Source organism: uncultured Arthrobacter sp. (genome assembly GCF_947495145.1).
Lineage (GTDB): Bacteria > Actinomycetota > Actinomycetes > Actinomycetales > Micrococcaceae > Arthrobacter_D.
In genome coordinates this window covers 57672-115342 of sequence record NZ_CANLXP010000001.1, presented here as the reverse complement: position 1 = coordinate 115342, position 57671 = coordinate 57672, and the positions used below count along the sequence as shown (strand labels likewise).

Sequence of the window (57671 nt, the reverse complement as noted above, 5' to 3'; positions counted from 1 at the left end):
TCGATGAGCCCGAGTTGCAAAAGTACGACGACCGCCACCACTTCCGCGGACTGTCCGCCCGAGCCGGCGAGAATGGCGATTGCTGCTGTGGTGCACCCGAGGATGACGAGGGCCTGCCCAACTCCCGCAGCCCACGAGCTGCGGTGCAGGCCCCGCGCTGCGCGGGCTTCCAGGCGTGCGAGGCGATCCAGCGCGCGGCCGGTCAGCCCGTTGACGGCGACATCCCGCGATGCGCGCACCAGGCCCGTGGTTTGTGCAAGGGAGGCGGCGCGCAACTGGATACCCGCTGCTCCCGCCGAACGCTCGGCGAGCAACGCAGCGGCCGGGGCTGCCAGGAGTCCAACAGCGACCGCGAACACCTGCCAACCGATCGCGGCGGGTAGAAGGAGCGCCGTCGTCGCAATGGCGGCCAGCCCGGTCAGGAGCGCCGTGAGCGGTGGGAAGACGGCCCGTGCTGCGGTGTCCCGCAACTCGTCGATGTCGCCCACAAGAAGCTCGATGCCGCCGGAGCCGCGGGACAGCGAGCGCCACGATTCCGTACGTCCAAGCAGTGCTTTCCAGAGGCGCAGCCGGATAGCGTCAGCGGTGCTGAGGATGCTCTCGTGGAGCCACAGCCGTTCGCAATAGCGCAGCAGGGAGCGTCCGATGCCGAAGAACCGTACACCGACGATCGCGGCGAGCAGGTAGAGGATCGGCGGCTGCTCCGAGGCACGGACGATCAGCCAGCCGGAGAGCGCCGTGAGCGCCACGGCGAAAGCCGACGAGCCCGTACCGAACGCGAGCGCTGCGAGGAACCGCGGGGACCAGGGGCGCACCAGCGCGAGTGCCTGCAGGGCACTCTGCACACGGCTGTGGTTGGGGTCCGCATCGGCCGGCTCCGATCGAGCGGGCGGAAATGGCTGCGTTTCGCGCGTTCGATCGGAGGTGGGGCTATGTTCGCCCGTTCGATCAGCATTGTGCCCAGGAAATGGCGTGCCCGCCCGCATCGCGGTTTCAGCGGGGAACCCGAGGTTGATCGTGTAATCGGCGAGGCGCGCGGTCTCGTCGTCGTGCGCGATGAGCACAACCGTCACGGCTCCGCGCAGGTTCCCAAGGGTGCTGCGGATCAGGTCGGAGGTCGTCTCGTCCACATGGGCGGTCGGTTCGTCGAGCAGCAGTGTCCCTCCGGAATGTCCGACGCGCAGCAGTGCCCTGGCGAGCGCAAGCCGCCGGAGTTCGCCGGGGCTCAACTCACCCGTCGCGCGGTCCAGCAAATGAGCGCCGCCGACCGCGTCGAGGGCTGCCAGAATGGCCTCGTCGTCCAGCGGCGAGTCCGCGTAGAACCTCAGCTCCTCCCGAACCGTGTCCGTCAACGGCTCAGGGTGCTGCGGCACCCAGGCGAGCGGACCTTCGACCGGCGTCACCGCGCCGTCGATTTTGAGCCCGGGCTGCGGCATTCCCGCGAGCAGCCCCATCAGCGTTGACTTCCCCGAGCCGCTGCGGCCCCGCAGCGCAGTGATGGCTCCCGGGACCACCGTGAAGGTGAAGTCCTCCACGACGGGGACCTCCGAGTCGTCGAAGCGGAGGGTAAGGTGCTCCGCGCCGGCAGATGCGCCGTCGTTCCCTGCCCGCCTGTTGCCCTGCACAGCGATATGAGATCGTGGGGCGTCGATGATGGCACGCACGTTGCGTCCAGCTTCGAGCCCGTCGTCGCTGGCGTGGTGGGCGGCGCCGAGATCCCGCAGCGGCAGGTAACACTCGGGGGCGAGGATGAGCGCGAGCAGGCCAACCTCGAGCCCCACGTCGCCGTGAATGAGCCGCACGCCGACGAAAACAGCCACCACGGCAACCGAGATGGTGCTGATCAGCTCGAGTGCCAGGGAGGACAGGAACGCAATACGCAATGTCTCCATGGTGCGGCGGGAGTAACCGGCACCGATGTCCTGGAGTGCACGCGTCTGTGCGCTGGCCCGGCCGAGGCCCACCAGCGCGGGCAGGCCCTTGGCCAGCTCCAGCAGGTGGTCCGAGAGGCGGTCCAGCGATGCGCGGGCCTCAGCTGTCCGGTCCTGCGTATGCCATCCGATCAGCACCATGAATACCGGGATCAGCGGAATGGTGACGACTATGACGACGGCGCTCACCCAGTCTGCGGTGAGGATGCGTGCGCCGACCAGAAGCGGCAGGACCGCGCAGGTGATCAGTGCCGGCAGGTACTGGGTGTGGTACTTGTCCAGTCCGTCCAGTCCGCGGCTGAGGAGCACGCTGAGCGCTCCGGTGCCCTGCTTGGCATTCGAGACGCCGCCGTCGGCGAGTACCCTCGCAAGCGCTTCGCGTCGAAGCTGTTCCTTGACCCCTTGAGCGAGGCGCTGCGCGGTACCCTGCTGTGCCCAGGCTGCGCCGGCGCGAAGGACGGCGCCTGCAAGGCCGAGCCACAGCAGGTCCCGTGCCGGAACAGCACCGCCCGCCAGCGCCGCGATTCCGCGCGCGATCGCTTCAGCAACGAGGACCAGGCCCGTCGCTTTGAGAGCCGCAAGGAAACCCAGGGTGTAGATCGGTCCGGCCGGAACGGAAGTGCCCGCGGGCCCGCGGGCAAGGAGCCGATCGATCACAGCGGGCTCACTGTGTGCGCCTCGGGGATGCTCTGTTCTGTGACACGCTTCCGGAAGACCCAGTAGGTCCACCCCTGGTAGACAAGCACCAGTGGAACCCCGAAGGCCGCGATGATGCTCATCAAACCGAGCGTGTAGGGCGAACTGGCGGCGTTATCGACCGTGAGGCTGAACGCGTCATTGAGGGTTGACGGCAGCACCACGGGATAGGCGGAGCCGAAGATGCAGGCCAGTGACGCCGCAAGCGTTCCGCCCAGCCAGATGAAGCCCCAGCCGTCGCGCGAAGACCGTTCTGCGAACCAGGATGCGGCGGCAGCGGCGACGGCGAGCAGAAGCGCGAGACCGGCCCAGCCTGTTCCTTCCGCGAGGTACACCTTCGCTGCCCAAGCCAGCAATGGCACGACGGCGACGGGCAGGAGTTTGATCAGAGCCCTTCGCGCGCGTTCCCGGATGGGACCGTCCGTCTTCAGCACCAGGAACGCCAGCGCGTGGGCAAGGCAGAACAGGACGACGGCGGCCGCGCCGAGGAGGGCATCGAACGTCAGCCAGACGAACGGTCCACCCACCCGGTCGCCGTTTTCATTGATCGGCAGGCCCGAGGTCGTCAGTGCCAGAGCGGCTCCGAGTCCGGCCGCCGAGGTGAATGAGCCAAGAAAAATCGCCAGGTCCCAGCGGCGGCGCCATGAGTCGCTGTTCATCTTTCCGCGATACTCGAACGCAACGGCACGGAGGATGAGCGCCAGCAGCACCAGGACAAACGGCAGGTAGAGCGTGGACAGCAGTGAGGCGTACCAGAGCGGGAAGGCAGCCAGCGTGGCGCCGATGGCGGTGACGAGCCAGACCTCGTTGCCGTCCCAGACCGGGCCCACCGTGTTGAGCAGTACCCTGCGTTCCCGGTCCGTTCGGGCGAACAGCTTCATCAGCATGCCCACGCCCAGATCGAAGCCCTCAAGGAAGAGGAAGCCGGTCCACAGCACAGCGATGAGAAGAAACCAGATGGTGGGCAGCAGCTCGGTCATGCGCGGGGTTCCCTTCGGCGGAACGAAATCGGATTCGGCGCGTCAGTAGGCGAAGGCGAGGACATCGTCGTCGTCCTTTCCGCGGGAGGAGGCGTCGTCGTCGTGCTTTCCGGCCAGTTCCGGCATGGCGGAAGCGACCCCGCCGCGCACGTAGGTGAAGAGCAACCTCACTTCGACCACCAGCAGCACGGCGTAAATGGAGGTCAGCGCCACCAGCGAAAAGACCAGCTCGGATAGTGACACCCCGGGTGACACTGCCGCCGCCGTAAACATGAAGACGCCGTCGATGCCGCTGGGGTCCGGGTTGGGCGCCACGACGAACGGCTGACGACCCATCTCGGTGAAGATCCAGCCGGCGGAGTTGGCTCCGAAAGGAGCAAGGATGCCGAACACGGCAAGCCGCATGAGCCAGCGGGATTCGGGGACAGTCCCCTTCCGCAGGATCCACATTGCAACCAGCGCGGCGAAGGCGGCGACTGCGCCGAAACCGATCATGATGCGGAAGCCCCAGTACGTGACCTCCATGACGGGGAGATAGTCGATGGTCATTCCGGCGCGCTCGCCGTACATGGGATCGTCCGGCAGGGTCTGCCCGTACTGCTCCTTGTACTCCGGCAGGAGGGTGTTCACACCCTTGACCTCGGTGGTGAAGTCCCCGTTCGCAAGGAAGGACAGCAGGCCCGGAACTTCGAAGACCGCGACAATGTCGTCGCAGTCCTGCGATCCCAGATTGCCCACCGAGAGCACTGAGAAGCCGGTCCCGTCGTGGCAGGCTGCTTCCGCTGCCGCCATCTTCATGGGCTGCTGTTCGAACATCAGCTTCGCCTGGAAGTCACCTGATACGGCGGTTCCGGCGAACGAAATGAGGGCGACGACGGCGCCGATCCGCGCTGAGCGCAGCCACACCTGGTGGTCAGTCACCCCGCGGGAGCGGGAGTCATCCGTCCCGACGAGAACTTTCCCATCGCCGTCGACCGTGTCCAGACCGTCATGGCGCCGCTTCCAGAGGTGGTACCAGGCAATACCCAGGAGAAAGCCGCCGGCCACGGCGAGGGCACCGAAGACCGTATGCGTGAAGGCGACGAGCGCCGTGTTGTTGGTAAACACGGCCCAGGCGTCCACCATGCGGGCGCGTCCGTCCACGAGTTCCACACCGACGGGGTGCTGCATCCACGAGTTGGCGACAATGATGAAGTAGGCGGAGAACACGGACGCCAGCACTGCGGCCCACAGTGCACCCAGGTGAAGTACCTTTGGCAGCCGCTGCCAGCCGAAGATCCAGAGGCCAAGGAAAGTCGACTCCACGAAGAACGCGAGCAGCGCCTCCATGGCAAGCGGCGCCCCGAACACATCGCCGACGAACCGGCTGTATTCGCTCCAGGCCAATCCGAACTGGAACTCCTGCACCAGCCCGGTAGCCACTCCCATGATGAAGTTGATGAGGAAGAGCTTCCCCCAGAACTTCGTCATCCGCAGGTAGTGCTCTTCGCCGGTGCGGTACCAGAGGGTCTGCATGACGGCCACGACGAGGCCAAGCCCGATTGTCAGCGGCACCATCAGGAAGTGGTAGACGGTGGTGATACCGAACTGCCACCGTGCGATCTCGAGTGCTTCCACAGGTCCTCAATTCATCAGGCACGAGGGGATGAAGTGCTTCTTCTACGTCGTGTAGAAATATTCTTCTACACATCGTAGAACAACTTCGCGGAAGAGTTCTACATGGCGTAGAACCTTGCGCGAAAAAGCTGTAGATTTAGAGAGCCGGATTTGGCGTTTCAACCGCAGACCGCCCGTCCGGCGGCACACCAGGATCAGCACATCAGGATCGACAAAGGAATAAGAATGGCCACGCTCGGTGAACTCGAACGCACAGTGATGGACCTGCTGTGGGGCACCCAGGAGGCCATGACCGCGAATACTCTTCGTGATGCATTGGCGCTTGCCCCGGAAGGCACGTCGGAGGGCAAGGAACTCGCGGTCACCACAGTGTTGACCGTCCTGTCCCGGCTTGAGAAGAAGGGCCTGGTGGAGCGCGAACGCGACACCCGTCCGCACCGTTACCGCGCGGTCACCAGCCGCGAGGACCATACAGCCGAACTCATGCACGAGGTCCTGGTGACAGCCCCCGACCGCGAGGCCGTGCTGGCACGCTTCATCGGCAGCGTCTCGGAGAGCGAGGCCAGCACACTCCGGCGGCTCCTGGGCAGCAGCTAACCTCCATGTTCTGGGCCTCCCACTTTCTGGCCGCGCTTGCCGTGGTCTTGGCGTGGCCTGCGCCGATTGTCCTTTCCCGGGCGCAATGGCCGTCGCGCTCGCCGTTCACGGCGATGGTCCTGTGGCAGGCCATCGCCCTCGCCGGCGGTCTCTCAATGATCGGCGCGATGCTGGTCTGGGGCCTCGAGCCCCTCGGAGACAACCTGCTCGAAGCGCTGCGCGGGCTCTGGGATATTTTCGCGAACGACCGCCCGGCAGACACCCTTGGCCTGGTTCACGTGTTTGCCCTCAGCGCCGCCAGCCTGCTCACCGCGCACCTCGTATTCACGCTGTTCATCACGTATGCGCGCATCAAGGGACAACGACGACGGCACCGCAACCTGCTGAACCTGCTCAGTTCGCCGTCGCAGACGAATCCGGCCACCCTCGTCATCAAGCACCCGGCTCCCGTCGCCTACTGCCTTCCCGGCGGTGCGCGCTCCGTGACGGTCCTTTCGGACGGCCTGATGGGGCTGCTCTCCGAGGATGAGCTACGGGCTGTGCTGGTCCATGAGCGCGCACATCTGAGCCAGCGGCACCATCTGTTGCTGTGGGCTTTCGCGGCGTGGCGCTCGGCGCTCCCCTGGCTGCCGACATCGCGGCTGGCGCAGCGGGCAGTCAACGAGCTCATCGAGATGCTGGCCGACGACGAGGCTGTCAAGCAGGTAGATCACGAGACCCTTGTCGGCGCTATCGCGATTGTGGCCACCGGCTCCCATGGGCCGTCAACCCCTCACGGTCTTTCAGCGGAGCGGAGCCAGTCCCTGCCCGACGGCGGCATGGAGCCGGACGCAGATCCGGACGAGGCCTCGCTGTCGACCGTCCATCGGGTACGCCGCCTGCTGGAACCGCAGCGGCCGCTCTCCGGCGCCCAGTCCTTCACAGCACTGGCTGCATCCGCACTGCTGCTCACCGTCCCGACAGTCCTGTTGATCGCGCCCGGCTTCCTGGGCTGATCTCTTCGCCTGCGGCCTCCGTAGCGTACCTGCAGAAGCACGCGGGCCAGACAGTGCCCGGGCTAAGCGTCGATTCGTTCGCGATCCAGTGACGCAGCCCCGGCAATGATGAAGTCCTTCCGCGGCGCAACGTCGCTGCCCATCAGCAGGTCGAAGACCCGTTCAGCCGCCTCGGCTTCCTGGATCCGGACCCTGCGCAGCGTCCGGTGGCGCGGGTCCATGGTGGTTTCCGCCAGTTGCCCGGCGTCCATCTCTCCGAGACCCTTGTAACGCTGAATGGGTTCCTTGTACCGCTTGCTCTCACGCTCGAGAGCGGCCAGCAGCCGATGCAGCTCCTGGTCGGAATAGGTATAAACCGTCTCGTTCGCCTTGCTGCCGGGATTGAGGATCTCCACCCGGTGCAGAGGCGGTACGGCCGCGAAAACCCGGCCCGCGTCAACGAGCGGACGCATGTACCGGAAGAACAGGGTAAGCAGCAGGGTTCGGATATGGGCGCCGTCGACATCGGCATCCGTCATCAGGATGACCTTGCCGTAACGGGCGGCATCGAGTGAGAAGCTGCGGCCCGACCCTGCTCCCACAACCTGGATCAGCGCAGCGCATTCGGCGTTCGAGAGCATGTCGCCCACCGACGCCTTCTGCACGTTGAGGATCTTTCCCCGGATGGGCAGCAATGCCTGGTAATCGGAGGACCGGGCGAGCTTGGCGGTTCCCAGCGCACTGTCGCCCTCAACGATGAACAGTTCGGAGCGCTCGGAGTCGTCGATACGGCAGTCTGCGAGCTTGGACGGCATGGTGGACGTCTCCAGTGCATTCTTCCGTCGCTGTGTCTCTTTGTGCACGCGTGCCGACACGCGCGACTTCATTTCTGCGACGACCTTCTCGAGCAGGAGGGCGGACTGTGCCTTGTCTGCGCGCGCCGTGGAATTCAGCCTGGCGAGGATCTGGGTTTCGACGACCTTTGCCACGATGGCCCGGACGGCAGAGGTTCCGAGGATTTCCTTGGTCTGCCCTTCGAACTGGGGTTCGGCCAGCCGCACGGTCAGCACGGCGGTGAGACCGGCGAAGACGTCGTCCTTCTCCAACTTGTCGTTGCCGGCCTTGAGCTTGCGGGCGTTCGCTTCAACGACCTTGCGGAAGGTTTTCAGCAGGGCCTGTTCGAATCCCGCCTGGTGCGTTCCACCCTTTGGCGTGGCGATGATGTTCACGAAGCTCTTGACGGATGTGTCGTAGCCAATCCCCCAGCGCAGCGCGATGTCCACCTCGCAGTCACGTTCGATTTCAGCAATCCGGCTGTGGCCGGAGTCATCGAGAACGGGAACTGATTCCTTGAACCGGCCTGAACCGTGCAACCGCCACACGTCTGTGACGGCGTGGTCGATGGCGAGGAATTCCACGAACTCCGCGATGCCGCCGTCGTGGTGGAAGACTTCCTCAACCACGCCGTCAGTGCCGGGAAGGCCGCGTTCGTCGCGCAGAGTGATGCGCAGCCCTGGTACAAGGAACGAGGTCTGCCGTGCACGCGCCTGCAATTCCTCATAGGAGAACTTCGCGTCAGGGGTGAAGATCTGACGGTCAGCCCAGTACCTGATCCTCGTTCCGGTGACTCCGCGTTTGGCGGTGCCGACAACCTCGAGGCGGGAGCTGTCGACAAATGGGGCGAACTTCGCCGTCGGCAGGGGTTTGCGCTCATCGGCGAAACGCCCCGGCTCCCCCCGCCGAAAGGACATCTGGTAGGTCTTGCTGCCACGGTCCACCTGCACGTCCAGCCGTGCTGAGAGTGCGTTCACCACGCTGGCGCCAACGCCGTGGAGACCTCCCGAAGCGGTGTAGGAGCCGCCGCCGAACTTTCCGCCGGCGTGCAACTTCGTGAAGACTACTTCGACGCCGCTCAGTCCGGTTTTGGGTTCCGCATCGACCGGGATTCCTCGGCCGTCGTCGTGCACCTCCACTGAGCCGTCAGCGTGGAGTATGACCTTGATGCTTTGTCCGTGGCCGGCCAGGGCTTCATCGACCGAATTGTCGATGATCTCCCAAAGGCAGTGCATGAGGCCGCGGGAATCGGTGGAGCCGATATACATACCCGGGCGCTTGCGTACCGCCTCAAGGCCCTCGAGTACGGAAAGATGGCGGGCTGTGTATTCAGAGCTGGGGGCCACTTCCTTGGAAACTCCTTGGGATGACGGGCGTTCGCGGTCTCGATCTGCGGAGCCGGGAGCGGCACCGCATCAAGCATATTCCCTTGTCCGCACTAAGGACGGCAGGCGTGCCGCGGCTCTCTCCCCTGCCCTTATTGTCCGTCCGCAGGCGTACGCGCTGAGCGAAAGGACACCAAGCTTGCGAAGAAACGGCGACGAATAGTGGTTATATGAACTACAGGAACCACTAAGGAGGCATCCATGACAACAGCTACAGCAACCCGCGAGCTGACCGCACTGCATCGTTGTGACCGGTGCGGAGCCCAGGCCTATGTGCGCGCAGTCCTTTCGTCCTCCGGTGGTGAGCTTCTCTTCTGCGGGCACCACGCCCGAGCCGTGGAGAGCACCCTCCGGCCCCAGACGTCGGAGTGGCAGGATGAAACTGCCCGGTTGACCGAGAAGGCGCAGAACGCTGCCGTAGAAGCGTAGCCGCGCATCGGCCGTCCGCCGCAGCGCATCGCGATGGGAGCCTCCTGACCGGATGGCATATATACAGAACGAACCCCCTCCAAGGAGGGGGTTCGTTCTGTATATATGCCTACTGCATTAGTCCAGGTAGTCCCGCAACACCTGGGACCGCGACGGATGCCGCAGCTTTGACATGGTCTTGGACTCTATCTGGCGGATGCGCTCACGGGTGACGCCGTAAACTTTTCCGATTTCGTCGAGAGTTTTCGGTTGGCCGTCCGTCAGCCCGAACCGCATGGCTACGACGCCGGCTTCCCGCTCCGACAGGGTGTCCAGGACGGAATGAAGCTGTTCCTGAAGGAGTGTGAAACTCACGGCGTCCGCTGGTACAACAGCTTCGGAGTCCTCAATCAGGTCACCGAACTCCGAGTCGCCGTCCTCACCGAGAGGAGTGTGCAGTGAAATCGGCTCGCGGCCGTATTTCTGCACTTCGACAACCTTCTCAGGCGTCATATCCAGTTCGAGTGCAAGCTCCTCCGGCGTGGGTTCCCGGCCGAGGTCCTGCAGCATCTGCCGCTGAACGCGGGCGAGCTTGTTGATGACTTCAACCATGTGCACCGGGATACGGATGGTGCGGGCCTGGTCAGCCATGGCGCGGGTAATGGCCTGTCGGATCCACCATGTTGCGTAGGTGGAGAACTTGAAGCCCTTGGTGTAGTCGAACTTCTCCACAGCGCGAATGAGGCCGAGGTTTCCTTCCTGGATCAGGTCCAGGAAGAGCATGCCGCGGCCGGTGTAGCGCTTGGCGAGCGAGACTACGAGCCGGAGGTTCGCCTCGAGAAGGTGATTCTTGGCGCGCTTTCCATCATGGATAACCCATTCGAGTTCCCGGCGCAGCTTCGGATCGATGTTCCCGTTAGCCGCCAGCTTCTCTTCGGCAAACAGGCCCGCCTCGATACGCAGCGCGAGATCGACTTCCTGTTCAGCGTTGAGCAGAGCGACCTTGCCGATCTGCTTCAGGTAATCCTTGACCGGATCAGCCGTGGCGCCGGCAGAAACGACCTGCTGGGCAGGCGCGTCGTCGTCGTCAGCGTCTGAATAGACGAACCCGCTGCCGGTGGTGGCTTCCGCGGCCCCCGGCTCTGCGGTCTCGGTATCAGCAGTGTCGACATCCGCTGCAGTGGCAGCGGACTCCTGCTCGGGAAGTTTCACTGCGGCAGTGGCCTCGGAAGCCTTCGTGTCTGCACCGCTCTCGTTGGCCGCGCGCTTGGCACCGCGCGCGGCGGCAGCCTTCGACGCCGGCTTCGCGGCGGAGGTTTTGCGCTTGGTTGCAGTTGTACCGGGTTCTGTTAACACCGGTGCTGTTGTCTTCTTGGCCGACACTCAAGAACCTTTCATACGGCGGTTTGCGGCGCCGCCAAGGGGGCAACACCACTATGACCCTGTCAAGTCCGTGTTTGAATTCAGACCTGTCAGCGGCAACTGTCCGTACATAGAACAGCTCCGCCAGGTGCGCTATTCCCTCACCGACGTGCGGTGGTGTGACCACCCACATCCGCGAGGTTTGCGGCGCCTCAATCTGAAACACGAACCCAACCGGGTCTCGGTTCCATTGTCGCACGCTTTGGAGGCGGCACGTAATTGCTGAATCGGGTACAGGCGGACCCGCCCCCTCAGGCAGCCCGACGGGAATCCGACGTCCAGGCAGTCTCACGCTTTCGGGCCCAGGGTGCGAGAGATCCAGTCCCGACAAGCGTCAGCAACAGTTCCGCCAGCGTGTAGTCGGGTGTTTCAGCAAGCGCCTCCTGCAAATAGGAGTGGGCGCGGGACCCCCTGCCGCGCGCCCACTCAAGCCAACCGAGGATACTGAACAACGCTGAGCGTGGTTGTCCGCTTGCCACGGCTGTCAGGTTCAGGAAGAGTGCGTGTGCTGCATCGAGACGCTCCCAGTCCGGTGCACTGAGCGTAGCCAGGAAGACCTCCCGGAAGAGGACGGCAGGGCTGCCGGCGGCACTTGGCCCAGCGTTCAGATGGGCGGAGCCATCGACCTGCTGCACGGACTGGCTACTCTCCTTCAGCGCCACGCACGGATGTGGAAGATCCACTTCCTCCGGCTCAACGGGAAGTACAGAAGCAGCCTCGGCTGCATCCTGGGCAGCGCCCGCTCCGACTGCCGCCAGGACGATGACGCTGTCCCGCACCGGCGCGCTGGTCAGGCCCGCCAGGAGAAAAGCAATGAGTTCGGGAGACCTCCGCGATTCCGTTCGGTCCAGAGGGTTGGAGATGAGCGCATCCCAGAGAATGAGGCTGTCGCGGCCAAGGCTGGTCCTGTCCCATCTGCCGGTCCATTCGGCAATATAGGCGTCCGTCAGCTTGTGAATTTCATCGTTGCGGTCAATATCACCCGTTCCCACAGCCGCCTCCAACGATTCGGCGTAGGTGCTTCCCTGGTAGACAAGCTCGGCGTTGAGAATGCTTTCGGTGATGCGGGCGAGAGGGTGTCCCGGCCAGGGACAGCACGACGCATCTTCGCAGAAGTAGTCCCGCCAGTGCCGGGAGCTCACAAGCCAGCCATCCAGAAGCGTCAGGCCGGCGGCGTCAAGCACCAGATCGAGGCAGTGGATCAGCGGCGCGTGCGGCGGCGCCCCCGGCTCCTCCCACTCGCTGTCGGTGTAAACGACCATCAACACCCCGTCAGCGGAGGTATCAGATTCCAGGTAGTCCCTTACCGTCTCCGCGTACTCCAGCGGATCCGATTCCGCCGGCGGCAGATCGAGACGAAGGGTGGCGCCTACGCGCTTACCCGACATCGTGAGGAAAACGAGGCTCTCGCGCGGCTGGAAGCCAAGAATATGGGGGACGTAACTGAGGATGTCAGCGGGCGTGCTGACCTTGATGGGGGCATCGGATTGAGGTGCGTTTGCTGTCATGCATACGACTGTGACGCCAAAGCTCCGCCCTGCGTCCTGCTAACGACACTATGTGGGTAAATCCCGTGGATTCGAGAGTTGTGGAGCGGAGGTGGCTACCGGCGGGCTTCGCGCCGCCGTCGTAATTCCCTTGCTATTGCCTCACGGATCGGCGGCACGATGATCGATTGGCGCGCCAGCTGGGCCCGCACCCGGCGCCGCAGAACCAGGATTGCGACAGTACCGATTCCCAGCACGACGAACTGCACGGCGAAAGCGATTCTGAACGAATCCAGCGCGTAAAGGTCGCCGTTCGAGAAACCGCTCGCGAGGAGGAGGTCGAGAATCAGTCCCACGGCAAACATCGTGAGAAGCGCTGCCGTGAATCCGCCGATGTTGACGATGCCGGTCGCGGTGCCGAGTCTGGAAGCAGGATTGAATGTGCGGGCAAAGTCAAAACCGATCATGGACCCCGGTCCCCCGACGGCCAGCGTCACGACCAGCAGGACCAGCAGCCAGACCGGAGCCGTTCCCGGGTAGGTGAGAACCACCAGCCAGGCCAGGGCGGTGGCCGCGGTAATGGCCAGGACCATGGTCGAGCGGCGCAGCGGGTGCCGGGCAACGTACACGCCGAGCAGCGGCCCGCAAACCATTCCCACCACCACGAAGAGAGTCATCAGCAGTGAGGCCGTCGGTGCGGCGAGCTTTTGTGCGCTCACCAGGTAGGGATAGCCCCAGATAAGCACGAAGACCGTGCCCGAAAACTGCGTCGTGAAGTGGCACCAGAGGCCGAGGCGCGTGCCGGGCTGCTTCCATGCCTCGCTGAGGGAGACCCCTGTCTGCCGCAGGGTCGCGCGGCTCCGCTGGTCATTCCCTTCCGGGTGATCGCGGATCAGCGCCACACCCAGGACAGCCGAGAGGACGCCCAGGCCGGCGGCGGAGAGGAAGGCCGTGCTCCAACCCGCGAGTTGCAGGACGGCCAGGAAGGGGACGACGCTAAGGATCTGGCCGAGCTGGCCGAGTATGCCGGTGAGCTGAGTCAGCACGGGAATTCTCCTGGTTTCGAACCAGGCGGGAAGCAGCCGGAGCACAGCGACGAAAGTCATCGCGTCACCGGCGCCGACCAACAGCCGGCCAACGATGCCGGCCGTGATTGACTCGGCAAACGCGAGCTGGACCTGGCCGAGGGTCATCAGAACGGCACCGCTGACAATCATGATGCGCGGGCCGAAGCGGTCGACCAGGACGCCGACCGGAATCTGCAGTCCTGCGTACACCACGAGCTGCGCCACGGTGAAGATCGCCAGCGCGGAAGCTGTGGCGTCGAACCGTTCAGTTGCCTCGATTCCTGCAACCCCGAATGAGGTGCGCTGGGTGACTGCTATCAGGTACGCCAGGACGCCGGCGCCCCAGACCAGCCAGGCCCGCCGGTCCGTTCCTGCAGCGGGATCAGTCGCCAGTCGTTTCGCCTCCGTCATTGGTCTGTGCCGCGGGGCCGTCGCCGTCCGGCTCTGCCGCGGTGCTTTCCGCTTGCGGGTCTTCGTCGTCGGCTGCGCTATCAAGTGTGTCGGCTGCGCTATCAAGTGTCTCGGCGAGTTCGTCAGCCGCGCGCGGTCCCGACAAATACGCCTCTACAGCGGCGCCGAGCTCGTCGGCACTGGCCAGTTCCATGTTCTGCTTGACCAGCAGCGACCGGCGCGAGCCGTCTGAATGCTCGTCATAGCGCTTCTCCAATGAGGACACGACGCCCTGCACTTCGGCAGAGTTGTCCACCTGCCGCGCGATCTGCCGCTCCACGTCGCGGCCTGCTTCGCGCAACCGGTCGGTGGGCAGCACGCGACCAATGGAGGCGCCGAGGTATTCCAGTGCAGTGACGGCGGCCGGCGGGTACTCGGCTTCGGCCAGATAGTGCGGAACATGCACTACATAACCGACGACGTCGTTGCCCGACTCCGTGAGGCGCAGCTCCAGCAAATGCCCGATGGACGCCTGCAGCTCCGCGGTGGGCCTCCACCCCGACCCCATCCCCTCGATGAGGTCGCCACGGTTGCCGTGCACGGTAACTCCGAGCGGCCGCGTGTGGGGAACGGGCATGGGAAGCGAGTGGACCCAGGAGACCAGGGGCACCTCGAGGAGCGAAACGAGCTGCGCGACGGCGGCGCAGAACCGTTCCCACTGCAGGTCCGGTTCCATCCCGCTGAGAAGGAGGAACTTCTCGCCCAGTCCGTCGCGAAGGACCAGGAGTTCAAGCGAAGGCGGCTGATAGTCCCTCAAATGATCCTGTTCGAACGTGACGCGCGGCCGGCGGCTGCGGTAGTCGATGAGTTGATCGGTATCGAAAACCGCAAGAACCTCGTTGTCCAGCGACCCGAGCAACTCATCGCGCACCTGCGCAACAACCTGACCGGCGTCGACGAAACCGGTGAAACCTGCAATGAGCGGAAGTCCCCGCAGCGAAGGGTCATCACTGATCGAGTTGCTTACGTTGTACAGGCTTTGCGGCTCCAACATTGCTTCCTCCTCAGCTCATCTCCAGGCGAAAGCGGCAAACGCCGCGAGCCTTCTTTCCAGTGCGTTTCAACCCTAGTTGATGCGCCTGGTGATCCCGGTTCGTGTAACGCGCCCGCAGGCTCCGGTCATTCCCATCCCCCGCCGGTAGGACGCATGTCACAGGGTGCGACTACGATCGATAGGAACAAACGGACGCGGCGGAACCCGCACGACCGTTGACGTAACCTCCAGCCATCGGAAGCGAGGACGAACCTTCGTGAGCAACACCAGCGATATTCACCTGACCGCAATCTCGCGGGACATCAAGAAATCCGCGTGCGAGGTCCTAGTGATAGGAACAGCCCAGAGCCCGGACGGTCCGGTCTTGCTGGACAACCCGCTCTCGGCCAAGGCCGCCCGGGCGCTCACCGACACCCTTCCCTCCCTGGGAGTTACGGGCGCTGCCGACGAAGTACGCCGCTTCCCCGGGTTGGCGGAAACCGGCGCTGATGTGCTGGTTCTTGCCGGCACCGGGCGCACCACCGCAGGAATTCCGCTATCCGACGAGAGACTGCGTCGGGCTGCCGGAGCCGCCGCGCGCCAACTGGGCGGCGTGGAGAGTATCGCTGTGGCCCTGCCCGCGGCCACAGTTGAGCAGGCCGCTGCCATCGCGGAGGGGATCCTCCTTGGCAGCTACAGCTACACGGAGCACTACTCCGCCGCAGGCGGCAAGGCACCGCGCGCTTCGGCGAAGGCTCTGTCCCGGGTCACCATCCTCACCCCCGCCGCACAGGACCGCGCACTGAATGCGGCGCTTGAGCGTGCACGGGCCATCGGGCGCGGCGTTAACGCAACCCGTACCCTCGTCAACCAGCCGCCGAGCCACCTCTACCCCGAGTCGTTCGCCCAATTCGCTCGGGACTATGTGAAGGGGCTGCCCGTCAAGGTCACTGTCCTTGACGAAAAGAAGCTTGAGAAGGACGGTTACGGCGGAATCCTTGGGGTCGGAAAAGGATCATCCCGGCCACCGAGACTTGTGAAGCTCGAATACACGCCGGCCAAGTCGAAAATCAACCTCGCACTGGTGGGCAAGGGAATCACTTTCGACTCGGGCGGCTTGTCCCTTAAGCCGGGCGCCGGGATGCAGACCATGAAACTGGACATGGCGGGCGCCGCCGTCGTGCTTGCCGCCGTTGCGGCCGTCGCGCAGCTTGGTCTGCCGGTCAGCGTCAGCGGCTGGCTATGCCTGGCGGAAAACATGCCTTCAGGCACGGCACAGCGCCCCTCCGATGTGCTTACTACCTTTGGCGGCCGCACCGTCGAGGTGCTCAACACCGATGCCGAGGGACGTCTTGTCATGGCCGACGCACTCGCCGCAGCGAGTTGTGAATTCCCCGATGCGATCATCGACGTAGCGACCCTCACCGGCGCCCAGATGGTCGCCCTCGGCAAACGCGTTTCCGGCGTGATGGGCGACGACGGCGTGCGGGACGCTGTGAAAGCTGCAGCGGACCGGGTAGGCGAGCAGTTCTGGCCCATGCCGCTGCCCGAGGAGCTGCGCCCGACCCTGGATTCGACGGTTGCGGATATCGCAAATGTCGGTGAGAAGTTCGGCGGCATGATGACCGCCGCTGTCTTCCTCCGCGAATTCGTCGGAGAAGTGAATGGCGAAAAGATCCCGTGGGCCCATCTCGACATTGCCGGTCCCGCTTTCAACGAAGGCGGTGCCTACGGTTACACCCACAAGGGCGCAACCGGTGTTGGGGTGCGAACTCTCGTGGCCTACGTGGAGGACGTTGTCGAACGTGCCGGGAAACAGTCGGTCTGAACCGGTACTCCCCCCGGGGTGAGACTCGACACACGAGGGTGTGCTTCGCCCTTCACCAAGTGGCTGATGGTGTGATCTGGCGATAGGGTAAACCCAGATCACACCAAGCATTCCGCCAGACATCATCCGACGCGCGAACCTAAGTGCGTCACCGATCACGCGAGGGAGCGTCCAAGTGGCCGATACGGCAACTGCGCAAGAATTCGACATCCTGGTACTGGGCGGAGGCAGCGGAGGTTATGCCGCCGCTCTTCGCGCCGTCCAGCTCGGCTTTACGGTCGGGCTGGTTGAAAAGGCCAAGCTCGGAGGGACCTGCCTTCACAACGGATGCATCCCCACCAAGGCCCTCCTGCACTCGGCCGAGGTCGCAGACAGTGCGCGGTCCGCCGAGAAGTACGGCATCAAGGCGACGTTCGAGTCGATCGACATGACGGCCGTGAACGCCTACAAGGATGGCATCATCGCCGGCAAGTACAAGGGCCTGCAGGGGCTGATCAAGGCCAAGGGCATCACCGTCATCGAGGGTGCAGGCAAGTTGACCGGCCACAACACCATTGAGGTTGACGGCACTACCTACACCGGCAAGAACATCGTCCTTGCCACCGGTTCGTACTCGCGTTCCCTGCCGGGACTGGAAATCGGCGGCAAGGTCATCACCTCCGATCACGCGCTGACCATGGACACTATTCCCTCCAGCGCCATCGTGCTGGGCGGCGGCGTTATCGGTTGTGAGTTTGCGTCAGTCTGGAAGTCGTTCGGAGTTGACGTCACGATCATTGAGGGCCTGCCCTCGCTGGTTCCCAATGAGGATGCTGTCATCGTCAAGAACCTTGAACGCGCCTTCAAGAAGCGCGGCATCAAGTTCAATACCGGCACCTTCTTTGAAAAGGTCGAGCAGAGCGACGACGGCGTGAAGGTCACCCTCGCCGACGGAAAGACGTTCGAAGCAGATCTGCTGCTGGTCGCGGTAGGCCGCGGTCCCGTCACTGACGGCCTGGGCTACGAAGATGCCGGCATCACGCTCGACCGTGGTTTCGTCATTACCAACGAGCGGCTGCACACCGGCGTCGGCAATATCTACGCAGTCGGTGACATTGTTCCCGGGCTCCAGCTCGCTCACCGCGGGTACCAGCAGGGCATCTTCGTTGCGGAGGAGATTGCTGGGCTGAAGCCCGTCATCGTAGAAGACGTCAACATCCCGAAGGTCACCTACTGCGAACCGGAGATTGCCTCAGTGGGCCTAACCGAGAAGGCTGCCAGGGAAAAGCTGGGCGATGACAGGGTTGAAACGCAGGAATACAACCTTGCGGGCAACGGCAAGAGTTCCATCCTCGGCACCGGCGGCCTCGTAAAACTGGTCCGGGAGAAAGACGGCCCGGTTGTCGGCGTTCACATGATCGGTACCCGGATGGGCGAGCAGATCGGCGAGGCACAGCTCATCGTGAACTGGGAAGCCTACCCCGAGGACGTAGCCCAACTGGTCCACGCGCATCCCACCCAGAACGAGTCGCTGGGTGAAGCGCACCTGGCGCTCGCCGGCAAACCGCTTCACGGCTGACGTAACTTCCGCCGCCTACAGCGGCACCACACTCCATATAAAGCATCACTGGCAACCTCACACCGACCGGCTGTTCCCGGTACCGGCGGTCGAAGGTAGAACGAACAAGGAGAACCGGACACCATGTCTGAATCCGTGAACTTACCGGCCCTGGGCGAAAGCGTCACTGAGGGTACCGTTACCCGTTGGCTCAAGCAGGTCGGCGACCGCGTCGAGGTCGACGAGCCCCTGCTCGAGGTATCGACTGACAAGGTCGACACCGAAATACCTTCCCCGATAGCCGGGGTCATCGAGGAAATCCTTGTCGCTGAAGACGAGACCGCCGAAGTCGGTGCTCCCCTGGTGCGGATCGGCGACGGCACGGGCGGTTCGGACGAATCGGACAGCGACAGCTCAGGAGCCGAAGCCCCTGCTGAGGATTCCGGAGACGACCAGTCCTCGGAGCCTGCACAACAGGCCGACGAGCCCGCTGAAGCCCCTGCCGCTGAGGAACCTGCGGAATCGGGCGGCGACCAGGGCGGAGGAGAGGGAACTGAAGTCACACTCCCGGCCCTCGGAGAAAGTGTGACCGAGGGAACCGTCACTCGTTGGCTCAAGGCAGTCGGCGACGAGGTGGAGGTGGATGAGCCCCTGCTTGAGGTTTCCACCGACAAGGTCGACACGGAAATCCCGTCGCCTGTTGCCGGGACGCTGCAGGAAATTCGGGTCAGTGAAGACGAGACCGCTGAAGTCGGCTCCGTACTCGCCGTCATCGGATCCGGCAGTGCTGCCCCCGCGCAGGCAGAACCCAAAGCAGCGGAACCGGTGGCCGCCGCAGCGTCGACCGAGCGTGAAGAGCCCACCGCGGAACCAGCGGAGGCGGAAACGAAATCCGAACCCGAGTCGAAGCCGGAACCCGCCGAACCCGCTCAGGCTGCTCCTGCCAAGGAAGCTCCCGCGCCCGCCCAGGCATCCGCGGGACAGGCATCGAGCTCAGATTCTGTGTACGTCACTCCCCTGGTCCGCAAGCTCGCCAATCAGCATGGAGTGGATCTGGGCTCGATCAGGGGCACCGGAGTCGGTGGACGCATCCGGAAGCAGGATGTACTCGAGGCAGCCGAGTCCGCCAAGGCTCCCCAGCAGGACGCTCCCTCGAGCGCTGCTCCTGCCGCTGCATCGCCCGCACCTGCCGCCGCCCCGGCAGCTTCGAAACTGCGGGGCACAGTAGAGAAGGCTCCCCGCATCCGGCAGACTATCGCGCGCCGTATGCGCGAGTCCCTGGAAGTATCAGCACAGCTCACGCAGGTCATTGAAGTCGATATGACGCGCGTCGCCCGCCTGCGTTCGAAGGCGAAGGAGACTTTCCAGGCACAGAATGGCGCGAAGCTGACCTTCCTGCCGTTCATCGCGAAGGCTGTGACAGAGGCACTGAAGCAGCATGCCAAACTCAATGCCTCCTTCGACGAAGAGGCAAAGGAAGTCACTTACCACGATGCTGAGCACCTGGCCATCGCTGTGGACACCGAGAAGGGACTGTTGGTCCCGGTCATCAGCGATGCCGGAAACCTGAACCTCGCTGGTCTCGCCAAGAAGATTGCCGATGTCGGTGCGCGCACCCGCAATGGTCAGATCGGTCCGGACGAGCTCTCCGGTGGAACCTTCACCATCACGAACATCGGCTCAGTCGGAGCCCTGTTCGACACCCCGATCATCAACCAGCCCCAGGTCGGCATCCTGGGAACCGGAGCCATCGTCAAGCGTCCGGTGGTTGTCACCGACGCTGACGGCGAGGACACCATCGCCATCCGGTCAATGATGTACCTGTGCCTCACCTACGATCACCGTCTCGTAGACGGCGCTGACGCGGGCAGGTTCCTGCAGTCGCTGAAGTCCCGCCTTGAGGATGGGGCATTCGAGGCAGATCTCGGCCTGTAACCGAAACACCGGACTCCCTGTCCGGTGCACATGATCCAACCATCGAACAGGAGAACTCATGGCTACCGTACGCTCAGCACACACCATCTGGACCGGCGATCTGCCGACGGGATCGGGTCAGGTATCACTGGACACCTCCGGGCTTGGCACCTACGACGTCACGTGGAAGGCGCGGGCAGAGCAGGCTGAAGGCAAGACCAGCCCGGAGGAGCTCATTGCAGCAGCACACTCGGCATGCTTCTCCATGGCTTTCAGCCACGCGCTCGGCGGCGAAGGAAAGACTCCGGACCGGGTCGAGACGAAGGCAGAGGTTGACTTCCAGCCAGGCGAAGGAATCACCGCCATCCGGCTAACTCTGAAGGCGACCGTACCGGACCTGAGCGAGGAAGACTTCCAGCGTCTCGCAAACGAGGCGAAGACGGGGTGCCCGGTTTCCCAGGCCCTTGCCGGCGTGAAGAGCATCTCGCTGGATGCGACTCTCGAGTCCTGACCCCACGCGTCTTGACGCAAGGCACTGCGCCCCGGCACCTTCAAAGGTGCCGGGGCGCAGTGCTGATATCAGAAATCAGCGACGCGGAGGCAGCGGCGGCGGTGCCAGCTGCGGATGGTTTTCCAGGACCGGCGGCACGTCCGTCGGTAATTCCTCCAGCATCTCGCGAAGGATACCCACGGCGTGCTCCAGCTGCGGGTCCTGAAGCGAGGCATAGGCGTGCGGCGGGAAAGGCACCTCGATATCAGGGTCCACCCCGTAGTTCTCCACTCCCCACTCGATGCCGCCGGTCATCCAGAAGGCGTAGCGCGGCTGCGTGACACCGGTACCGTCAGCGAGACTGAACCGGCCGTCGATTCCGACGACGCCGCCCCACGTCCTCGTCCCGATAACTGGGCCGATACCTCGAAGTTTCGCGACCTGGGTGATGATGTCGCCGTCAGAGCCTGCAAATTCGTCAGTGAGCACGACCACCGGACCACGGGGTGCATGCGCCGGGTACGTGCCGGGCTGCTCGCCCCGCGGAAGCGACCAGGCGGTGACCTTCCGGCCGATCAGTTCGGCAACCAGTTGCGACGTATGCCCGCCGCGGTTGCGTCGCACGTCGATGATGAGTCCGTCCTTGGCGGTTTCGCGGTCGAGGTCTCTGTGGAGCTGAGCCCATCCACGAGCCACCATGTCCGGAATATGCAGGTAGCCGAAGCGCTGGTCCGAGGCTTCATGGACGATGGTGCGATTCGCGTTGACCCAGTTCTGATAACGCAACCGCTCCTCGCTTCGTAGCGGTACAACTGCCACCCGACGCACCGCAGGCTGCCCGCCGCCGTCGTCGTGCCTTGCGACTGTAAGCTCCACAGCCCGCCCGCCTGCTCCGGTAAGCAGCACAGCCGGACCAAGTTCGGGTGGTACAGGTACCCCGTCGACCGCCTGGATGATGTCCCCGGGCTCCACCGCAACTCCCGGCGCAGCCAACGGTGCGGCCGCCTGCGGATCCGATGATTCACCGGCGAAGATTCGGTCCACCCTCCATCCCCGATCGGACCGGCTGAGCTCGGCCCCGAGGAATCCCTGAGCACCCGCTCCCGGCTCGCTGGCCTGCGCGGGGGTGATGTAGGCATGGGAGGTACCGAGTTCACCGTGGAGTTCCCACAGGACGTCCACAAGGTCATCGTGGGACCCGATTCGGTCCAGCAGCGGCCGGTAGCGCTCACGAATTGCCAGCCAGTCCAGGCCGCCCATGTCTTCCGCCCAGAAGAAATCGCGCTGAAGGCGCCATGCATCCTCGAACGCCTGGCGCCACACGCTCGGAGGATTGAGCAGAACGCGGATCCGGTTAAGGTCCACGCTGACCCGCTCAGCAGAATCAGCGTCTGCCGGACCGGAGGTCGGTACCGCAGTGACAGTGCCCGCGTGGAGGACCACAGCCCTCTTGCCGTCTCCGCTGATCTCGAAGGAGTCAACCTCCTGCACCAGGGTGGCGGTTTCGCGCTTGGTCAGGTCGAAGCGTTCAAGTCGTTTCGCGGGTTCTTTCGCATCCGTAGTGGCGCGGCCGTCTCCGGTGATTCCAATTGTGTCCGCTGCCACCCAGAGCAAAGCGTTCTCAACCGCGCGGAGGCCCTCATAGGACCCCTGCGTCACCGGCACGGGAATGATCCGTTCGGCCAGGCGTTCCGCCGTCACTTCAACAGCCGGCGTGGAAGCCTCCCCGTCCTCAACCCGGGTTGGCCGGTCGTGCACGGTGGGGCCAAACGGGGAGGCCGTACCGGCTGAAAGTGCAACCAGGAACGGTTTGGTCGAGGCAGGGAAGCTGAGGTCGAAGCGGTGGGTGTCATACACCGGGTCGAAGCTTCGGTCAGACAGGAAGGCGATGAACCTGCAGTCAGGAGTGAACGACGGCGCGTGGTCGCGGAAGCGCCCGTCCGTGACGTCCAAGATTTCCGGCTCACGTGTCGTCCGGGCAAGCCGGATGCGTGTGCGTGCGCCCTCGCCTGTGACCGGTTCCGTCCAGACAAGCCAGGACGAGTCGGGCGAGAACGCCAGGTCGTCGATGGCGCCGTGGGACGTCGTGGACAGTGTGAAGATCTCCTCGGTACCCACCTCATGAATGAGGATTTCACCCATCTCGCCGGCAAGAGCGATGGTCTTCCCATCCGGACTGACCGCGAGATTGCCCGCCCTGAACCGACCCTCGAATGCAACGCGCGAAAGGGCTGTACCGCCCGCATGATCCTGCGCGACGACCACGACGGCGTCGGCGGCGCGGTCTGCATCCCCTGCATCACCCGTCTCCTGCTGCGTGCTGGAGCCGTCCGGCTGTGTTGCCGGCACCGGCGCGGGCAGACCGTCATCCGCTGCCGCGGGTTCCGGTCGTAAGGCTTCATTGTTGGCGGGAATGTCTACCTCGAACGCGTTGCGTATGTAGAGGGCCTCCTCGCCACCGTGATCCGCTACGTACGCAACGCGGTCGTCGCCGACTGGGCGACCAAGCCGCGCACGGACACCGGCGGTCGCGTCCACAACCCGGGATGGTCCGTCACGGTGGGTCAGCAGATGCAGCGTGCCGTGCGACTCGACGACGCTTGCACCACCGTTCGTGACCGGCACTGCCGCCGCAAGGTGCCGCGCGACATTGAGCGGCTGTGGGCGACGGCCCGTAGACGCCGAGCCCAGTCCGATATCCAGACCCCGCGGCTCAGCATCCAGGCTGTCGAGTAGCCAGAGCTTGCCGGCGGACTCGTACACAACGCGGCTTCCGTCGGTGCTGGCATGCCTCACATAGAACGCCTCACTGTCTGTGTGGCGCCGAAGATCCTGCCCATTCGCTGTCACGGAATACAGATTGCCGTATCCCTCGTGATCAGAAAGGAACGCCAGCCGGCCGCCAACCCACATCGGATCCGCCAGATTGCCGTCGAGCTCCGGAAGGAAGCGGCTGAAGTCGCCGGAACCGTCCGGGTCCATCCAGAGCTTGCCCGCGGTACCCCCTCGGTAACGCTTCCACCAGGCCTGCTCCCGGGTCATGACGCTGCCGATGACAATGGGACGCTCGTCCCCCACCGCTTCTCCGTGGACAATCGCATCGAGCGGTCCGTAGGGCACCAGGCTGCCGGGTGATCCATCCACCGGCAGCGTGTAGGCCCAGGTGTGCCTGGGATCCTCGTGGCGGAACGCGCTCGTTGCGATGATTCGGCCGTCCGCGGTGAACCCCTTCACCCTGGTGCTTTGATGCCCCCAGTAGGTCAGCCGTCGGAAATTTCCGCCGTCCGTGTCCGCGGCAACGACTTCGGGCGCGGAGCCCTGCACGACGGTCCAGGCGATGGTGGAGCCATCCGGTGATAAACGCGGGTTTCGCACGGGTTGCTGAAGCGCCGATATCCGCCAGGCGCGTCCTCCTGAGACGGGAGCAACCCAGACATCGTTCTCGGCTGCGAACGTGACGAGATCTCCGGACAGATGCGGATAGCGCAGGTAGTGAGAGGGAGCCATTGTCCGATCATAACCACAGGTCCCCCACTCTCAGCCGGAGCCCGAATTGTGCACACTTGCGATTTTCCAGGCATCCTCCTGCCTGACCAGAACGAAAACAAGGTCCTGGGGCGTCGATTCCTCTACCTCCCGCACAGCGGCTCCCGAGCCGTCCATCTCGGTGTACCCCGACATGATGGCCGTGGCGGCGACCGCAGCCGCGCCCTCCGGAATGGCGACGGCGTCTGTCAGCGCCGTCTCCTGAAGACGGATGCTCAGGCCGTGAAAAACGTGGCCGCGTTCCTGGAGCCCCATCGCTATCTCCCGGTCGGCGCTCATCACGGCTGAATCCTCGACGTTCACGTGGGACAACAGGTCCGCCTCTCCGGTTGCCAGCGCCATGGCTCGCACGGCTACGAGTGCGGACAGTGCTTTCACTGGATCCGCATCAGCCAGTCTTTGCCGCATTTCTGCGGAGAGTCCCATGCTCTGGCCGGTGCCGCTCGTCGTGTCCGGAGCCTCCGGCCGCGACGCCCTCTTTTCCGAACCGACCTGCGCGCCGGTTCCAATGGAATCCTCAACAGCGGCTGCTTCCTGCCCGGCGTCGTTCGTTTCGCTGCCGATCATGTCCAACAGCTGCGGACCGACCAGCAGAGCTCCACAGAGCACGAGTAGAAAGGGAACGACGCGGAACATGACCGAAACCCATCCGGCCCGGGAACCCTTCCGGCGCCGTGCACTTCGACGCCCGTCCTTCGAAGCATTCGTGCTCCGGGTAGCTCGGCGCCGGCGCGGCTTCAACGCGGGCAACGCTGTGAAGTCTACGAAGAACCGACCCCGTCGGACACGTAACTCGTCACCAGGCGCCCGCCGTGTCAGGAGCTGCGGCAGCACGGACGGATGAACAGCTGCGACGAGGTCCAGGGGTTGCGGCGGGGCAGAATGCAGCACAGCGTCTGCCACCTCACCGGCCGTGGGACGTTTCTGCGGATCGTCGTGCAGCGCAGCTTCAAGAATATTGAGCAGTTCGACAGGTACGTCAGGCACGAGCAGCGGCAGCGGCACCCTTTCCCTTGCCGGACCGGGTGGGCGACCGGTGAGTGAGTACCAGCCGATCGCGGCGATCGAGTAAACATCTGAGGCGAAACCGGCCGGCAACCCGCTTTCCAGAACGGATTGCGAGAACCCGTCCGTGCCATGCGTCCGGGAGTTTGCCTCGCCGAGAAGCCGCCCTACACCAAGATCTGCGAGCAGCGGCTTCCCTTCGGCGCTGAACAGGACATTGCCGGGCGACACATCGCCGTGCTGGACCGAAGCGGAGTGAAGGTAGGCCAGTGCCTGTGCGATCGGCGCAAGGACGGTAATACACTCACCCACGCTCAGCCGTCCACGAGCGGTCACCAGGTTCAGCAGCGACCCGCCGCCGGCATGCTCCAGCAGGATTGCAGGGCCGAGGTCAGTCGATACGATGCCATGGACGCCGAGGAGATGAGCATGTTCCAGCGTCCCCAGGACGGCCATCTCCCGTCGCAGCTTCGACAGCCCCTCCGAGCTTTCTGCGCCTTCTGAGCCTTCCGAGCCTTCTGAGCCTTCCGCCGGACCGGCTTCGGCGCTGGAAGCGGATGTGTGGGGCACCTTGAGTGCCCTCGGGGCACCGGTGTTTCGATCCTCAACCAGCCACACACATGAGCTGCTGCCGACGCCGAGCAGCCTTTCCGTGCGGAAGCCGTTCACGATGGGAGGTCGGTGCACCTCGGAACCACCCGTGGACGTCGCTGCCCGTGCGGCCGCGGTCTGGCGAAGGAAATTGTCCATGGCGACCAGTCTTCGTCAATCGTGAAAACTCTGCAGAAGTTATCCACACCCACACCTCCCATCCGAATGGGAGATCCCAGCAGGCGGGTCTACGCTGGAGGAATGACGCTGGAGTTCTCCCGAATCGGATTCGATCCCCACTTCGTTGATTACCTCGAAGGATGGGACCGGCAAAAGGTTCTGCATGAATCAGTCGTCGCCGGAACCGCGCCGAGCACCGTCCTCCTCCTCGAGCACTCTCCTGTCTACACCGCGGGGAAACGGACCGAAGAGCACGAGAAGCCGTTTGACGGCACCCCTGTTGTACCCGTCGATCGGGGCGGCAAGCTCACCTGGCATGGTCCGGGCCAGTTGGTGGGCTATCCGATCCTTGCCCTACCCCAACCCACGCGGGTTGTCGACTACGTTGCAATACTCGAAGACGTCATCATCGCTGTCCTGTCCGATTACGGCATCGCGGGCATCCGTATCGACGGGAGATCCGGTGTCTGGCTGGCAGCGGACCACCGTGGACCCGCCCGGAAAATTGCTGCGATCGGTATCCGCATCAACCGGCGCGTAACGATGCACGGCTTCGCTATCAACTGCAGCAATAATCTCGCGCCATTCGCCCAGATCGTGCCCTGCGGCATTACGGATGCAGGAGTCACGAGCATTTCGGAAGAGATCGGCCGAACCGTAGCTCCAGCTGACATCGTTTCGCGCGTCGAAGAGCAGCTGCGCAACAATGAGACGTCACTGGTGCTCGATCCCGAGGAGAGTGCCCCGGTTACCGAGACAGACCAGACCGTCGGCAACGACCGGTCGGAAGGAGCTTTACTTTGAGCCTGGCACCCGAGGGAAGGCGCCTTCTGCGCGTCGAAGCACGGAACGCGGCGGTTCCCGTCGAACGTAAACCGGACTGGATCAAGGCCAAGGTGAACATCGGCCCCGAATTTGTGGCGATGAAGAACCTGGTAAAGAAGGAAGGGCTGCACACCGTCTGCGAAGAAGCAGGATGTCCCAACATTTTCGAGTGCTGGGAGGACCGGGAAGCAACGTTCCTGATCGGCGGCTCCGAATGCACCCGCCGCTGCGACTTCTGTCAGATCGATACTGGGCGCCCTGCACCGCTTGACCGCAGTGAGCCGTTCAAGGTTGCGCAGTCGGTTCAATCGATGAATCTGCGTTATGCGACGGTGACGGGCGTGGCCCGTGACGACCTGGAAGATGAGGGAGTCTGGCTCTATGCCGAAACCATCCGCCAGATTCACGCCCTCAACCCGGGAACCGGCGTCGAAATCCTTATTCCGGATTTCTCCGGCAAGCCGGAGCACATCACCGAGATCTGCGCCGCACAACCAGAGGTGTTTGCTCACAACGTAGAGACGGTTCCGCGCATCTTCAAGCGCATCCGTCCCGCGTTCCGCTACGAGCGGTCCCTCGACGTCATCACCCAGGGCAGAGACCAGGGCATGGTCACGAAATCCAACCTGATCCTCGGAATGGGTGAGACGCGCGCCGAAATCTCGGAGGCGCTCCGCGACCTTCATGCTGCCGGCTGCGATTTGATCACGATCACTCAGTACCTGCGCCCAAGCGAACGCCACCTTCCGGTGGATCGCTGGGTCAAGCCGCAGGAGTTCGTCGAGCTCCAGCAGGAGGCCGACGAGATTGGTTTTCTCGGCGTCATGAGCGGCCCGCTTGTCCGCTCGTCCTATCGCGCGGGACGGCTCTGGGCACGGGCAATGCGGAAGAAGGGCCTCGAGCTCCCGCCCCAGCTTGCACATATCGAGGACTCGGGAACCACATTGCAGGAGGCGAAAAGCCTGATGGTCGGTTAGCAGACCGCCACCGATTGGTGCCCGTACCGGACGCTCGCGGATCGCCGTGGGCGTCCGGTGCGCGTTGTGCATCACGTAGACTTAAGACACTATGGCCAACAGCACTGACAACAGCTCCAACAACACCTCCAACGCTGACGGAACGAGCCCACGGCGCCGCCTCTTTTCACGTAAACCGAAGGAAGGCAAGGCCCCAAAGAAGCAGGGGACGCTGAAGCGCATCGGCGAGGTCTTCTCGATGACCCGGCGCAACGATCCGAATGTTATCTGGATCATGGTGCTCGCCTTCCTGGCCGTAGTGGCCGTTGGGCTTCTCATCGGGTTCCTGATTCGCAATGTGGTGACCATGCTGATCATTGCGATCCCGCTGGCCTTTCTCGCTGCACTCTTCATCCTGTCCCGGCGTGCCGAACGCGCAGCGTTTGCTCAGATCGAGGGGAAGCCCGGCGCCGCCGGAGCGGCGCTCAGTGTGTTACGCCGTGGCTGGATTTTGAAGGACGAGCCGGTGGCCGTCAACGCTCGTACGCAGGACGCTGTCTTTCGTGCCATCGGACGCCCCGGCATCGTTCTTGTGGCTGAAGGTCCGGTGGCCCGCGTCAAGCAACTCGTCAATGCCGAACGGGTCAAGATGAACAGGATCGTGCCCGGTGTGCCGGTCCACGTGGTGCACGCAGGAAAGGGCGAAGGGCAGGTTCCGCTGCAGCGCGTTTCAAAGACGCTTCAGAAGATGAAGAAGAACCTCACCCGTCAGGAAGTTTCCGCCGTTGACAAGCGCCTGAGCGCTTTGAGCACACGGATGCCGATCCCCAAGGGCGTTGACCCGTTCAAGGCTCGCCCCGATCGGAAAGCCATGCGGGGCCGCTAACCGTACCAGCAATCAGCTGATCCGCACGAGCAATGTGCCAACGGCGCGGTCGTGCAAACCGCGCTGATCCTCGTCGAAAACCACTGCTGGAATCACCAGGCAGATCAGCAGTGCCCGGACTATGGCGGCGCCAAATCCAGCCGGCCTGCCCTCCAGCCGCTGCACCTGCATGCCGAACACGCGGTGACCGATGCTGTAACCGAGTGTTCCGACCAGCAGCATCTGCTCGAGCGCGAAAATGCCAAGTGTTGCTGTGCCGTCGTAGCCGAAGAACGCCGCGGAGATCAGGCTGCACAAGGCCCAGTCGATGGCCAGCGCACCCAACCGGCGTCCAGGGCGGGCGATTGAACCAGCGCCGTCCCTTGGCCTGCCGAGTCGTTGTCCCGGCCAATGATTCTCGCCGCGCGACGGCGGCCCTTCCAGCCACGAACTGATGTCTCTGCGGTCAACCACCGTCCCACTCTATCCTGCAGGCTCCGGCGCCTGACCGACGGGAAACTGCTGCCGCGTCCAGCCCCGGCGGCCCACAAGCAACGGCCGCGCAAGGAACCAGGAGAGACCGATAAGGTGGAACCCAGAGAACGTATGCGTAGCTGCCGGCTTAAGTTACACGCCGGAAACAATTGCGACACCAGTGGGTAACTGCGCATTCATAGTGTGGAGGCTGTTGCGACCGCAGCAGGTCGAGCCGTGTGGCATCTCCCCCGCGCTACCGGCCCCGGTCGCTCTCCCCGAATATGCGTAAGGAGCATAATCCGATGTTCAAGAATGCGGACGAAGTCCTCAAGTACATCGCCGACGAAGATGTGAAGTTCGTCGACGTCCGATTCACCGACCTCCCGGGAGTGCAGCAGCACTTCAACGTCCCGGCCAAGTCGGTCGACGCCGATTTCTTCGTCCACGGCCAGCTGTTCGACGGATCTTCCATCCGTGGATTTCAGGGCATTGCCGAATCCGACATGCAGCTGATTCCCGATGTCACCACCGCATTCATCGACCCGTTCCGGATCGAAAAGACGCTGGCGCTGAACTTCTCCATTGTGAATCCCCGCACAGGCGATCCGTACCACCGGGATCCGCGTGGCGTAGCGGAGCGAGCTGAAGCTTACCTGTCCTCTACGGGCATCGCAGACACCGCGTTCTTCGCTTCTGAGGCGGAGTTCTACATCTTCGAGAACATTCAGTACGAATCCAGCCCTCAGGGCAGCTTCTACAAGGTTGACTCGATCGAAGCCCCGTGGAACAGCGGCCGTGAGGAAGTCGGCGGGAACCTTGGCAACAAGACGCCGTTCAAGGGCGGCTATTTCCCTGTTGCCCCCGTGGACAAGCAGGCGGACCTCCGTGACGCAATCTGTGTTGAGCTCGACGCTGTCGGTCTCGAGGTTGAGCGTTCGCACCACGAAGTCGGCGGTGCCGGACAGGCGGAGATCAATTACAAGTTCACCACGATGGTCCATGCTGCAGATGACCTGCAGAAGTTCAAGTACATCGTCAAGAACGTTGCCAATGCCTGGGGGAAGTCTGCAACTTTCATGCCCAAGCCGATTTTCGGTGACAACGGTTCCGGCATGCACTGCCACCAGTCGCTGTGGAGCAACGGTGAGCCCCTGTTCTACGACGAGCGTGGCTACGCCGGCCTGTCTGACCTTGCCCGCTGGTACATCGGCGGCGTTCTCAAGCACGCTTCGGCGGTCCTCGCTTTCACCAACCCGACGGTGAACTCATACCGCCGCCTGGTGAAGGGCTTCGAGGCTCCAGTGAACATGGTGTACTCGCAGGGTAACCGCTCGGCCGGAATCCGCATCCCGATCACCGGATCCAACCCGAAGGCAAAGCGAATCGAGTTCCGCGCTCCGGACCCGTCGTCCAACCCGTACCTGGCGTTTGCGGCGCAGCTCATGGCCGGTCTTGACGGAATCAAGAATCGGATCGAGCCGGCAGACCCGATCGATAAAGACCTCTACGAGCTTCCCGCGGAGGAAGCCAAGGATATCCAGAAGGCCCCCGGGTCCCTGGAGGAAGCGCTGCTGGCTTTGGAAGCCGACAACGAATTCCTGCAGGCCGGCGGCGTATTCACACAGGACCTGATCGACACCTGGATTGCTTACAAGCGTGAAGTGGAAATCACCCCGCTTGCAGCACGCCCGAATCCCTACGAGTTCGAGTTGTACTACGGCGTCTAGGAGTTTGAGAGAACAGGGCCGCACTCACGTGCGGCCCTGTTTCCGTTTAAGGCGATGAGTTCTATTCAACGCGATGAGCGCGTCAGTCGCCGTAGCCATAGAAATAGCGCTCGAAAATCGCACGGCTTCGCCGGGTAAGCCGCAGATAGTCCTCCTCCAGCTGCGTGCCATGTCCAGGACCGTAGCCGCACCAGCGTGCCACCGCTTCAAGGTCTCTGCGGGAGGAGGGCAAAAGGTCAGCCTGTCTGCCTCCCCACACCGTGTTCGCGGCCCTCACCCGGGAGGCAAGCCGCCAACTCGCTCGCAGGGTGGCGACGTCGTCGGCCGGCAGGAGTCCGTGCTCCTCGACTGCATCCATCGCTTCAAGGGTCGAGGTTGTCCTCAGCGACGGTATGCTACGGGCGTGCTGCAGTTGCAGCAGCTGGATGAGCCATTCGACGTCACTGAGCCCGCCCCTCCCAAGCTTCACATGACGCGACGGGTCGGCGCCGCGCGGCAGCCGCTCCGCCTCCATTCGGGCTTTGAGGCGGCGGATCTCACGAAGGTCGCTCTCAGTCACGTCGCGTTCGTAGCGCAGGGGCCTGACGAGTTCCAGGAAGTCCGACGCAAGCCCGTCGTTACCCGCCATCGGCGAGGCGCGCAGTAGCGCCTGTGATTCCCACACGAGGGACCATCGGCGGTAGTACTCCCGGAACGAGTCAAGGGAGCGCACCATGGGACCCTGCTTGCCCTCTGGACGCAGGTCCGCGTCTATCTCCAGGATCCGTTCGGCCAGAATGGGCGGCGTACAGGGCTGCTGGAGGAGCTGTCTCAGCCGCCCGACGATCTTTTCAGCCTGGGTTTGAGCAATAGCGGGATCCGCCCCGTCCCGCGGGCGATGGACATAGATGACATCGGCATCCGAACCGTAGGTAATCTCACGCCCGCCCTGGCGTCCCATGGCGATGACGACGACGTCGGTCAGCGCCTGCTCTCCGGCGTACACCTCCGCTTCAGCGACGTTGAGCGCGCCGAGGACGGCAGCCCGGTCCACATCGGCCAACGCAGGGCCAACATCCTCCTGCTGCAGCAGCCCGGAGCTGTCCGCGATAGCAATTCGGAGGATCTCACGACGCCGCATCAACCGGATGAGCCGCATGGCCTCCCTGGGAGCGGGATGGCGGGACATCTTCGACTGGATCTCCTGCCAGAGCGCTGCAAACGGCAGAGGAATCAGCTCCTTGTCCGATCCCAGCCACTTCGTCGATTCCGGAGAAACCTCCAACAAATCCGTGATGAATCGACTGGACGACAAGATGTGGCACAGCCGCTCCGCGGCCGCCTTGGAGTCCCGGAGCATTCCCAGGTACCAATGCGTCTCGCCAAGCGACTCGCTCAGCCGCCGGAAACCGAGTAACCCTGCGTCCGGGTCCACACCGTCAGCGAGCCAGTCAAGCAGGACCGGCAGCAGCTGTCGCTGCAGGGATGATCGACGGCTGATCCCCGACGTCAGAGCTTCGATATGGCGCAGGGCACCACGCGGGTCGAGGTAACCGAGCGCGGCGAGCCGCGCACGTGCTGCCTCCGGCGTCAACCTGACCTCGTCAGCGCTGAGGTTCGCCGCGGCGTTGAGCAGTGGCCGATAGAAGATGGCCTCGTGCAGACGTCGCACGAGGCGCTTGGTCTGTTGCCACTGTTCGGTGAGCGCTGCTGCAGTGGGGCGGGTCTCCAGTAGCGCACTCGCTGACGATTTCGCGAGGGCCTTCAGGTTTGCTTCATCTTCCGGCATCAGGTGGGTGCGGCGCATCTGAACCAGCTGGATGCGATGTTCGAGAACACGCAGGAAGCGATATGCCTGGTCGAACTCCTGGGCATCACGCCGGCCGATATACCCCGCCGAACTGAGCGCGGCTATAGCTGCGGTGGTGGCGCGGGTCCTGAGGGTTTCGTCGACTTTTCCGTGAACCAGCTGCAGTAGCTGCACAGTGAACTCCACGTCCCGGAGTCCGCCTGCACCAAGCTTCAGCTGCCGGTTCACCTCATGGGATGGGATGTTTTCGGTCACGCGCCTCCGCATTGCCTGCACGGATTCAACAAACCCGTCGCGCTCGGAAGAGGTCCAGACAAGGCCGGACACCGCGTCGGAATAGCGCGCGCCCAGATCAGGGTCCCCCGCAATCGGCCGAGCCTTGAGCAGCGCCTGGAACTCCCAGGTTTGTGCCCAGCGCGAGTAGTAGGTGAGATGGGATTCAAGGGTACGGACAAGGGGCCCGTCCTTGCCCTCAGGGCGAAGGTTGGCGTCAACCTCCCACAACCCGGGTTCCCGTCCCGCAGACGTGACTGCCCGCGAGATGCCCGCGGCGAGGGCCGTCCCGATACGCACGGCGGAGTCCTCTGCCAGATCGTCTGCCTCGATCACATAAATGACGTCGACGTCCGAGATGTAGTTCAGCTCTCCGGCTCCGCACTTGCCCATTCCGATCACGGAAAGCCGCACGGCCTCGATGTCCGCGGCCGGCAACGTGGCCGCCAGCTCCGCCCGCGCTACAGCCAGCGCTGCTTCAAGGGCTGCGGCAGCAAGGTCGGACAGTTCCTGGCCGACCGCGGGAAGGAAATCGGTCGGTGAAGCAGCGCTCAAGTCGCGGATTGCCAGTTCGGTGAGATGCCGGCGGTAGCGTGTGCGCAGTGCGCGGTATGCTTCCTCCCCCGTCGCTGCTGCCACGGGCAGCCTGTCACTCGCGCGCGCACCTACAGACTCCAGAAGGGAGGAGCGCAACAAGGTCGCGTCAACGGTTCCCGGCTCGGCACTGGGCCGGACACGGACCACCTCGGAGTGCTCCGGATGGCGCATGAGGAACTCTGCGAGTGCTTCCGAAGCTCCCAACAGACGGAAAAGGGCTTCCGGATCGGCGTCCTCCTTGCGTAGCAGCTCACCCAGTTCCGGCTGAACGGCGAGCAGACGCACCAGGGATTGCAGAGCCAGATCCGGATTTGCCGCAAGAGTCAGTCCCGCAAAAAGCCGATCTTCCGGTATATCGGTCAGCTCGGCAGCGGCAAGGAAACGGGTGCTCTTCTCGAGGTCAGTGAATCCCCTGCTGATCAGTTGCCTGTTCAGACTCATGTACCGGCTCTTTCTCGACTAGAGGATCCCGAGGTTGCGCCTGAGTTCGTAGGGAGTGACCTGGATACGGTAATCATGCCACTCTGCACGCTTGTTGCGGAGAAAGTTCTCATACACCTGCTCGCCGAGGATCTCGGCAACCAGTTCCGAATCCTCCATCGCGCGAACGGCATCGTGGAGGCTGGCCGGCAGCGGATCATGGCCCATGGCGCGCCGTTCAGCGGCCGTCAGGCTCCAGACGTCGTCTTCGGCTCCGGGCGGAAGATCGTAGCCTTCCTCGATACCTTTCAATCCGGCACCAAGCAGCACCGAGTAGGCGAGATAGGGGTTGGTGGCGGAATCTATGCCGCGGTATTCAATCCGGGCTGACTGCCCCTTGTTCGGTTTGTAGAGGGGGACGCGCACCAGCGCTGAACGGTTGTTGTGCCCCCAGGACAGATAGCTCGGCGCTTCGCCGCCGCCCCACAGCCGCTTGTAGGAATTGACGAACTGGTTGGTGACGGCCGTGAATTCCGGTGCGTGGTGCAGGATCCCCGCGATGAACTGGCGCGCTGTCTTCGAGAGCTGGAACTCCGCGCCGGCTTCGAAGAAAGCGTTGCTGTCACCCTCGAAGAGTGAAAAGTGCGTATGCATACCCGAGCCGGGATGATCCGAAAAGGGCTTCGGCATGAAGGTGGCGTAGCTGTTCTGTGTCAGCGCCACCTCTTTGATCACGGTGCGGAACGTCATGATGTTGTCAGCGGTCTGCAGCGCGTCGGCGTAACGCAGGTCTATCTCGTTCTGCCCGGGGCCCGCCTCGTGGTGACTGAACTCAACAGAGATGCCCACCGATTCGAGCATTGCGACGGCGGTCCGTCGGAAGTCCTGCGCAACACCGCCGGGCACATGGTCGAAGTAACCCGCCTGGTCCACCGGGATGGGCTGGCCGTCGGCGCCGAGCTCATCGGACTTGAGCAGGTAGAACTCGATCTCGGGGTGCGTGTAGCAGGTGAAGCCCATGTCAGCGGCTTTTGCCAGTGTGCGCTTGAGGACGCCCCGCGGATCAGCCGAGGACGGCTGGCCGTCGGGTGTGAGGATGTCGCAGAACATCCTTGAGGTCTGCTCCTTCTCGCCGCGCCACGGCAGGATCTGGAAGGTGGACGGGTCAGGCTGGGCAAGCATGTCGGACTCGAAGACCCGGGCGAGTCCTTCGATCGACGACCCGTCAAAGCCGAGGCCCTCCTCGAATGCGCCTTCGACCTCCGCCGGCGCCAGCGCTACCGACTTCAGCGAGCCGACGACGTCGGTGAACCACAGCCGGACAAAACGGACGTCCCGTTCCTCGATGGTGCGTAGGACGAACTCCTGCTGCCGATCCATTCCAACCTCTTTCCGTCTGCTCCCTGTCCGCTGCCCACTTTACTGACAATGCCGGGCTCACGCGGGCATTCTGTTTCCGGAACGGAGCCCAGCCGGTATGCGGCGCTTGTGTTACGCCGGCGTTACCCGTGAAGTAGGCTCATGGTCATGAATTCCGCGGAAACTCCAGCCCCTTATGGAACCGGATCTCAGCCCGGCGGCGCGCCGTCGTCCCCGCCGGTACCGCGGATCCGTACACATCACCTTCAGGCGGCAAAAGATAACGGCCACCGGTTCGCAATGCTCACCGCCTATGACCAGTATGCGGCGGAGATTTTCGACGCGGCGGGAATTGAGGTGCTGCTCATTGGGGATTCCGCCGCCAATAACGTGCTCGGCCACGCCACTACGCTGCCTATCACGCTTGATGAGATGATCCTGTTCTCCCGCGCAGTGACACGAGGGTCAAGCCGCGCACTTGTGGTCGCCGACCTGCCTTTCGGCAGCTACGAGGTTTCGCCGGCGCAGGCAGTGGAATCATCCGTCCGGCTGATGAAGGAAGGGCTGGTTCACGCCGTGAAGATGGAGGGCGGAGCGCACTATGCCGAAACCGTCCGGGCGGTTGTCCGCGCAGGCATTCCCGTCATGGCTCATGTCGGCTTCACCCCGCAGAGCGAACATTCCCTCGGGGGCTACCGTGTGCAGGGCAGGGGCGAGGCAGGCCGGCAGGTTATCGACGACGCCGTAACACTCGCCGAGGCGGGGGCCTTCTGCGTCCTGATGGAAATGGTGCCGGCAGATGTTGCCGCCGAGGTGGACCGCGCGGTCAGCGTGCCGACCATCGGTATCGGGGCGGGGTCGGCAACCACCGGTCAGGTACTGGTATGGCAGGACATGGCTGGTCTTCGCTCCGGCAAGCAGGCCAAGTTCGTCAAGCAGTTTGCAGACGTCCGCTCGGTTCTCTCTGATGCTGCCCGGACCTATGGGGACCAGGTGCGGGACGGGAGCTTCCCGGGACCAGAGCATAGTTTCTAGAGGAGCTATTCCTCGTCCTGTGCGTCCCATGCGCGGTTGCGTTCCTGGACTTTTTCCAGTGCGCGCTCCGCTTCCGCACGGGTGGGGTATGGGCCGATGAGCTGGCTCCAGTCAGACTGAGCGTCTTCTTCAACCTCGTGGGTCTGAACGTTGTACCAGTACTGCACCATGCCGGCCTCCCTTAGTGTTGCTTTCTACTTTTCGGCTACGGCGGTTTGTCACCGATAGGATCAAGGGTATGCCCCACCATTCCCCTACCGCACCCGTCGGCACGCTGACCAGTGGGACTCTCAGTCCTCCACGCAAGGTGCCGTCTTCGATCCAGCGCCCGGAGTATGTGGGCCGCCCCGGTCCTGCCCGGTTTGAGGGATCCGAGGTGAAGTCTTCTGAGACGATCGAGCGGATCCGCCGCGCCGGCAGGCTCGCCGCACAGGCCATTCAGGAAGTCGGCCGCCATATCCGGCCGGGCGTGACAACCGATGAACTGGACGCGGTAGGGCACGGATTTCTCGTGGACCACGGCGCCTATCCGTCCACGCTGGGCTACCGCGGATTTCCCAAATCGCTGTGTTCCTCGCTCAATGAGGTAATCTGCCACGGCATCCCTGACTCGACCGTGCTCCGCGACGGCGACATCATCAATATCGACATAACCGCGTACCTTGACGGAGTCCACGGGGACACGAACTACACATTCCTTGTGGGCGAGGTCGACGAAGAGTCGCGGCTACTGGTGGAACGCACCCAGGAGTCTCTGAACCGCGCTATCAAAGTAGTTGCGCCCGGGCGGGAAATAAACGTAATCGGCCGTGCCATTGAGTCGTATGCAAGGAGGTTCGGCTACGGTGTTGTGCGGGACTTCACAGGTCATGGAGTGGGCGAAGCATTTCACACTGGATTGATCATCCCGCATTACGATGCTGCGCCCGCCTACAACCGGGTGATTGAACCGGGAATGGTGTTCACCATTGAGCCCATGCTTACCCTCGGAACCATTGAGTGGGACATGTGGCCTGATGACTGGACGGTGGTCACCAAAGACCGGAAGCGCACGGCCCAGTTTGAGCACACACTCGTGGTGACCGAAACCGGCGCCGAGGTTCTGACACTCCCCTAGCAAGACCAGCAGCACCCCGCGCGTCGAAATGAGTAGCGCGGGTAATACACCCGAAGCGATCCCTGGAGAATCATGGGCAAGAACAGCGGCAAGTTGAAAGACGGCAGGCACCTGCCCGGCACGGTCATCGGTATTGATATCGGCGGCACCGGGATCAAGGGCGGCATAGTGGATCTGGCCGCCGGCGCAATTGTGGGCGACCGGTTTCGCGTCGAAACACCGCAACCGGCCACACCGGAGGCAGTCGCCGTCGTCGTCGCCGACATCGTCGCTGAGCTGTCCACCAGGGAGGGCGCGCCGTCCGAATCCCTGCCGATCGGTGTGACGTTCCCCGCCATCATCCAGCATGGCGTAGCCCGCTCAGCAGCCAACGTCGACGAAAGCTGGATCGACACGGACGTGGATGCCCTGTTCACCAGGGTGCTCGGCCGGGATGTGCACGTCATCAATGACGCCGATGCAGCCGGCCTCGCGGAAGTTCAGTACGGTGCCGGTAAGGGCGCCAACGGCACGGTCCTGGTAATCACCCTCGGCACGGGAATCGGCTCAGCTTTCCTCTTCGACGGCAAGCTGGTGCCGAACGCAGAGCTTGGGCATCTTGAGATCGACGGGCACGACGCCGAAACTCAGGCTTCGGCCGTAGCTCGCGAACGGCTGGGCCTGAATTGGGATGAGTACTCCGTCAAACTGCAGCGGTACTTCTCCCACCTCGAATTCCTGTTCAGCCCCGAACTTTTCATCGTGGGCGGAGGCATCTCCAAGCGGAGCAAGGACTTCCTTCCCAACCTGTCGCTGCGCACACCTATCATCCCAGCCGAGCTGCGGAATCACGCCGGCATTGTGGGAGCGGCACTGCAGGCAGCCCTGCACTTCAAGAGCGAGCCCGTCGAAGCACGGTAACCCGGGCGACCGCCATGCCGGGGCCATCCGCGGAATCGACGCGGCCATAGCGACCGCGGCCATCGCGACGACATAGCAAACGCGGTTGCGTGAATGCTGTTTGGTGCCGGTGGTGGCGGCGGCTTCCCCTCCGCTGCCACCACCGGAGATCAGGTGGCCGTGAGCGGCCGTTGGTTACCGGCGGGAACCTTGCCGGCGCCGGTCTCCGCTTCGTGGCGGAGTTTTCCGATGGCTTTCTCGAAGTCCTCGAGCGATTCGAAGCCCTGGTACACGCTGGCGAAGCGAAGATACGCTACCTGGTCCAGCTTCTGAAGCGGTCCGAGGATAGCAAGACCCACCTCGTGGGCATCGATCTCGGCGACACCGCTGGCGCGGATGGATTCCTCCACGTCCTGTGCAAGCAGTGCGAGGTCATCCTCAGTGACGGGACGGCCCTGGCATGCTTTGCGTACTCCGCTGATTACCTTGCTGCGGCTGAACGGCTCAGCCACTCCGGAGCGTTTGATGACCGACAGGCTGGTGGTTTCCACGGTTGTGAACCGCTTGCCGCACTCGGGACACTGCCGCCGACGGCGAATCGCCGATCCATCGTCAGTGAGCCTGCTGTCAACGACCCGTGAGTCGGAACTGCGGCAGAACGGACAGTACATTCCACCATTCTAGAACTAGATGTAGTGAAACTACAACAGTGTGATTACCAGATGTAGTGGTTGGACCGGAACAACGACCGGATACAGTTACGGCGGCGGTGCGTCAGGAGAAGCGCACCCGCACCGCGTCGCCGTGCCCTGGGAGATCCTCTGCCTGGGCGAGGTGAACGACGTGTTCGCTGACTTCGCGTAGTGCCTCGGCACTGTAATCGATGACCTGCATCGCGCGCAGAAAGGTGAAAACGCTCAGCCCTGAGGCGAAGGCGGCCGTACCTGCTGTAGGCAGAACGTGGTTGGAGCCGGCGCAGTAGTCCCCGAGGCTTACGGGACTGTAGTCGCCCACGAAAATAGCCCCGGCATTCCTGATGCGGGCAGCAACTTCGGACGCCCGTTCGGTGTGCACTTCGAGGTGCTCGGCGGCGTAGGCGTCGCAAACGGCAACGCCATGATCGATATCGTCTACCAGGATTGTCCCGGACTGGGGTCCCGACAGTGCTGTTCCCACGCGTTCCTGGTGCCGGGCGGATTTAAGTTGTATCGACAGTTCTGCTCGAACCGCCGCCGCGAGCTCGGTTGAGGGCGTGATGAGGACCGAAGCGGCATTCGGGTCGTGTTCCGCCTGGCTGATGAGATCGGCGGCAACCAGCCGCGGCCGCGCGGTGGCGTCCGCCAGCACCGCGATCTCGGTGGTGCCGGCCTCAGCGTCGATGCCGACCACGCCCTTGACGAGACGCTTGGCGGTTGCTACGTAGATATTTCCCGGGCCGGTAACGACGTCGACGGGCTCAATTGCATCCCGGCCCTCCTCGCCGGACACGCCGTAGGCGAAGGCGGCAATTGCCTGGGCACCCCCGATCCCGTACACCTCGGTGACCCCCAGAAGTTCGGCGGCTGCGAGAATTACCGGGTGCGGCAGCCCGCCGAAATCCTTGTGCGGCGGCGATGCCAGCGCAATGGATTCGACACCTGCGGCCTGCGCTGGCACGACGTTCATCACGACCGACGAGGCCAGAACCGCGAGCCCACCGGGCACGTACAGCCCTACCCTGCCCACAGGCACCCAGCGCTGGGTCAGCGCCGCGCCGGGGCGGATGTCGACGACGGTGTCCTGAGGCAGCTGTTTTTGCGCAAATGTGCGAGCGCGGTCGATGGATTCCTCCAGCGCGGCGCGCACCTCCGGAGCCAGGGTACGGAGAGCCTCGCGCAGCGCCTCAGCGGGCACCCGCGGATGGGACTGTTCCACGCCGTCGAACCGCTGTGCCAGTTCGCTGAGCGCACCGAAACCGCGCGTCCGGACGTCCGTAATGATGCTTTCGACACGTGAGGCAACCGAATCGAAAGATGCTGCGGTGCTTCGTGGCATCGCTGCGCGTAATTCAGCTGTGGACAGCTGCGTTCCGCGCAGGTCAATGGTGCGGAAGGCGTCAAAGGAAGCGGGTGCGGTCTGAGCAGTCACAGCCGCAATTCTACCGGCGGCCGGGCTGGCCCCTGCCCACTTTCCTTTTCGGCTCTGAAGCGCTAGCGCTTCTGCCTGACAAGCAGCAGGCCGAGCAGCGAGGCCAGGAACACCACGAGCGCGGTTGCTGCCGGCCAGATCAGTGCCACTCCCAGGGACCGCAGGACAAACGGAAACTCCGTATCGCCTCCGGAGAACAGGGACCCGAGTCCCTGCCCCACCGCAACAGCAAGGACGGAACCCAGGAGGCTTCCTGACACTGCGGTGCACACGCGCTGCCACGCGCCGGGCAGATCCAGCCGATTGGTGAGCAGCCAACCGACGACGACGCCGGCGATCAGCTCAAGGCCTCCGAGCACTAGATCGCGAATCAGCCAGGTCTCGGCCGTTGCACGATCGCCGTACAGTCCACCGCCCGGCGAGGCGAACCACCAGATGACACCAAGCACAGGTCCCAGCAGTGCCATGGCTGCGGCCCACCAAAGCAGCGACGACGGCGGCACCGGTGTCCGGGCAGCGGGACCGGCATAGACCGGGGGTGGGTACGTACCGGGCTGCGCTGCTGAATCCTGCATCCGTCTAATCTAACCGGTCCTGACTGTCGCTACTCATGCATCGAGGCACGTCGGTCCAAGCAGCACCTTGAGGTCCCCGAACAGAGCCGGCGTGGGGTTCACGCGAAGTTCCACCGGCAGTGAAAGCACCGACATCTGGCGTTCCTTCCGCACATGCAACCGCACCTCGGAATTGCCACGGTGCTGCCGCAGTACCGAGCCGAGTTCGTTGATCACGGGTTCGGTGGCCCTGTGGTGAAGCATGGAAATAACCACTGGGCCGGAGTGTCCCTCGGTCAGGTCAGGAACCGACAATTCCTGCGCGTTCAGGGTCACTGTGCCATCGTCGCGCCGCTGCAGCCGTCCGCGGACCACCACAATTAGGTCCTCGGCGAGCACCGAGGCGATCGGGCCATACACCTGACCGAAGAACATGACCTCCATTGATCCGCCCAGATCCTCAATCTCGGCCCTCGCATACGCGTTTCCGCTGTTTTTAGCGATCCGGCGCTGCAGGTTGGTAATCATTCCCGCAATCGTGACTGAGGCGCCGTCGGCCGGGCCTTCCTCACCGATGATCGAGGTGATGGCCGAGTCCGCGTGCTGGCTGAGAAGCCCTTCCAGGCCCTGGAGTGGGTGGTCCGATACATACAGACCCAGCATGTCGCGCTCGAATGCGAGCTTGTCCTTCTTTGCCCACTCCGGCAGGTCCGGGACCTCAACGGAAAGGCCGGTACCGGCGGCCGGATCATCGAATGCGCTGAAGAGATCGAACTGGTTGGCGGCTTCGTTCCGTTTGAGTACGACGACGGAATCGACCGCTTCCTCATGGATCATCGCCAGGGCGCGGCGCGGGTGGCCCAATGAGTCGAAGGCCCCGGCCTTGATCAGCGACTCGATGGTCCGCTTGTTGCAGACCACGGCCGGAACCTTCTGCAGGAAGTCCGAGAAGGATTCAAACGCACCCTTTTCCTCCCGTGCGGCCACCATTGCACCGACCACGTTGGCGCCGACGTTTCGGATCGCACCCATGCCGAAGCGGATATCGGTACCGACCGGAGTGAAGTTAACGCTCGACTCATTGACGTCCGGCGGCAGCACAGTGATGCCCATGCGGCGGCACTCGTTCAGGTAGAGCGCGAGCTTGTCCTTGTCGTCTCCGACGCTCGTCAGCAGCGCTGCCATGTACTCGGAAGGGAAATGCGCCTTAAGGTAAGCCGTCCAGTAGGCGACCACGCCATACGCTGCGGAGTGCGCCTTGTTGAAGGCGTAGTCCGAGAACGGCAGGAGGATGTCCCAGAGCGTCTTGACCGCGGCGTCGGAGTAGCCGCTGTCCTTCATGCCCTGCGAGAAGCCGGCAAACTGCTTGTCCAGCTCCTCTTTCTTCTTTTTGCCCATGGCGCGCCGGAGAATGTCCGCCTGACCGAGGGAGTAGCCCGCGACCTTCTGCGCGATGGCCATCACCTGCTCCTGATACACGATCAGGCCGTAGGTGGTGTTCAGGATCTCGGCAAGCGGCTCCTCCAGCTCCGGATGGATTGGAGTGATCTCCTGCATGCCGGTCTTTCGCAGCGCGTAGTTCGTGTGCGAATTGGCGCCCATGGGGCCGGGCCGGTAAAGCGCGATGACGGCCGAGATGTCCTCGAAGTTGTCCGGGCGCATAAGCTTCAGCAGCGACCGCATGGGCCCGCCGTCGAGCTGGAACACGCCCAGCGTGTCACCGCGGGCCAACAGCTCGTAGGATTCCTTGTCCTCCAGCGGCAGGGTTTCAAGGTCCAGGTCGAAGTTGCGGTTGAACTTGATGTTCTCAAGCGCGTCGGTCATGATCGTCAGGTTTCGCAGGCCCAAAAAGTCCATCTTGATCAGGCCGAGGCCCTCACAGGTTGGATAGTCGAACTGCGTGATTATCTGCCCGTCCTGGTCACGGCGCATGATCGGGATGATGTCGATCAGCGGCTCTGACGACATGATCACACCGGCGGCATGAACGCCCCACTGCCGCTTCAGGCCCTCAAGTCCCAGCGCGGTCTCAAAGACCTTCTGAGCGCCGGCGTCGGATTTCAGGAGTTCCCGAAGCTCCTCCGCCTCGGAGTAGCGCTTGCCCTCCTTATTGTGGACGTCCGCCAGGGCGATGCCCTTGCCCATCACGTCCGGCGGCATGGCCTTTGTGAGCCGCTCCCCCATGGAGAACGGATAGCCCATGACGCGCGAGGAGTCCTTCAGTGCCTGCTTGGCTTTGATGGTGCCGTAGGTAACGATCATCGCGACGCGCTCGTCGCCGTACTTCTCGGTGACGTAACGGATCACTTCCGCGCGGCGGCGATCATCGAAGTCGACATCGAAGTCGGGCATGGACACGCGGTCCGGGTTGAGGAAACGTTCGAAGATGAGGCCGTGGCGCAAGGGATCAAGATCGGTGATGCGCATGGCGTAAGCGGCCATTGAACCGGCGCCGGAGCCGCGGCCCGGGCCTACCCGGATGCCGTTGTTCTTGGCCCAGTTGATGAAGTCGGCGACCACGAGGAAATATCCCGGGAAGCCCATCTGGGAAATAACCCCGACCTCGTAGTCCGCCTGTTTGCGGACGTCGTCCGGGATGCCCTCCGGGTAGCGGTAGTGAAGGCCCTTCTCCACCTCCTTGACGAACCACGATTGCTCGTTCTCCCCTTCCGGGACGGGGAACCGCGGCATGTAGTTGGCATTGGTATTGAATTCGACGTCACAGCGTTCAGCGATGAGCAGGGTGTTGTCACAGGCCTCAGGGAAGTCGCGGAACACCGCCCGCATCTCCGCCGGAGACTTGAGATAGAACTCGTCAGCGTCGAATTTGAACCGCTTCGGATCCGCCATGGAGGAGCCCGACTGCACGCAGAGCAGCGCCGCGTGGGCTTTGGCGTCCTCCGCGTGGGTGTAGTGCAGGTCATTGGTTGCCACGAGGGGCAGGCCCAGTTCCCGGGCGAGCTTGATGAGGTCGGCGTGAACGTTCCGCTCGATATCGAGCCCGTGATCCATGAGCTCACAGAAGAAGTTGTCGGGACCGAAGATGTCCCGGAAGTCGGATGCGGCCTGCAGTGCCTCGCGGTACAGGCCGAGGCGCAGCTTGGTTTGCACCTCACCGGACGGGCAGCCGGTGGTGCCAATCAACCCTTTGCCGTAGGTCTGCAGCAGATCACGGTCCATGCGGGGCTTGTACAGGTAGCCCTCCAGCGATGCCAGGGAGGACATCCGGAAGAGATTATGCATCCCCTCGGTCGTCTCGGACCAGAGCGTCATGTGGGTGTACGCGCCTGCGCCGGAGACGTCGTCGCGTCCGCCGCCGCCCCACTTGACACGGGTCTTGTCTGCGCGGGCGGTTCCCGGCGTGAGGTATGCCTCGACGCCGACGATGGGCTTGATGCCGGCGTTGCGGGCCTTGTTCCAGAAGTCGAAGGCCCCGAACACGAACCCATGGTCTGTGGTGGCCAGCGCGTTCATTCCGAGCTCGGCTGTGTGGCTGAACAGGTCATTCAGGCGGGCGGCGCCATCGAGCATCGAGTACTCGGTGTGGTTGTGTAGGTGGACAAATGAGTCGCGGGACGGAGCCTGGGCAACTCGGGATGAGGACGGAGCTGAGGAAACCACCAACTCATTCTAGCGAGCGCCCGGGACCCTTCCGGGTTGCCGCTGCGCGAGTGTCGGTTTTAGACCATCCCGGTGGCCAGCGCGTCGAGGGCGTACTGCAGGTCCATGGGGAACTTGCTCTCGACGGCCACCCGCTCACCGCTGCGCGGGTGGGCGAAGGAAAGCATGCTGGCATGCAGCCACTGGCGGGTGAGGCCCAGCTCGGCCGCCAGCTTCGGATCTGCGCCATAGGTGAGATCACCGGCACACGGGTGCCGGAGCGCCGAGAAGTGAACGCGGATCTGATGGGTACGTCCCGTTTCCAGCCGCACTTTGACCAGCGTCGCCTTGCCGAAAGCTTCCTCAACCCAGTAGTGGGTGACGGACGGGCGCCCGTCCTCCATGACGGCAAACTTCCAGTCATGCGCGGGGTGACGGCCGATCGGGGCCTCGATCGTTCCTTCAAGCGGATCCGGCAGGCCCTGGACAAGCGCATGGTACTGCTTGTCGACCGTCCGCTCTCGGAAAGCTTGTTTGAGGGCGGTATAGGCATGCTCGCTCTTGGCAACCACCATGGCTCCGGAGGTCCCGACGTCGAGCCGGTGGACGATGCCTACCCGCTCCGGGGCGCCCGAGGTGGAGATCCGGTAACCCGCGGCCGCCAGCGCTCCAACTACCGTGGGACCCACCCAACCCGGCGACGGATGTGCAGCGACGCCGACCGGTTTGTCGATGACCACGAAGTCTTCGTCGTCAAGCAGGATTTCCATCCCCTCGACGGGCTCGGCCACAATCTGCAGGGGGTCCGGTTGGTCCGGCACAGTCACGATGAGGCGGCTTCCCGGCACCGCGCGCGCCGACTTCTGCACGGTAGCGCCATCCAGTGTGACGTACCCGGCGCTGCACCACGTCGCAGCGACTGAACGGGAGGCTCCGGTCAGCGAGGCCAGGACAGCATCCATGCGCTGGCCCTCCGCCGATTCCGGAATATCGAATGCGTTAGGGACGCTCATCTTCCGCCACCTCGGATCCGTCTGTGTGCTCCTGCTCCTCATTGCTGCGCCGCCCGTCCATGCCGATGCCGCGCAGCGTCAGGAGACAGATGAGAATGACACCGCTGACGACGGCCGTGTCGGCGATGTTGAAGATCGCGAAGTTGGGCAGCGCAATGAAATCGACGACGTGCCCCTGCCCGAAGGCGGGTTCGCGAAGCACTCGGTCGGTGAAGTTTCCGAGGGCGCCGCCCAGCACCAGCCCCAGCGCGACGGCCCAGCCTTTCGAGGCGACCTTCCCGATCTGGGAGATGATGGCGAGGGAAACGAGTCCCTGAATGATCGTGAAGACCCAGGTGATTTCCGTCCCGATGGAGAACGCCGCACCGGGATTGCGAATGAAGTGCCAGCTCAACACGGGCGGCAGCACCTCAGTGATCTGGCCCTCCGCCATGGTGGCGACCACCCAGATCTTGGTGAGCTGATCGAAGATGTAGGCAACCAGCGCGAAGGCAACCAGAAGCAGGGCATAACGTACTCCGATCCGTTTACCATGCTTGCGATGGGGGCGGCCGGAATCGTGGCCTGAGGCGGGCTGATGCTCGGTCATGGTGCTTTCAGTAGTACGCGCCGAAGGCGGCGGCAATGGACGCTTAGCTCACCATCCAGAGTACGGCAGAGGCCAGCCGCCGGATAAACCGGCGGCTGGCCTCTGCAAACTTGACTCCGGGTTAGGCGTCAGCAGTTTCCGACGCGACTGACCCGCGGGAATCGAGGTCGCGAAGCTGTCCCTCGATGTACGCCTTGAGGCGGGAGCGGTAGTCGCGCTCGAAGCTGCGGAGCTGCTCCACCTTACGCTCAAGGACTGACTTCTGCTGTTCGAGGGCGCCGAGTACCTTGCGGCTCTTCTCCTGGGCGTCATTGACTAGCCCGCTGGCTTCAATCTGCGCTTCGGCAATGATCTTGTCGCGCTGCTCAACACCTGCATTGACGTACTCATCGTGAAGCTTCTGCGCCATTGCCAGAACGCCCGCCGCGGACTCGGCGGTACCGCTCTGCTGAACCGGGGCAGCAGCAGCCGGCTGGGGGGCGGGACGCTCCTCCACCTTCGGCGCCTCTACCTTCGGCTCCTCAGGCTTTTCTTCTTCACGGACCTCTTCGGTCTTGGTGCTGGCGGCCACCGGGGCGGGGACAGCAGCGTTCTGCGCCGTGCCCGTGGAAACTTCCGAAAGCTGGCGGCGAAGATCGTCATTCTCCTGGTTCAGGCGACGCAGCTCGACGACGATCTCGTCGAGGAAGTCATCCACCTCGTCCTGGTCGTAGCCCTCACGGAACTTAGTGGGCTGAAACCGCTTGTTGACAACATCTTCTGGCGTCAGGGCCATCTGGTCACCTCATATGGATTTAGTCGAAGCCGCCTGTCGAGCAGACCTGACAACGGTACCGAATTGTGGACGTGCTAGTGGAGGTAATCTCCTGCTTCACACCAATATGTGATTCAGCGTATATCTTTTAGGTCTCGAAAACTAACCCGATCAGGCCATTGCCAGGGAACCCGCGATGGCCTTGAGGATAGTAGCCCCCAGGAACACCACGATGAATGCCAGGTCGAGCGACACGCCGCCCAATCGCAACGGCGGGATCAGTCGGCGAAACAGACGGATGGGCGGATCTGTCACGGCATACACCATGGAGGCGAGGATGAGCGCCAACCTGCGCGGACGCCAGCTGCGGGCGAACATCTGTACAGCGTCATAAACAATGCGAATGATAAGCGCGAGCTGGAACAGCATCAGCACCAGGTAGATCAGGGCGAAGACCAAGCTCACGTGTCAGTCACAGTCCTCTGGCATGAACGGAATAGTTACGAGTAACAGTAAACCGCGTCAGCTTTGATTGAAGAAACTGGCCTGACCATCGCTGGCCTTCTGGTCCTCACCAAGCACCTCGATGTAGGAGGGGGAGAGCAGGAACACCTTGTTCGTGACTCGTTCAATCGAGCCGTGGAGACCGAAGACCAGTCCGGCCGAAAAGTCGACGAGCCGCTTCGCGTCTGCCTCACCCATATCCGTGACGTTCATGATGACTGGTATGCCGTCGCGGAAGCTTTCTCCGATGATCTTGGCGTCATTGTAGGAGCGCGGGTGTACGGTCGTGATCTGGCGGAGCGATGAAGCGTCCTCACGTGCCGACTGCGCACGCTTGATGGGGGTGACCGGGGCGCGGTACTCCTCCGGAGCTGCCTTTGCTACCGGAGCGGCTTCGACATGGCGCTCTTCACGGTCGTAGTCCACGGAGTAGTCCTCATTCCTGCTGTGAGATGTCTTGGGCTCGGGCTCATAGTGCTCGTCCCCGTCGGCGAGCCCAAGGTAGATCATTGTCTTGCGCAGTGCGCCAGCCATGGTAGCTCCTGTCATTCCTTCGTCATGCACCTGTCATACAAGCTGCGATGCAAGATGTCATTCAAGATGGTCCAGGACGCCCTTTGACACCCCCGGTTACAGCCCCGACGCTACCCCACCGGAGGGCGGGCACCGAGGATATCTGAACCGACGCGCAGGTGTGTCGCTCCGGCTGCGATTGCCTGTTCCAGATCCCCGCTCATGCCGGCGGAGATACCGCGGGCATCGGGATATTGTGCGACGACGTCCGTCGAGATGTCAGTCAGCCGGCTGAATGCTTCGCGGGGGTCTTCATCGAGTGGCGCTACGGCCATCACTCCGGCCAGCCGCAAGCCGTCAGCAGCATGGATCGCTGCGGCAACCTCGAGCACATCGGAAGGACGGGCTCCCCCACGACCGCGGTCTTCCACCGACAGGTTCACTTGGACGAAGCAGTCCAAAACAGCAGAACGCGCGACTGTGCCAACTGATTCGATTGCAGGGGGCCGGTTCGCCCGCCGCATTGCCTTCTCAAGTGCGCTAACCAGAGAAGTACGGTCAACGGAGTGCACAGCGTGTGCGTAACCCACGACTGACCGGGCCTTGTTTGTCTGCAGCTGGCCGATGAAGTGCCAGCGCAGCTCCGCGCTGGACACTGCTTCCGCTTTGGCGGCCGCCTCCTGGTCCCGATTCTCCCCCACGTCCCGTATCCCGAGCCGACTCAACAGCATCACGTCCTCAGGTGGAAAGAACTTCGTCACCACAATGAGCGTCGGCCGGTCCCGGCGGCCGCAAGCCGCCATCGCCTCATCAATCCGGTTGTTGACCTGCCGCAGATTGGCCTCGAGTACACCGAGCCTGCCCGGTTCAGCCATGCCGCCAGACCAGTCCTGCCAGCCGCCCCTCCGGACGTCCCTTCCCGACGGCGCGATGGGAAAACAGCCCATCGTTCTCGAGGGTGCATGGATTCTTGCTGCCGCCGGCATTGTGCACGGAGACCCCGGCCGCTTCGAGCTGACTGCGGACACCGGCTGGCAGGTCGAGTGCAGGCGTCCCCCAGCTCGTGGTGCTCAGGGCCGAGGGAACAACGCCCGCGACCTGCTCGCGCATGTCCTCGGGCACCTCATAGCAGCGGCCGCAGATCGACGGGCCTATCCAGGCAGAAGTGGTCAGGGCGCCGCGCTGACGCAGCTCTTCAACTGTCCGACCCGCGATGTCGCCTTCAACCCCTTTGCGGCCGGCATGAACGACGGCGGTGACATGGTCGCCGCGTGCAGTGGATCCAACGAGCACCACGGGCACGCAGTCCGCAACCAGTACGGCCAGGGCATCGGTTCCCGTCGGGCTCAACAGGGCGTCAGCGTCCGGCACGGCGTCCGGTCCCGCCTCCACAACAGTAGTTGAGTGCGTCTGGTTCATGAACCGGAGGGAACCCGTGGGAATCCCCAGTTGAGCCTCCAGTGTTCGTCTGGACCGAACGACGGCATCCGGATTACCTCCGACCCGGGGAGCCAGGTTCCCCGCACTCAGATCGGTGAAGGCGATCCGGATGCCGGGCGCTACGTCTGATGTCCAGAAAAACAACGGTTACTTCAGGAAGTCGGGAACGTCCAGGTCATCGGAGCGTCCGGTCGAGTAGTCGGGTTCCACGACGGCCGGCAGGTCGACGTCAAACCCCGCATCGCCCGGCACGTCATTCCCGCGTCCGTTGGACGAGTGGTGGGACCAGGAACCGTAGCCGGCCCCTGCGGCAACGGTCTGCGGAGCAGGCGCCGCCTCGCGTCCGATAGCGGGAGCCGACGCCGGCTTGGCCGCAGGCGCGGCAGGCTGGGAGGTCGCGTCGACCTGGTCGAAGCCTGCGGCAATGACGGTAACCCGTGCTTCGTCGCCCAGTGCGTCGTCGATCACTGCACCGAAGATGATGTTTGCTTCCGGGTGCGCGACTTCCTGCACAAGGCGGGCGGCCTCGTTGATCTCGAACAGGCCGAGATCGGAACCGCCCTGAATCGACAGCAGGACGCCGTGGGCGCCGTCGATGGAAGCCTCCAGGAGTGGAGAGGCGATCGCCAGTTCCGCAGCTTTGACCGCGCGGTCCTCGCCGCGGGCGGAGCCGATACCCATGAGAGCCGAACCCGCGCCCTGCATGACCGATTTCACGTCCGCGAAGTCAAGGTTGATCAGGCCCGGGGTGGTGATGAGGTCTGTGATGCCCTGTACACCGGAGAGCAGCACCTGATCAGCTGAGCGGAATGCGTCGAGCATGGAGACGTTGCGGTCGCTGATGGACAGCAGGCGGTCATTGGGGATGACGATAAGGGTGTCGACTTCGTCGCGAAGAGTGTCGATACCGGTTTCCGCCTGATTGGAACGACGGCGGCCCTCGAACGTGAACGGTCGTGTCACCACACCGATGGTCAGCGCACCAAGCGAGCGCGCGATTCGCGCGACGACGGGTGCACCACCGGTGCCCGTACCGCCGCCTTCACCGGCAGTCACGAACACCATGTCTGCCCCGCGGATGACTTCCTCAATCTCCTCGGCATGGTCTTCTGCAGCCTTGCGGCCAACTTCCGGATCGGCTCCGGCGCCCAGTCCGCGCGTCAGTTCGCGACCGACGTCGAGCTTCACATCGGCATCGCTCATGAGCAGTGCCTGTGCGTCCGTGTTGATGGCGATAAATTCCACGCCGCGCAGGCCAACTTCAATCATTCGGTTGACGGCGTTCACGCCACCGCCGCCGATGCCGACGACCTTGATGACGGCCAAGTAATTCTGCGGTGCTGCCACGTCCTGTGTCCCTTGTTCGATCTGTGCGCTGGTTGGTCTTGGTGGCTGGTGATTCCAACCTTCAACTTGGATAACGTTCACTCTCAGGTTGAGGGTTAATGTTATGTCAAGTAGTTTCTTACTGAGACGCTAGGTGTCCGGTCGCCCGCATGCAATGACCTGTCCAGCGTGTCGGAAAAGTCATCGGGTTACGGGCCTCGAGGGTGTACTCACGTCGTAGACATTCACAGGCGGCTCCTGCTCCGGTTGAGCCAGCAGGGCGGCGATGACCTGAGCCTTCGCCGCGTTCTCCTCTGCACTCCCCCAGAAGATGGTCTTGCCATCGGTCAGCTTCAGCTCGACCGAGTCAATCGAATCAGCCGACGCATGCACGAGTCGCTTCCGAATATCTTCCGGTAGAGCTGCGAGTACATCCGCAATCGAGGAGAACACCGAACTGTTGACTGCGTTTGTACCCCCGTCAATCAGCGGTAGCGCAACGGATTCCCGATCCGCAACGGTGGTGAGTTGCCGGCCTTCGGAGTCGATCAATGTGAAACTTTCGCCGCTCTCCAGGATCGCGACAGGAGTGCGCTCCATAACGGTGACGCTGAGGGTCGACGGCGGCGCCGCTGCCACTGACACATCCTCGATGGGTGGGAAGGCATCGAGCAGGGCGCGGACGTCGTCGTCGCCTATGCGGGTAAGCGACCTGCCCATAAGAGGTTCCAACGCCGCAGTGATCTGGTCTTCCGGTACCAGCCGGTTCCCCTGTATATCGAGAGTGCGCACAGCCAGCGCGGGCGAAAAGACCAGGTAGGCAATCACGCCTGCAACCAACAGCACGGCTGAGATGGCAGCAGCAAGCCACCACCTCCTGCGCCGCCGGCCTCTTGGCTCCGGGAAGGCAATGACCGTGGCGCTTTCATCCTCGCGGTCCAGCAGCGCAACCGGAGCTTCCCTGGACGCCGAGACGCGCTCCGGCCCCGGAGTCCGGGGCTGCCGGGGGTATACCTGCTTTTCGGCCGTGATGGTTTCGCTGCCGTGCGCGGTGCCACCCTGTTTCGCCGGCTTGCCTGGTCTGCGCGGCGGACGGGTTGTCACTGCACACTCCCCTTCCCAGCAAGGAGGTCGACGATCAGCGGACCGAAGCGGGTGACGTCCCCCGCACCAATGGTAAGGATGATGTCGCCGGTATCGGCGCCACGGGCGATCTCCTGCAGCGCAGCATCCGCGTCAGGGGCGTACCCGCCGGGAACGGTGAGCCGCTCGCTGATGAGCCGGCTGGTCACCCCCTCCACCGGGTCCTCCCGGGCGGCATAGATGTCGAGTATCCTCACCGTGTCTGCGAGCGAAAGTGCGACAGCGAACTGCTCAGCGAACTCCTGCGTGCGTGAGAACAGGTGCGGCTGGAACAGGACGTGGACCCGATGCTCACCCGCAACCGTCCGGGCGGCGCTGAGCGCCGCCGCAACCTCAGTGGGGTGGTGGGCATAATCATCGAACACGCGCACGCCGCCGGCCTCGCCCTTGGTCTCGAAACGCCGTGCGGCACCGGAGAAGGAAGCCAGGCCCGCCGCGGCTGCAGCAGGGTCCACGCCGAGTTCAAGTCCCACGGCGAATGCAGCGGCGGCGTTCAGGACATTGTGGCGGCCAGGAACCGCCAACTGGAGTTCCTGCTGACTGTCGAGGCCGTCAACAGTGAAAGAGAGCAGGCTGTTCGACGTGCTGCCGAGGGCGCGCGTGTTGCTGATCCGAACGTCCGCACCCGGGGTGTAACCGTAGGTCCGCACACGCCGTGCGCCGGTGGTTCGCGCCGCCAGGGCGGCAGCACCGTCGTCGTCATGGCACGCGACCAGCACCCCGTCGTCGGCGGGCAACAGCTGAGCGAACCGGTCGAAGGACTCGTACACCGCCTCGGCCGATCCGTAATGGTCCAAATGGTCCGCTTCAACATTGGTGACAACGCCGATGCGGGGACGGTAATTGAGGAATGAACCGTCGGACTCGTCCGCCTCCGCAACGAAAACGTCCCCGTCCGCCCATTCGGCATTGACCCCGAGCGCGGCAACGTCCCCGCCGATCGCGAACGACGGACGAGTTCCGGCGGCCTGCAGCATGACGGTGATCATCGCCGTCGTCGTGGTCTTGCCATGGGTGCCGGCAACAGCAACCACCTCCCGCCCGTCCATCGCGGCGGCAAGCGCCTCCGAACGATGCAGGATGCGCAGCCCGCGCGCCTTTGCCTCGACGAGCTCGGGGTTGGTATCCCGGATTGCGCTGGATACCACCACGGTATCTGCGGCGCCCACGTTCGCTTTCTCGTGGCCGACATGCACCCGCGCTCCGAGGGCTGCAAGAGCCTGCAGGCCACGCGAGTCGGCCGCATCCGATCCGGAGACGGCTACTGAGCGGCCAAGCAGGACACGCGCCACAGCGGACATGCCCGCTCCGCCGAGACCGATGAAGTGGACACGGCCCAGATCCCGGATAACCGTACTCATGAGCGGCCTCCCGCGGCGTCGATGATGAGCTCCGCCATGCGGACGTCCGCGTCGCGTACGCCGAGCGGCGCCGCGGCCAGCGACATCCGTTCCAGCCGTCCGGCGTCCTGCACGAGTAGGAGTGCCTCGGTTAACAGCCAGTCACCGGTCAGCTGCGCATCCTCGACCATGAGGCCGGCGCCGGCGTCCACCAGCTCCGAAGCATTCCGACGCTGCTCACCGTTTCCGTGCGGCAGGGGCACGAACACAGTGGGCAGCCCGACTGCCGCGACTTCACAGACAGTTGCGGCGCCCGCGCGGGCGAGCAACAAATCCGCCGCGGCGTACACCTTCTCCATGCCGTCCACGTACTCGACCTGGCGGTAGCCGTCCGTGGCGAGCAGGGCGCCGTCGGGCCCTGCAACTTGCTTTCCACGGCCGGTGATATGGAGTACCTGGACCCCGGTACCGTCGGCGGGGATTTTGGGCGCCGCGGCGGCCACCGCCCGGTTGATGCTCGCTGCACCGGAGGATCCGCCGGTGACGATGAGCGTGGGGAGGTCTGGATCCAGGCCCAGGTCGACGCGTGCTTGATGGCGCGCGGCCGACCGGTCCAGCGTCGAGATTTCGCGGCGCATGGGCATGCCTACCCACTGCTCCTCGGGCAGACCGGTATCACGGAAGGCCACCGCGACGGTCTTTGCGATGCGGGCTCCCAACCGGTTGGCCAGTCCGGGGCGGGCATTAGCTTCGTGGATGACCACGGGAAGGCGGCGAATCCAGGCCGCAAGATAAAGCGGCGTGGACACATAGCCGCCAACCCCGACGACGACGTCGGCGCCCGCCGAGTCGATGATCTTCAGTGCCTGCCGCACCGCCCGAACGAGACGTACGGGCAGTTTGATCAGATCGACGGACAGTCGGCGCGGCATCGGAACCCGCTCGATGGTTTCCAGCCGGAATCCTGCCGCAGGTACCAGCCGCGTCTCCATCCCCGCTGGTGTTCCGACGGCGATTACACGGGCGGCGGGGTTCGCTTCGACCAGCGCACGCGCAATGGCGAGCAGTGGGCTGATATGCCCGGCAGTTCCTCCGCCGGCAAGGACAAACGACAGGGCAGCGGATTTTGTCACTGTATTCTCTTGGTCTTTCATTTGGTCTTCACGGAGTCCGTCCCGGGACTGGGTGCCGATCCGGCGGTACCCGGCACGGCGGGCGGCATGCGTCGGGCAAAGGCAAGGAGCACTCCCACTGCGGCGAGCGTGAACGTCAGTGCCGAGCCGCCGTAGGAAATGAACGGCAGCGGCACACCGATGACCGGCAGCACCCCGGTCACCATGCCGATGTTCACGAACGCCTGGCCGATCAGCCACACGAGGATGGAACCCATGAGGATGCGAACGAAGGGGTCGGTGTAACGGCGGGCCACGCGCAGGGTGGCCACGGCCAGGATACCGAACAGCGTGACGACCACCAGCGTGCCGATCAAGCCGAACTCCTCACCGATGATGGCGAAGATGAAGTCGTTGTGCGCTTCGGGGATCCAGTTCCATTTCTGCCGGCTCTGTCCGATTCCAACTCCCCACCAGCCGCCTGAGGCCAAGGCGAAAAGACCCTGGTTGGTCTGGAAGCACGGGTCTGTCGCGCTGTCACAGTTCAACCGCAGCCAGGCCTGGATGCGGGTACTCCGGGTGCTGTTCAGCAGGATGGCGCCGAAAGCGCCGGCGATCCCGAGGAGGCCTACCACGGTGAACATTTTGATCGGCGCGCCGGCAAAGAACAGTGCGGCCGCGATGATCATGCCGAGGATTATCGCTGTTCCCAGGTCACCGCCCAGCATCACGAGCAGGAGGATGATTCCACCGAGCGGCGCCACCGGTACAAGCGCGTGCTTCCAGTCCCGGATCAGGCCGCGTTTGCGCTCCAGAACCGTAGCGCACCACAGGGCAAGTGCAAGCTTCGCAGGTTCGGACGGTTGGAGCGACTGGTTGCCGATCCGGATCCAGTTCTGGTTGCCGTTGATGTTTTCACCGATCAGCAGCACCAGGACCAGCAGGACAATGGCCACCCCGAGACCAGGCCAGGCGAGGAACTTGAAGACCCTCGGCCCGAATCTCGACAGGACAAGCATCAGCACGACTCCGAGCACCGCGTACATGCTCTGCTTGAAAAAGAAGTCGAAGACGATTGCGCCCTCGTCTGTAGGCTCAACCGTGGAAGCTGCGTTGGCAATCGACTCAACGGACGACGCCGACAGCACCATCATGAGCCCGATGGCCGTCAGAGCGAGCGTGGCGCCGAGAATCATGTAGTAGCTTGAACCGCTGGTCTGCCGGTCGGAACCCTCAAGGAAGCGCCACATGCGTCCGAAGGCTCCCAGGACCCCCTTGCGCTCGGTGCGCGCTGCCGCTGCGGTAGCCGGAGGTTCGGTGCGCGAATGCACCGGGGTGCTGTTACCACCGCTGGAGTGCTGCCGCACCGCCGGCTTCCGGCGTGTTGGCCGGGTGGGCGTGCTGACCATTTACAACTCCTTAGCGGTGAATCCCTGCCCCTCCACAATCCCGCGGACCGCCTCGATGAAAGCGGCGCCGCGGTGAGCGTAGGAAGGAAACTGGTCCATCGACGCTGCTGCCGGCGCCATGAGAACAGTGTCGCCGTCCGCGGCGATCCGCAGCGCTTCGGTTACTGCCGCGCGCATGGCCTGGACGCCGTCTGAACTCGAGTGCTGGGACGGCAACTCGTCCTTACCAGTGTGACCCGCGGCGAGGTCGATCACCGGAACATCCGGCGCGTGTCGGCGTAGGGCGGAAGCGAGATCAGAGCTGTCGCGTCCGATAAGGACGGCTGCCTTGAAGCGGGCCGCGTTGTCCCGGACGAGGAGGTTGTAGTCCACCCCCTTGGAGAGCCCACCCGCGATCCAGACGACGCTGGAGAACGAAGACAGGGCGGCGTGCGCGGCATGCGGGTTGGTCGCTTTGGAATCGTTGATCCAGAGAACGCCGTCCCTGGCGGCAACCAGCTCGATGCGATGCCCGGAAGGTTCGTAATTGAGCAGTCCGTCCCGCACTGCAGCCGCTGGAACGCCTGCGGCCCGGGCCAGCGCGGCCGCTGCAAGGGCATTCGCCACGAGGTGACGGGGAACAACCTCGCCAAGATCCGTCACTGAGGCGAGCTCGGCGGCTGAATCCTTGCGCTGTTCGATGTAGGCCCGGTCCACCAGCAGCCCGTCGACGACGCCGAGCATGCTGACGGCAGGGGTGTCGGTGGTGAAGCCGATGGCTCGGCAGCCTTCCTGGACGTCGGCTTCCTCCACCATCCGCTCCGTAGCGCCATCTTCCGCGTTGTAGACGCAGGCAAGACGCGTGTTCTCGTAGATTTTCGCCTTGTCGGCGCGGTAGCCCTCGAAACCGCCGTGCCAATCCACATGGTCTTCGGCAAGATTGAGGCAAACGCTGGCGAGCGGGGCAAGGCTGAAGCTCCAGTGAAGCTGGAAACTTGAAAGCTCGACGGCGATGACGTCGTAACCCTGCGGATCACGAATAGCGTCAAGCAGCGGAGTTCCTACATTTCCCGCCGCGATGGCGCGAAGGCCGGCCGCGCGCAGCATCGATTCGGCAAGGGTGACGGTGGTGGTTTTGCCGTTGGTTCCGGTAATGGTCAACCACTCCGCAGTCGGTCTGCCCTGGCGGACACGTACCCGCCATGCGAGCTCGACATCGCCCCAGACCGGGATGCCGGCGCTGGCGGCGGCTGCCAGCAGCGGCTGGTCGGGGCGCCAGCCGGGAGAAGTCACAACCAGCTCGGGTGCCTCCCCCTCGATCGATGGGAGTGCGGCCGCCGCATCGGCGCCGAGCAGAACATCCACCGCCCCGACGATCCGGAGGGTGTCGGCCTTTGCCCTGTTTTCCTCCGAATCGGTGGCATCACACACTACGACGCGTGCGCCGAGTTCGATCAGGGTGTCAGCGGCGGAAAACCCTGACAGGCCGATCCCTGTCACCACCACGCGCAGTCCAGACCAGTCGGAGTCCCAGGTAGTCAGGTTTCCCAAACGGTCAGAGATATTCAATTGGCTCTGGTCACCGGCATTGCTCACAGAAGTACAACCCATTCAGCGTAGAAGATCCCGAGCGCGACGGCCACGAACAGGCCGGCGAGGATCCAGAAGCGCACGACCACCGTGACCTCCTGCCAGCCCTTCAGTTCGAAGTGGTGCTGCAGCGGGGCCATTTTGAAGACTCGTTTGCCGCCCGACAGTTTGAAGAAGCCCACCTGGATGATCACGGAAAGCGTGATCATGACGAACAGGCCCGCCATGATGACGAGAAGGAGCTGCGTACGGGACAGGATCGCGAAGCCGGCGATTGCTCCGCCGATCGCGAGCGAGCCGGTGTCGCCCATGAAGATCTTGGCCGGCGAGGTGTTCCACCAGAGGAACCCCACCAGCGCACCACACATGGCCCCGGCAATCAGCGCGAGATCCAGCGGATCGCGAACCTCGTAGCAGATATTGGTCGGCACGTCGGGTGACGCGCAC

The 57671-nt window shown here is 63.7% G+C and carries 46 protein-coding genes (2 of these 46 cut by a window edge); 14 read left to right on the top strand and 32 right to left on the bottom strand.

The window, feature by feature from the left end:
- The 3 genes in view from cydD to Q0877_RS00480 are tightly spaced (at most 42 nt apart) and all read right to left on the bottom strand, a layout consistent with a single transcriptional unit that may run on beyond the window.
- On the bottom strand, positions 1-2588 hold the 5' portion of the coding sequence (gene cydD, locus Q0877_RS00490) for a thiol reductant ABC exporter subunit CydD (protein ID WP_299165035.1). The gene continues 841 nt to the left of window position 1, outside the view; only the first 2588 of its 3429 coding nucleotides appear in the window; it begins with the start codon at positions 2586-2588; the stop codon falls past the left edge of the window.
- Complete coding sequence (cydB, locus tag Q0877_RS00485) at positions 2585-3607, bottom strand: cytochrome d ubiquinol oxidase subunit II (protein ID WP_299165034.1); 1023 nt, start codon at positions 3605-3607, stop codon at positions 2585-2587. Before cydB ends, cydD begins: the two co-directional genes overlap by 4 nt.
- A 42-nt stretch (positions 3608-3649) precedes the next feature.
- Entirely contained in the window at positions 3650-5224 is a 1575-nt protein-coding gene (locus Q0877_RS00480) for a cytochrome ubiquinol oxidase subunit I (RefSeq protein ID WP_299165032.1), read from the bottom strand.
- Positions 5225-5449: 225 nt separating this feature from the next.
- Between Q0877_RS00480 and Q0877_RS00475 the strand changes: the two genes are divergently transcribed.
- Together Q0877_RS00475 and Q0877_RS00470 are read left to right on the top strand one after the other, a co-directional pair.
- A complete protein-coding gene (locus tag Q0877_RS00475) occupies positions 5450-5821 on the top strand; it encodes a BlaI/MecI/CopY family transcriptional regulator (protein WP_299165031.1) in 372 nt (123 codons plus the stop codon).
- A 5-nt stretch (positions 5822-5826) separates the two neighbouring features.
- Complete coding sequence (locus tag Q0877_RS00470) at positions 5827-6816, top strand: M56 family metallopeptidase (RefSeq protein ID WP_299165030.1); 990 nt, start codon at positions 5827-5829, stop codon at positions 6814-6816.
- Positions 6817-6878: 62 nt separating this feature from the next.
- On the opposite strand, the gene Q0877_RS00465 is transcribed toward Q0877_RS00470, so the two are convergent.
- On the bottom strand, positions 6879-8975 hold the full coding sequence (locus Q0877_RS00465) for a type IIA DNA topoisomerase subunit B (RefSeq protein WP_299165029.1): 2097 nt from the start codon (positions 8973-8975) through the stop codon (positions 6879-6881).
- A gap of 240 nt (positions 8976-9215) precedes the next feature.
- Between Q0877_RS00465 and Q0877_RS00460 the strand changes: the two genes are divergently transcribed.
- Entirely contained in the window at positions 9216-9443 is a 228-nt protein-coding gene (locus tag Q0877_RS00460) for a hypothetical protein (RefSeq protein ID WP_299165028.1), read from the top strand.
- 117 nt (positions 9444-9560) lie between these two features.
- Here the strand turns inward: Q0877_RS00460 and Q0877_RS00455 are convergent, their stop codons facing one another.
- From Q0877_RS00455 to Q0877_RS00440, 4 genes are all read right to left on the bottom strand, one after another.
- Positions 9561-10805, bottom strand: coding sequence for an RNA polymerase sigma factor (locus Q0877_RS00455; RefSeq protein ID WP_299165027.1), 1245 nt, complete (start codon positions 10803-10805; stop codon positions 9561-9563).
- Positions 10806-11095: 290 nt separating this feature from the next.
- Complete coding sequence (locus Q0877_RS00450) at positions 11096-12352, bottom strand: DUF4192 domain-containing protein (protein ID WP_299165026.1); 1257 nt, start codon at positions 12350-12352, stop codon at positions 11096-11098.
- A gap of 95 nt (positions 12353-12447) precedes the next feature.
- Positions 12448-13809, bottom strand: a complete 1362-nt coding sequence (locus Q0877_RS00445; RefSeq protein ID WP_299165025.1) for a nitrate/nitrite transporter — start codon at positions 13807-13809, stop codon at positions 12448-12450.
- On the bottom strand, positions 13781-14842 hold the full coding sequence (locus tag Q0877_RS00440) for a proteasome assembly chaperone family protein (protein ID WP_299165023.1): 1062 nt from the start codon (positions 14840-14842) through the stop codon (positions 13781-13783). Before Q0877_RS00440 ends, Q0877_RS00445 begins: the two co-directional genes overlap by 29 nt.
- A gap of 256 nt (positions 14843-15098) precedes the next feature.
- On the opposite strand from Q0877_RS00440, the gene Q0877_RS00435 reads away from it, so the two are divergent.
- The 4 genes from Q0877_RS00435 (at position 15099) to Q0877_RS00420 (ending at position 20611) form a co-directional block, all read left to right on the top strand.
- Complete coding sequence (locus Q0877_RS00435; protein ID WP_299165022.1) at positions 15099-16649, top strand: leucyl aminopeptidase; 1551 nt, start codon at positions 15099-15101, stop codon at positions 16647-16649.
- 175 nt (positions 16650-16824) lie between these two features.
- Positions 16825-18207, top strand: a complete 1383-nt coding sequence (lpdA, locus tag Q0877_RS00430; protein ID WP_299165021.1) for a dihydrolipoyl dehydrogenase — start codon at positions 16825-16827, stop codon at positions 18205-18207.
- Between the two features lie 123 nt (positions 18208-18330).
- The gene (sucB, locus tag Q0877_RS00425; RefSeq protein ID WP_299165020.1) at positions 18331-20121 is read left to right on the top strand and encodes a 2-oxoglutarate dehydrogenase, E2 component, dihydrolipoamide succinyltransferase; all 1791 of its coding nucleotides are present in this window, start codon (positions 18331-18333) and stop codon (positions 20119-20121) included.
- 58 nt (positions 20122-20179) lie between these two features.
- Complete coding sequence (locus tag Q0877_RS00420) at positions 20180-20611, top strand: OsmC family protein (RefSeq protein ID WP_299165019.1); 432 nt, start codon at positions 20180-20182, stop codon at positions 20609-20611.
- A gap of 75 nt (positions 20612-20686) precedes the next feature.
- Here the strand turns inward: Q0877_RS00420 and Q0877_RS00415 are convergent, their stop codons facing one another.
- Positions 20687-24097 carry a S41 family peptidase gene (locus tag Q0877_RS00415; protein WP_299165018.1) on the bottom strand — a complete coding sequence of 1137 codons (3411 nt, stop codon included), beginning with the start codon at positions 24095-24097 and terminating at the stop codon, positions 20687-20689.
- 30 nt (positions 24098-24127) lie between these two features.
- Positions 24128-25891 (bottom strand): serine/threonine-protein kinase, encoded by a 1764-nt coding sequence (locus tag Q0877_RS00410; RefSeq protein ID WP_299165017.1) that lies wholly within the window; start codon positions 25889-25891, stop codon positions 24128-24130.
- Between the two features lie 102 nt (positions 25892-25993).
- Between Q0877_RS00410 and lipB the strand changes: the two genes are divergently transcribed.
- The 3 genes from lipB to Q0877_RS00395 all read left to right on the top strand — a co-directional run bounded on the left by lipB (position 25994) and on the right by Q0877_RS00395 (position 28579).
- Positions 25994-26716, top strand: coding sequence for a lipoyl(octanoyl) transferase LipB (gene lipB / locus Q0877_RS00405; RefSeq protein ID WP_299165015.1), 723 nt, complete (start codon positions 25994-25996; stop codon positions 26714-26716).
- Entirely contained in the window at positions 26713-27714 is a 1002-nt protein-coding gene (gene lipA / locus Q0877_RS00400; RefSeq protein ID WP_299165013.1) for a lipoyl synthase, read from the top strand. Before lipB ends, lipA begins: the two co-directional genes overlap by 4 nt.
- Before the next feature lie 91 nt (positions 27715-27805).
- Positions 27806-28579, top strand: coding sequence for a DUF4191 domain-containing protein (locus Q0877_RS00395; RefSeq protein WP_299165011.1), 774 nt, complete (start codon positions 27806-27808; stop codon positions 28577-28579).
- Positions 28580-28591: 12 nt separating this feature from the next.
- Here the strand turns inward: Q0877_RS00395 and Q0877_RS00390 are convergent, their stop codons facing one another.
- The gene (locus Q0877_RS00390; RefSeq protein WP_299165010.1) at positions 28592-29032 is read right to left on the bottom strand and encodes an RDD family protein; all 441 of its coding nucleotides are present in this window, start codon (positions 29030-29032) and stop codon (positions 28592-28594) included.
- A gap of 305 nt (positions 29033-29337) precedes the next feature.
- Between Q0877_RS00390 and glnA the strand changes: the two genes are divergently transcribed.
- Complete coding sequence (gene glnA, locus Q0877_RS00385; protein WP_299165009.1) at positions 29338-30762, top strand: type I glutamate--ammonia ligase; 1425 nt, start codon at positions 29338-29340, stop codon at positions 30760-30762.
- Positions 30763-30844: 82 nt separating this feature from the next.
- Here the strand turns inward: glnA and Q0877_RS00380 are convergent, their stop codons facing one another.
- Complete coding sequence (locus tag Q0877_RS00380; RefSeq protein ID WP_299165008.1) at positions 30845-33862, bottom strand: bifunctional [glutamine synthetase] adenylyltransferase/[glutamine synthetase]-adenylyl-L-tyrosine phosphorylase; 3018 nt, start codon at positions 33860-33862, stop codon at positions 30845-30847.
- An 18-nt stretch (positions 33863-33880) separates the two neighbouring features.
- A complete protein-coding gene (locus tag Q0877_RS00375) occupies positions 33881-35221 on the bottom strand; it encodes a glutamine synthetase family protein (protein ID WP_299165007.1) in 1341 nt (446 codons plus the stop codon).
- 147 nt (positions 35222-35368) lie between these two features.
- Here Q0877_RS00375 and panB point away from each other — a divergent pair, with 147 nt between their 5' ends.
- Positions 35369-36235, top strand: coding sequence for a 3-methyl-2-oxobutanoate hydroxymethyltransferase (gene panB / locus Q0877_RS00370; protein WP_299165006.1), 867 nt, complete (start codon positions 35369-35371; stop codon positions 36233-36235).
- A gap of 5 nt (positions 36236-36240) precedes the next feature.
- Here panB and Q0877_RS00365 read toward each other — a convergent pair whose 3' ends face one another.
- A complete protein-coding gene (locus tag Q0877_RS00365) occupies positions 36241-36405 on the bottom strand; it encodes an SPOR domain-containing protein (RefSeq protein ID WP_299165005.1) in 165 nt (54 codons plus the stop codon).
- A 68-nt stretch (positions 36406-36473) separates the two neighbouring features.
- Between Q0877_RS00365 and map the strand changes: the two genes are divergently transcribed.
- Together map and ppgK are read left to right on the top strand one after the other, a co-directional pair.
- Positions 36474-37352, top strand: a complete 879-nt coding sequence (gene map / locus Q0877_RS00360; protein WP_299165004.1) for a type I methionyl aminopeptidase — start codon at positions 36474-36476, stop codon at positions 37350-37352.
- Positions 37353-37424: 72 nt separating this feature from the next.
- Complete coding sequence (gene ppgK, locus Q0877_RS00355; protein ID WP_299165003.1) at positions 37425-38252, top strand: polyphosphate--glucose phosphotransferase; 828 nt, start codon at positions 37425-37427, stop codon at positions 38250-38252.
- Positions 38253-38401: 149 nt separating this feature from the next.
- Here ppgK and nrdR read toward each other — a convergent pair whose 3' ends face one another.
- The 18 genes from nrdR to mraY all read right to left on the bottom strand — a co-directional run.
- A complete protein-coding gene (nrdR, locus tag Q0877_RS00350; RefSeq protein ID WP_299165002.1) occupies positions 38402-38902 on the bottom strand; it encodes a transcriptional regulator NrdR in 501 nt (166 codons plus the stop codon).
- A gap of 103 nt (positions 38903-39005) precedes the next feature.
- Complete coding sequence (gene hisD / locus Q0877_RS00345; protein ID WP_299165000.1) at positions 39006-40358, bottom strand: histidinol dehydrogenase; 1353 nt, start codon at positions 40356-40358, stop codon at positions 39006-39008.
- Positions 40359-40420: 62 nt separating this feature from the next.
- Positions 40421-40933, bottom strand: a complete 513-nt coding sequence (locus Q0877_RS00340; protein WP_299164998.1) for a hypothetical protein — start codon at positions 40931-40933, stop codon at positions 40421-40423.
- A gap of 33 nt (positions 40934-40966) precedes the next feature.
- Positions 40967-44533, bottom strand: a complete 3567-nt coding sequence (gene dnaE / locus Q0877_RS00335; RefSeq protein ID WP_299164996.1) for a DNA polymerase III subunit alpha — start codon at positions 44531-44533, stop codon at positions 40967-40969.
- A gap of 59 nt (positions 44534-44592) precedes the next feature.
- A complete protein-coding gene (locus Q0877_RS00330; RefSeq protein ID WP_299164994.1) occupies positions 44593-45525 on the bottom strand; it encodes an RluA family pseudouridine synthase in 933 nt (310 codons plus the stop codon).
- The gene (gene lspA, locus Q0877_RS00325) at positions 45512-46114 is read right to left on the bottom strand and encodes a signal peptidase II (protein WP_299164993.1); all 603 of its coding nucleotides are present in this window, start codon (positions 46112-46114) and stop codon (positions 45512-45514) included. Before lspA ends, Q0877_RS00330 begins: the two co-directional genes overlap by 14 nt.
- Before the next feature lie 121 nt (positions 46115-46235).
- Positions 46236-46889 (bottom strand): DivIVA domain-containing protein, encoded by a 654-nt coding sequence (locus tag Q0877_RS00320; protein ID WP_299164992.1) that lies wholly within the window; start codon positions 46887-46889, stop codon positions 46236-46238.
- A gap of 150 nt (positions 46890-47039) precedes the next feature.
- Entirely contained in the window at positions 47040-47333 is a 294-nt protein-coding gene (locus Q0877_RS00315; RefSeq protein WP_299164991.1) for a YggT family protein, read from the bottom strand.
- Positions 47334-47390: 57 nt separating this feature from the next.
- Complete coding sequence (locus Q0877_RS00310) at positions 47391-47906, bottom strand: cell division protein SepF (RefSeq protein ID WP_299164990.1); 516 nt, start codon at positions 47904-47906, stop codon at positions 47391-47393.
- Between the two features lie 110 nt (positions 47907-48016).
- Complete coding sequence (locus tag Q0877_RS00305; protein WP_299164988.1) at positions 48017-48760, bottom strand: YggS family pyridoxal phosphate-dependent enzyme; 744 nt, start codon at positions 48758-48760, stop codon at positions 48017-48019.
- Positions 48753-49469: a polyphenol oxidase family protein gene (locus Q0877_RS00300; protein ID WP_299164987.1), complete on the bottom strand. Its 717-nt coding sequence runs from the start codon at positions 49467-49469 to the stop codon at positions 48753-48755. Before Q0877_RS00300 ends, Q0877_RS00305 begins: the two co-directional genes overlap by 8 nt.
- A gap of 3 nt (positions 49470-49472) precedes the next feature.
- On the bottom strand, positions 49473-50672 hold the full coding sequence (ftsZ, locus tag Q0877_RS00295; RefSeq protein WP_299164986.1) for a cell division protein FtsZ: 1200 nt from the start codon (positions 50670-50672) through the stop codon (positions 49473-49475).
- Between the two features lie 180 nt (positions 50673-50852).
- Positions 50853-51755: a cell division protein FtsQ/DivIB gene (locus Q0877_RS00290; RefSeq protein ID WP_299164985.1), complete on the bottom strand. Its 903-nt coding sequence runs from the start codon at positions 51753-51755 to the stop codon at positions 50853-50855.
- The gene (gene murC / locus Q0877_RS00285; protein ID WP_299164984.1) at positions 51752-53155 is read right to left on the bottom strand and encodes a UDP-N-acetylmuramate--L-alanine ligase; all 1404 of its coding nucleotides are present in this window, start codon (positions 53153-53155) and stop codon (positions 51752-51754) included. The genes Q0877_RS00290 and murC overlap by 4 nt, the downstream gene beginning before the upstream one ends.
- Entirely contained in the window at positions 53152-54267 is a 1116-nt protein-coding gene (murG, locus tag Q0877_RS00280; RefSeq protein WP_299164983.1) for an undecaprenyldiphospho-muramoylpentapeptide beta-N-acetylglucosaminyltransferase, read from the bottom strand. The genes murC and murG overlap by 4 nt, the downstream gene beginning before the upstream one ends.
- Positions 54268-54284: 17 nt before the next feature.
- On the bottom strand, positions 54285-55655 hold the full coding sequence (ftsW, locus tag Q0877_RS00275; protein WP_299164982.1) for a putative lipid II flippase FtsW: 1371 nt from the start codon (positions 55653-55655) through the stop codon (positions 54285-54287).
- Positions 55656-57203 (bottom strand): UDP-N-acetylmuramoyl-L-alanine--D-glutamate ligase, encoded by a 1548-nt coding sequence (gene murD, locus Q0877_RS00270; protein ID WP_299165249.1) that lies wholly within the window; start codon positions 57201-57203, stop codon positions 55656-55658. It lies immediately after the preceding gene.
- 23 nt (positions 57204-57226) lie between these two features.
- A protein-coding gene (mraY, locus tag Q0877_RS00265; RefSeq protein ID WP_299164980.1) for a phospho-N-acetylmuramoyl-pentapeptide-transferase crosses the window boundary here: on the bottom strand, positions 57227-57671 show its 3' end. 659 nt of this gene lie beyond the right edge of the window; 445 of the gene's 1104 nt are visible here — the last part of the coding sequence; its start codon lies off the right edge, out of view; the stop codon is at positions 57227-57229.

Coding starts and splice junctions, on each gene's coding strand:
- cydB (WP_299165034.1), bottom strand. CDS start 3,607: ATGACCGAGCTGCTGCCCACCATCTGGTTTCTTCTCATCGCTGTGCTG.
- Q0877_RS00475 (WP_299165031.1), top strand. CDS start 5,450: ATGGCCACGCTCGGTGAACTCGAACGCACAGTGATGGACCTGCTGTGG.
- Q0877_RS00470 (WP_299165030.1), top strand. CDS start 5,827: ATGTTCTGGGCCTCCCACTTTCTGGCCGCGCTTGCCGTGGTCTTGGCG.
- Q0877_RS00460 (WP_299165028.1), top strand. CDS start 9,216: ATGACAACAGCTACAGCAACCCGCGAGCTGACCGCACTGCATCGTTGT.
- Q0877_RS00450 (WP_299165026.1), bottom strand. CDS start 12,352: ATGACAGCAAACGCACCTCAATCCGATGCCCCCATCAAGGTCAGCACG.
- Q0877_RS00445 (WP_299165025.1), bottom strand. CDS start 13,809: ATGACGGAGGCGAAACGACTGGCGACTGATCCCGCTGCAGGAACGGAC.
- Q0877_RS00440 (WP_299165023.1), bottom strand. CDS start 14,842: ATGTTGGAGCCGCAAAGCCTGTACAACGTAAGCAACTCGATCAGTGAT.
- sucB (WP_299165020.1), top strand. CDS start 18,331: ATGTCTGAATCCGTGAACTTACCGGCCCTGGGCGAAAGCGTCACTGAG.
- Q0877_RS00420 (WP_299165019.1), top strand. CDS start 20,180: ATGGCTACCGTACGCTCAGCACACACCATCTGGACCGGCGATCTGCCG.
- Q0877_RS00415 (WP_299165018.1), bottom strand. CDS start 24,097: ATGGCTCCCTCTCACTACCTGCGCTATCCGCATCTGTCCGGAGATCTC.
- Q0877_RS00410 (WP_299165017.1), bottom strand. CDS start 25,891: ATGGACAATTTCCTTCGCCAGACCGCGGCCGCACGGGCAGCGACGTCC.
- lipB (WP_299165015.1), top strand. CDS start 25,994: ATGACGCTGGAGTTCTCCCGAATCGGATTCGATCCCCACTTCGTTGAT.
- Q0877_RS00395 (WP_299165011.1), top strand. CDS start 27,806: ATGGCCAACAGCACTGACAACAGCTCCAACAACACCTCCAACGCTGAC.
- glnA (WP_299165009.1), top strand. CDS start 29,338: ATGTTCAAGAATGCGGACGAAGTCCTCAAGTACATCGCCGACGAAGAT.
- Q0877_RS00380 (WP_299165008.1), bottom strand. CDS start 33,862: ATGAGTCTGAACAGGCAACTGATCAGCAGGGGATTCACTGACCTCGAG.
- Q0877_RS00375 (WP_299165007.1), bottom strand. CDS start 35,221: ATGGATCGGCAGCAGGAGTTCGTCCTACGCACCATCGAGGAACGGGAC.
- panB (WP_299165006.1), top strand. CDS start 35,369: ATGAATTCCGCGGAAACTCCAGCCCCTTATGGAACCGGATCTCAGCCC.
- Q0877_RS00365 (WP_299165005.1), bottom strand. CDS start 36,405: ATGGTGCAGTACTGGTACAACGTTCAGACCCACGAGGTTGAAGAAGAC.
- map (WP_299165004.1), top strand. CDS start 36,474: ATGCCCCACCATTCCCCTACCGCACCCGTCGGCACGCTGACCAGTGGG.
- ppgK (WP_299165003.1), top strand. CDS start 37,425: ATGGGCAAGAACAGCGGCAAGTTGAAAGACGGCAGGCACCTGCCCGGC.
- nrdR (WP_299165002.1), bottom strand. CDS start 38,902: ATGTACTGTCCGTTCTGCCGCAGTTCCGACTCACGGGTCGTTGACAGC.
- Q0877_RS00340 (WP_299164998.1), bottom strand. CDS start 40,933: ATGCAGGATTCAGCAGCGCAGCCCGGTACGTACCCACCCCCGGTCTAT.
- Q0877_RS00330 (WP_299164994.1), bottom strand. CDS start 45,525: ATGAGCGTCCCTAACGCATTCGATATTCCGGAATCGGCGGAGGGCCAG.
- lspA (WP_299164993.1), bottom strand. CDS start 46,114: ATGACCGAGCATCAGCCCGCCTCAGGCCACGATTCCGGCCGCCCCCAT.
- Q0877_RS00320 (WP_299164992.1), bottom strand. CDS start 46,889: ATGGCCCTGACGCCAGAAGATGTTGTCAACAAGCGGTTTCAGCCCACT.
- Q0877_RS00310 (WP_299164990.1), bottom strand. CDS start 47,906: ATGGCTGGCGCACTGCGCAAGACAATGATCTACCTTGGGCTCGCCGAC.
- Q0877_RS00305 (WP_299164988.1), bottom strand. CDS start 48,760: ATGGCTGAACCGGGCAGGCTCGGTGTACTCGAGGCCAATCTGCGGCAG.
- murC (WP_299164984.1), bottom strand. CDS start 53,155: ATGAGTACGGTTATCCGGGATCTGGGCCGTGTCCACTTCATCGGTCTC.
- ftsW (WP_299164982.1), bottom strand. CDS start 55,655: ATGGTCAGCACGCCCACCCGGCCAACACGCCGGAAGCCGGCGGTGCGG.